Below are 44,747 nucleotides of genomic sequence, written 5' to 3'. Positions count from 1 at the left end.
CGGTCCCTATCTGCCGTGGACGTTTGAGATTTGAGAGGGGCTGCTCCTAGTACGAGAGGACCGGAGTGGACGAACCTCTGGTGTTCCGGTTGTCACGCCAGTGGCATTGCCGGGTAGCTATGTTCGGGAAAGATAACCGCTGAAAGCATCTAAGCGGGAAACTTGCCTCAAGATGAGATCTCACTGGAACCTTGAGTTCCCTGAAGGGCCGTCGAAGACTACGACGTTGATAGGTTGGGTGTGTAAGCGCTGTGAGGCGTTGAGCTAACCAATACTAATTGCCCGTGAGGCTTGACCATATAACACCCAAGCAATCTGAATGCTCGAAAGAGACCAGATTGCGGTGTGTGAAGACGCAATGAACCGAAAGTTCGCGATGCTCACAAACACCTGTATCACATACCCGATTTGCTGAAGCGAGGCCAACCGGTCACGAGTCAGTACCCGAATTTCTTGACGACCATAGAGCGTTGGAACCACCTGATCCCATCCCGAACTCAGAAGTGAAACGATGCATCGCCGATGGTAGTGTGGGGTTTCCCCATGTGAGAGTAGGTCATCGTCAAGATTAAATTCCGAAACCCCAATTGCGAAAGCAGTTGGGGTTTTGTTTTTTAGTAGAAGTCACCGATTTTGCTGGCACGTTACCGTGTTGACGGGCCAGATACAGAATTTCTTGACGACCATAGAGCGTTGGAACCACCTGATCCCATCCCGAACTCAGAAGTGAAACGATGCATCGCCGATGGTAGTGTGGGGTTTCCCCATGTGAGAGTAGGTCATCGTCAAGATTAAATTCCAGAACCCCTGTCTGCTAACGCAGACAGGGGTTTTGTCGTTTCAGGGCTCCCAAAACTCAGGCCGCTTTGCGAGCCTTGCTGATGCGCCGGGCCTGCCACTTGCGCCACCAGATGTAGACGCCAGTCCCTGACAGCCCCGCAATCACAACCCCCAATACCGCGATGATCACTTGCCCGGTGAAGCCGATGATCCGTCCGCCATGTATCGGTAGTTGCAAGCGGTAAAACCGTTCCCCCAGTGTCCCTTGTCCGGCAATTTCCTGACCTAATAATCGCCCGTCAGTACCGTGAAAAAACAACCAGGACTTGCCATGCGCTTCAGTGTCGTGATGCCCGAGTCCTGCGCCGTAGAAGTTGTACTCAAAGCTGTAATACAACTCCCCGATCGCCGCTGTCAGTCCTAGCCTCTTCCCCTCGACCAATGCCCTTTCGTACGCCTGTTGATAACTCAACTGTGTCACCCCCAACTCAGATGGAGGCATTCGCCCTCGAGCCTCATAAACGCTCGGCTCGATCGGTGAAAGCAGCGACACCGCCGGTTTGAAGACCTGACTGGGCAAGTTCATCGCGACACTGCTGACCGCAATCGGTAGCAACAACAACCACAGCCACAATCCACCGGCCCGATGCAGATCGAAGTTGAGTCGATAAACGTGGCCGCCCTTGATCTTCCAGGCCGCCGACCACTTTTTCCAGAACGGCTTGCCACGAGGAAACGTCAGCCACAGCGCGATGAAACAATCGATCACCCAGGCGCTGGCAACCAGCCCCATCAACCACAAGCCCCAGTTTCCGGGCAGCGTCAAGTTGTAATGAAACTCAAGAATGAACGGAATGAAGTTCTCCCGGGAAAAGCAGCACTCGCCCCAGTAACGTTGCCCTTTCTGCTCGGCACTCACCGGGTCCAGGTAGAACACCTGATTGCGCTCATCAAACGGTTTGCCCGTCGCCGGATCCTTACGTGGAACAGCTGCCAATAGCGCGGTATGCCCCAACTCGTCCGGATACTCCATGTACCAGACCTGCAGCTTCGGATGCGTGGTCTGCACAGCGTCGACCAACGCCCCGGGAGGCAATCTTTGCCCCTCAGATGAGGCCGCGTAGAACTTCGGATTCAGCCACTCATCCAGCTCATGATTAAACGCCAGAATGCTCCCGGTGATCCCGGCCAGCAGTAAAAATACCGCTGTTGCCAGCCCGATATAGCGATGCAACAACACCAACAATGCGCGCATGAGAATTTCCCCACAGAAGCGACAAAGCCAGCCCCTGAAAACAGGGGCTGGCTTTTTTATGCACAAGGCAAAGGTTTAGAACTGGTAGCTGACCGTGGCGGCGACGTTGCGCTCTTCGCCCATGTAGCAGAAGTTCAGACTCGCGCAGGAGGCTACGTAGGATTCATTGGTCAGGTTGTTCGCGTTCAGGCGCACGTCGACGCCCTTCAAGCCGACCTTGCCCAGGTCATAACCGATGGATGCGTCGAACAAGGTGTAGGCAGGTACCTTCAGCGTGTTTTCCGCATCCGCCCAGCTGTAACCGACATAACGCACACCACCGCCCAGGCGCAGGCCGTCGAGTGCGGCACTGTCGAATTTGTAGTCAGCCCACAACGACGCCATGTGCCGCGGTGCCTGAGTCGGCGAGTTGCCTTTGTTCTCGATCACATCGGTCGGCGTGCTCAAGGTGCTGACCATCGACTTCGAGTACTCGATATCGGTGAAGGTGTAGCTGCCGAGTACTTTCAGGTTGTCGGTCAACTGCATGTGCGCTTCCAGTTCCAGCCCTTGCGAACGGACAGCGCCTACCGCGCGGTAGAAGTTTTCCTGCGGCAGTTTGGTCGCCAGGTTTTCTTGATCAATGCGGAACAGCGAGGCGGTGAACAGGTTGTCGGTGCCCGGCGGCTGGTACTTCAGGCCGACTTCCCATTGCGTCCCGTCAGTTGGCGGCAGAGGATTGCCGGCGCTGTCGGCATACGAGTTCGGGTTAAACGACTCGGAGTAGCTGATGTACGGCGCCAGGCCGTTATCGAACAGATACAACGCACCAGCGCGGCTGGTCAGTTTGGTGCGGCGGTCGTTGATTTCCGTGCCCACCGGACGGCCCGCTTCGGCGATACGGTTCTCATCCGACGTCTCGACCCAGTCCTGACGCAGACCCAGCGAAAACCGCCATTGGTTCATCTCGATCAGGTCTTGCAGGTAGACCCCGGTCTGCTCCAGGCGCCGCAGGTAACTGGTGTCGCCGTACATATCGATCGCCGAGTTGCCATAGACCGGGTTGAACGCATTGATCGGCGCCAGACCGCCGCTGGTCCAGTCGACCACCGTTTTGCGCCGCTGATAGTCCGCACCCATCAACACGGTGTGCTTGGTAGCTCCGGTGAAGAATTCGGCCTGCAGCATGTTGTCGACGATGAACGCATGCAGACGTTCATCGCCGCCGGTGTAGTAGCGGTTAAGTTCGTTGCTGGTTGGCGTCGTCCAGCCATAGGCGTAAACCTGATCCATGTTCACTTTGGAGTCGAGGTAACGGAAGTTCTGCCGCGCCGTGAAGACATCGTTGAAGCGATGTTCGAACTGATAGCCGAACGATTGCTGATCCCGCGAGTAGCCATCAATCCCCGGCTCGCCCTCGAAGAAGTGCGGCGGGATGCGGTTACCGTTGCGCTGATGAATCGTCCCGTCCGCCGGCACGCCGCCGTGGTAGCCGCCATCCGGATCATGTTGCAGATACGCCTGCAGTGTCAGCGAGGTGTCTTCAGTGAAATCGATACTCAGGGTCGGGGCGAGGGCGAAGCGTTTTTCCTTGTTGTGGTCGAATTGTGTGTCGGACTGATCCGACAAACCGGTCAGACGATAGGCAATGCGCTTGTCGTCATCGACTGGGCCGCTGAAGTCAAACCCGACCCCGCGCTGACCTTGGGTACCGACCGTGGCCTGAACCTGATGATAGGCCTCGTACAACGGCTTTTTGCTGGTCAGCGCCACCAGGCCACCGGGCGAACTGCGGCCATACAAGACCGACGACGGGCCTTTGAGAATATCCACGCGCTCGAGGAAATACGGATCGACCTGCATGGTGCTGTAGGTCCCGCTGTCGCCCATCGACTTGAGGCCGTCGAGGTAGATGTTATCCACCGAGCCATCGTTGAAGCCGCGCATCGCCACATAGTCGTAGCGATGGGTCGCCCCGTAAGGGTTGGTCAGCACGCCGGGGGTATAACGCATCGCCTGGGAGACGGTTTGCGAGCCTTGATCGTCCATTTGCTCGCGGGTGACCACGGACACGCTTTGCGAAGTTTCCAGCAACGCGGTACTGGTCTTGGTGGCGATCTGGCTGTGGGTGGCGTTGTAGCCTTCCATGCTACCGAGTGCGTTGCCGAGGGCGAAACCTTTGATATCGGTGGTTGGCAGTGCCAGCGCATCGGTTTCACTGACAGGACGCAGGACGTAGCTGCTGCCGTCCTGGCTGACTGCTTCCAGGCCCGAACCGCTAAGCAAATGGCTCAACGCCTGATCAGTTGAATATTCGCCCTGTACGCCCGGAGACTGTTGTCCCTGCGTTTGCTGCGGAGTCATCGCCAGGGTAATGCCGGCCTGACGGGCAAACTGGTTCAGCGCTTCGCCCAGCGGGCCGGCGCCGATGCTGTAGCGATGACTGCTCGCTTCACTGGCAGGGGCGGCGACGCTCAGGCCGGGCAGCGCACCGGCACCCAGAACGGTGGACAGCAGGGCGGCGCGAACGGCGTGGCGCAGCAGGCCCGATTCGGCAGTGAAATTCAGCGGTTTCTTACAGGTGAGGCGGACAGTCATTGTCGGTTTCCGTGGCAAGTCGCAAAGGCTGAGTTGAAGTGCTTACTGACCAAGCCGGACTTGTCGCGAAAACCCGCCAAAATAATTTCAGGCCACCGCCTCGAGTGTGACCCACCATCGGGTGCGATAACGCAGTTGCACCGGCAGGGTCTGCGGCAGGATGGCCAGCAGCTTGTCGGTGTCCTCCAGGCGGAACACTCCGGAGAGGCGCAAGTCCGCCACCTGTGGCGCGCACGTCACAAAGCCCTGACGATAACGCCCGACTTCATTGAGGAAATCGCCCAGGCGCATATTGCGGGTCACAATCAAACCATCGGCCCACGCGCCCACGTCCATATCCAGTGGCGCTGCCGGGCGCACCTGATGGTGATCGATCAGATAGGTCTGCCCGGCGAGCGCCTCGACGGAGGTTGCGCCGCTGCGAATGGCGACGCTCCCTGAGCTGACAGTCAGCCGCGTGCAATCGCTGTCCTGACGCAGGATGAAGCGGGCTTTTATCGGCTCATAAATGCCATGACGACTTTGCACGCGAAGTGGCCGGTTGAACGTCGCGCCTTCATCGTTACCGCCGCATGTGACGATGATTTCGCCGCGAGTGAGTTTGATCAGCCGCTGCTGCGCGGTGTAGTCCAGATCCACTGCGCTGGCAGTGTTCAGCTCGATCCGCGTGCCGTCGGGCAACTGGAACCCGCGACGCTCCCCGGTCGCCGTAGCGTAATCAGCGCGCCACTGCTGCCACACGGAGGTGTCCTTGGCCAGCCATGCCGCGGAGCCCATCAGCACCGCGCCAGACAGCAGCTTCAAGGCTTGTCGCCGCCCCAGCCCTTGCGCACTGTTTTCCAGCGTATTGAACGCCACGTGCGCGCCGGGCACTGCGCGCAGGTTATGGCTCAATTCCGCCTGCAGCGACTGCACGCGCTGCCAGGCCAGTTCATGTTCATGATGTTCGGCGCGCCACGCGTCGCACTGATGACTCAGGCGCGCATTGCCATGGTTGTTACGCAGCCGCAGCAACCAGTGGATGGCTTGCTTGACCACCTGTTGCTGCGGCTCGGCGCGGCGCGCGACTGAGTTGTTATCCACAGGCATCAACTTGCGTACCGCAACACGTAGCAGTGATACATCGCATCGGCGACGTAACGTTCGACGGAGCGCAGTGACAAGCCCATCTGCGCGGCGATCTGCTTGTGGGTCAAACCTTCGCACTGCGCCAGCAGAAACGCCTGACGCACTTTCGGTCGCAAGCCTTCAAGCATGCGCGCGATGCTCTCGAGCAACTCGATTACCAGCGCGCGGGTTTCGGCGCTTGGGGTTTCGGCTTCGGGCAAATGGGCGATGGTTTCGAGATAGGCGCGTTCGATTTCTTCACGACGCCAATGATCGATCACCAGGCCACGGGCGATGGTGCGTAAAAATGCGCGAGGCGCCTTGAGTTCCAGGCGTTCGCTGCGCTGCAACAGGCGGACGAAGGTGTCCTGGGCCAGATCTGCGGCATCCGCGGCATTGCCCAGCCGCGCCCGCAGCCAGGCGTTGAGCCAGCCGTGATGACTCCTGTAAAGCGCCTGCACTGCAAACTCAGGTGAGGACATGAACGCGACAGCCCGAACGTCACAAATGATAATTAGTCGCATTTTTATCAGGGGCTGCGAATTTTGCAACCTCTGCTCGGAGATCCAGCAAAAAAACTTCGTGGCGAACGCTCTGGCACGCCGTTCGGCGGGAATCTGACAGAAATGCAGGCCATTTCCCACGCAGCCCTAAGATTTCCGTGAATGGTGCCGACAGACTGGTGAGACATGCGTGCACCAAAGTAGAGCGGCCGTCAGAACGCCGCCTGCGCTGTACATGGAATGTTGCATCCCGGAACGCATCCCCACTTTTGCATAAGAAGTCCCATGAAATGAATCTCAAGTTCAGCCATAAAATCCTGTTGGCCGCCTCGGGCGTCGTGGTCCTGGCTTTCGCTTTGTTCACCCTCTACAACGACTATCTGCAGCGCAACACCATTCGCCAGAACCTCCAGTCGTCCGTACAGCAGGCCGGCGATCTGACCGCCAGCAGCGTGCAGAACTGGATGAGCGGGCGAATTCTGGTGCTGGAAAACCTCGCGCAGAACGTTGCCCATCAGGGCAAGGACGCCGACTTCCCGGGGCTGGTCGATCAACCGGCCTTTACCTCGAACTTCCAGTTCACCTACGTCGGTCAGGCCAACGGAGTATTCACCCAGCGCCCTGACGCGAAGATGCCCGACGGCTACGACCCGCGTCAGCGCCCTTGGTACAAGCAGGCCGTGGTCGCCGACAAAACCATGTTGACCCCGCCATACATGGCGGCGGTCGGTGGTCTGGTCGTGACCATCGCCATGCCGGTGAAAAAGAATGGCGAACTGCTGGGTGTGGTCGGCGGTGACCTGAGCCTGGAAACCCTGGTGAAGATCATCAACTCGGTGGACTTCGGTGGCCTCGGCCACGCATTCCTGGTCAGCGGTGACGGCCAAGTGATCGTCAGCCCGGACAAAGACCAGGTGATGAAGAACCTCAAGGACATCTACCCGAACGCCGGCGTGCGCATCGAGAAGGGCAACCAGAACGTAGTGCTCAATGGCCAGGAACGCATCCTGTCGTTCACCCCGGTCAGCGGTTTGCCGAATGCCGATTGGTACATCGGTCTGTCGATCGATCGTGACAAGGCCTACGCCGCCCTCAGCCAGTTCCGTACTTCGGCGCTGATCGCGATGTTCGTCGCGGTCGCGGCGATTGCGCTGCTGCTGAGCCTGCTGATCAACGTCCTGATGCGTCCGCTGACCACTATGGGCCGCGCGATGCAGGACATCGCTCAAGGCGAAGGCGACCTGACCCGTCGTCTGGTCGTGGCAGGCAAGGATGAGTTCGCCGAACTGGGCAGCGCGTTCAACCAGTTCGTCGAGCGCATTCACGCGTCGATTTCCGAAGTGTCGTCGGCTACCCGTCATGTGCACGACCTGTCGCAACGGGTAATGGCCTCGTCCAACGCCTCGATCATCGGTTCCGACGAACAAAGCGCGCGCACCAACAGTGTGGCCGCCGCGATCAACCAGTTGGGCGCCGCCACTCAGGAAATCGCCCGCAACGCCGCCGATGCGTCGCAGCACGCCAGCGGCGCGAGCGAGCAGGCCGATGACGGTCGTCAGGTGGTCGAGCAGACCATTCAGGCGATGACCGAGCTGTCGCAGAAGATCAGCCTGTCATGCACCCAGATCGAAACCCTGAATGCCAGCACCGACAACATCGGCCACATCCTCGATGTGATCAAAGGCATCTCGCAGCAGACCAACCTGCTGGCGCTCAACGCGGCCATCGAAGCGGCCCGTGCCGGTGAAGCCGGACGCGGTTTTGCGGTGGTGGCGGACGAAGTGCGCAACCTCGCCCATCGCACCCAGGAATCGGCGGAGGAGATCCACAAGATGATCACCTCCTTGCAGGTCGGTTCGCGTGAAGCGGTGACCACCATGAACGCCAGTCAGGCGTCCAGCGAAGAGAGCGTGGAAGTGGCCAATCAGGCCGGTCTGCGCCTGGTCAGCGTGACCCAACGCATCGGCGAAATCGACGGCATGAACCAGTCGGTGGCCGCTGCAACCGAAGAGCAGACCGCGGTGGTGGAAACCCTCAACGTCGACGTCAACCAGATCAACCTGCTGAACCAGCAGAGCGTCGCCAACCTCAATGAAACGTTGAAGGATTGTGATGCGTTGTCGCAGCAGGCGAATCGGTTGAAGCAGTTGGTCGATAGCTTCAAGATCTGATTTTCAGATTCGAGACCGCGTTATCGTTGATCGCGAGCAGGCTCACTCCTACAGGGGAACGCATTCCACTGTAGGAGTGAGCCTGCTCGCGATTGCGGCAGATCAGTCACTGCCAAACCGAAGCCTTAGACAAACAGCTTCAGCACATTCCCCATCGCATCATCGGCGAACCCCTGCACGAAATCCTTGAACCCCGGCAGCACCTCCTCCCCACCTGAAGCCGGCTCGGCAATGATCGTCCAGGTCGCCCGCGACTTGCCCGCCCCCAAAGATTCCACGTTCATCGCCGCCCACAAATTCGCCACGCCCAGCGTGTTGTAGATCGTGGTCCAGGTCATGGCCCGTGCCTGCTCATCGCGTGAGTTGAGTTGTTCGACCACCACGTTACCGTCCTTGAAGCATTTCTTGCGCAGCGAGGACACGCCTTCGCCGGTCATTTCGATGTGCGACAGCGCCGGGATGAAGCGGTCGAAGCCAGCGAAATTGCCGACCACCGCCCAGACCTGCGCCGCGTCCGCCGGCACTTCCACCGAAGAGATGACATGGCAGCCGTGAGGGTTTTTGATCAGGGTGTCCGGTTGCAGAGTGCTCATGGTGTTGCTCCTTTTTTGGATGAATCAGATGAAGTTGATTTCTTTCAGGTAATCGCAGCCGCGACGCAGCAGCGCCGGGGATTTTTCCGGGTAGTGCGCGCCCATCTGTTGCACGCCGGCTTCGGCGTTGGCGTGGCCGATCAGGGAGATGTCGCCAATGTCCTTCTCGAAGCCGTTGAGGTAGAAACCGAGCACGCCAAACAGCGCGTTGTCGGTGTCGACCCGGCCCAGTTGCTGCTGCCAGTCGGCGACGCTGACCAGCGAGAATTCGCTGCCGGTTTCGCGGAACGAGGCGACGTAGGCATCCCAACTCAGCGGTTCGGGGTTGTGCAGGTTGAACACCGCGTGCTCGGTCGAATAACGGCTGGCGTGGAAGGCGATGAAACGCGCTAGAAAGTCCACCGGCATCAGGTCGAAATTCAGCGCAAAGGCCGGCACCTGACCGAGCTGGATCGAGCCTTTGAGCATCAGCATCAAACGGTTTTTGTGCGGCTGGCAGACGCCGCTCAGGCTGTTGAAACTGATGTTGCCGGGGCGATACAGGTTGACCCACACCCCCCGCTCGCGCGCCCGTTCGAGGACGCGTTCGCCGACCCACTTCGACAGGTTGTAGCCGTTGCGGATGTAAATCGGCGGAGTCGGCGCGGCGGGCAATTCGAGCACTCGGCCTTCGCTATCGACGGTGCTTGAAGCGGACAGCGTCGAGACAAAGTTGAAGACCTTTTTGCTGCGTCCTTCACACAGGCGCAGCAGCTCGAAAATCGGCTCGACGTTATCCGCTGCCAGCGACTCGTAATCGAGCACGTGATTGACGTTGGCGGCGTTGTGCACCAGTGCGCCGAACTCGCGATCGAGGCGCTGATAATCGTCGTCGGTCAGGCCCAGTTGCGGGCGGGTGAGGTCTGCCGAATAGATCCGCACCCGACTCAGATCCAGGTGCTCGAGACGGTTCTCGCGCAATGCCTGAGCAAAACGCTGCGCCGCCGTTTGCCCGCCACCATCACGCACCAGACACGCCACTTCGCTGGCGCCCCAACCGAGCAGCGCTTCGACGATGTGCACGCCGACAAAACTGTTGGCGCCGGTGACGATCACCTTGTGCACATCGCCCAGGCGACTGATCGGCAGCGGCTCGATGTTCAGCGGGCGTTCGGCGTCGGCCATGGCCTGGGCGTTGAGCACCGCGCTGTCGTCGGTACCGCGCACCAGCGTCGCGAGTTTGCTGATGGTCGGCAGTTCGATGAAGCGGTTGATCGAGATGCTGCGCCCGAACTCCTCACGCAAGCGCAGCAACATCCGCGACAGCAGAATCGAATGCCCACCGAGATTGAAGAAGCTTTCGTCGGTGGAAATATCGCTGCTCGGCAGCTCCAGCAGTTCCGCCCAGATCTCCAGCAGCAGCGCTTCGTCGGCGTTTGCCGGCAGGCATTTCGGGCCGCCGTCCTGCACACTCACCGGCAGCTCCAGCAATGCCTTGCGGTCGACCTTGCCGTTGCTGGCGAACGGCATCTGCGCCAGTTCAGTCCATGCCACCGGTTGCATGTAGTCCGGCAGAAACTGCTGGGCATGCGCCTTCAACAGATCGCGGGCAGCGTCCGATTGCGGCTGGGCGAGGAACGCCAGAATCCGCCGCTGACTGTCGATCACCACCGCCACCTGACGGTACAACTGGCTCTCGCGCAGGCAGCGCTCGATCTCTTCCGGCTCGACCCGGAAACCGCGGATCTTCACCTGATTGTCGCGCCGTCCGCACAGCTCGATGCCATGCTCCCCCCACTTGGCCATGTCGCCGCTGCGGTAGGCGCGCAAGGTCTCACCGTGCGGCAGTTGCAGGGTCAGATAGCGCTCGGCGGTCTGCTGCGCATTGTTCAGATAGCCGAGGCAAACGCCGGGGCCGACGATGAACAATTCGCCGACGGTGTTATCCGGCACCGGTTGCAGATCGTCATCGAGAATCAGCACCTGACTGTTGGCAATCGGTGCGCCAAGAGTGCGGTTGCTGTCACCCGGTTTGAGCTGGCGAGCGGTAATCAGTACCGTCGCTTCGGTGGGGCCGTAGAGGTTGTGCAGCTTGCCCTGACGGGTCAGTTGCTCGATGACGAAGGGCTCGCAGACGTCGCCGCCGGTCATCACTTCGACGCCATGCAAATGCTCCAGCGGCAGGATGCTCAACAGCGCCGGCGGCAGGAACGCGTGGGTCAGTTGCCGGCGGCGGATCAACGCCACCAACTGCAGCGGATCGCGGCGTTGAGTGTCATCGGGCACCACCAGTTCGGCGCCTTCGAGCAGCGTCGGAAAGATATCGATCAGCGATGAGTCGAAGCTCAGCGAAGAGAACTGCAACACCCGGCTTTCGGCGCGCAATTGCACGTAATCGGCGTACCACGCGGTAAAGTGCGCGAGGTTCGCCTGGCTCAGCAGTACACCCTTCGGATGCCCGGTGGTGCCGGAGGTGTAGAGCGCCATGCACGGTGCTTCAAGCGTCGGCCGCTGACGCATCAATGGTAGGTCGAGATCGGCTTCGGCATTGTCGATACGACTGACATCCAGCCCGGGCATCGACTCACCGAGCGGATGCTCGCCGTCGTGCAGCAACAACACCGCGCCGGCGTTTTGCAGGATGTATTGCTGGCGCTGCAACGGATGGCTCGGCTCGAGCGGCAGATACACCGCGCCACTGCCGAGCACCGCCAGAATCGAGGCGAACAGCGCCGGGCTTTTCGGCTGGCAGATACCCACGATCCACGGCTGCGGATGCTGCTCTAGCAGTGGCTGCAGACGTTGCTGGATCGCACGGCTGTGCGCGTGCAACTGGCGGTAGCTGAGCGAGTGCTCGGCCAGGTGCAGCGCCGGTCGCTCGGCGTGTTCGATCAGGCTGCGTTGCAGGCGTTCGATCAACGGCGTCTGCGCCTGTTGCAACAATGCCGGATGCGTCGTGGCGTTGAGGCGATGGACGTAAGCCAGACTGTCGAGAAACGACAGGTCCTCCACCTGTTCGAAGTCCGGCGCGGTAACTGGCAATGCCTGCTGAAAATACTCGGCATCGCGGGAGAAACGGCTGACCAGCAGCGCGACTTCGTCGACCACCTGCGTCAGCACTCGCTGGCGCAGTGCTTGACCATTGCCGGACGGCTCATCGCCAATCGGCACACGGCTGATCAGTGACGAGCCGAGGAAGCACAACAGGTCGAGCGTCGGTAAACCGCTAAGGCGCTGCGCAGCGATACCGAGGCGCAGATGCAAGTGCGGGATGGCGCAGAAATCACCGGCGCCGATGAAGCCATCGTCGATGATCAGGTCTACCGGCGATTGCGCCGCGCCGCTGCGCCGCAAGGAGTGGCCGTGTTGTTCGAGTTCCTGCACCAGGTCGGTCATGGCCTGGCTGGCGCCAATCAATAAAATGTCGAGACGTCTCATGTCGGCCTCCTCATCAAACCAGATAGTCACGCAGGGCGTGCTGCACGCAGGGCGTGTCGAGCAGCGAGCTGTTGTGGAAAAACCGCACGATGTTGCCCACCAGCGGATGGTGGCGATTGATCGGGAAGGCCAACCCGGCCATTTCGTCCTTGAGCGAGCGGCGCACTGCCTCGCTGACCGGCAAGGCGTCGATCAGGCGCAGATCGAAGGACTTCTGGATGTCATTGGTCAGGTAATGGCCGATGAACACCGGCAGGATCTGCGCGATGGTTTCCCGGTCCGCGTCATTGGCGGTATGCCAATAGATGCGCACCATGCGCGCCCAGAAACTGGAGTGCCGGCCCTCGTCGAGCAGGTGATCGGCCATCAGCCCTTTGATCGACGGCTTGACCGTATCGTCCCGGGCGAACGCCGCAACGTCGCCGGTCACGGTGTTCTCGGCGATGGCCACGCAGATCAGTTCCACGGCGCTGCGCAGGTGTTCGGGCGCCAGAGCCACAGCGGCAGGAATCGCCCGGCTCAGTTCGATTTCAGTGGGCAGTTCGATCGGCTCGATGCCGGTCATGGCCACGGTCTGCTGCATGAAATCCATCGCCACCAGTGCGTGGTAATCCTCGTCCACCACCACGGTCATCGCGTCGTAGCGACAGGCAAACGGGAACGGCACGGCGAAGCGATTCTTGGCGATGGCGCGGGCGGTCCGGTCGACGATTTCGGTCTCGAAAATCACCACGTCGTTGATGAACTTGTACAGCGTCTGCACCAGGGCGAAATCACGCTGCTGCGGGCACTCACGCAGGAAGGTTTCGCTGAGCACCAGCGGCTGACGGCTCAACGGATAGATCAGGCGCTCATCGTCTTCCAGAACACGCCGTGGCCGAGTGCGGATAGTGGCGCGGGTTTCCCAGGCGTCGGCGAAAGATTGGTAGTCGGCGGCGTTCATCGGGCCACCTCCACCAAAGGCTCGCGCATGCTCAGACGCAAGCCGTCCCACAGGGCGATGCGGCTTTCCACCGCCGCGATGGCGCTGGCATAGACCTCGGCTTCGCGTTGCGGATCGCCATCGACCAGGCGCTCGAGCAGTTGCTCTGCCGCCGGGCCGTGATCTTCGGAGTCGACCTCGATGTGGCGCTCCAGGTAATAACGAAAGGTGGGTGCCTGTTCGATGCCGATCCCCCAGTCATCAAGGATGCGCTGGAACATCGTCGGGATCACGCTTTCGCGGCCATGCAGGAACGCGGCGGCGACACTGTGGCCCGGTGCGTGCAGCGCGGTGTGCAGCGTCTCGCGCACAAATTTCGCCGCTGCCGGATCAACCTCAACGCTTTGCAGGGCGACGTCGTAACTCACGCCTTCCTGTTGCAGCGCGACAAACCGTTCGACCGTCGTGGTGCTCGCACCGACTTCGCGCATCGCGTCCAGGTACAGCTCGAAATGGCTGTAATGGCCGTGGGCGGGACGATCATCGGACTCTTCGCCTAGCACGATCTCGTTGATCAGCCGCGCAGCATGCGGATCGCGTGGCGGTAACCATGGCAGCCGCGTACAGGTCAGTTCCTGCTGCAGGCGCTTGGTCAACGACATGAAATCCCACACGGCGAAGACGTGGGATTCCATGAACCGGCGCAGTACCGATAACGAATCGATCTCGGTAAAGATCGGGTGAACGCTCAATTGCGCTTTTTTCAGGGCGAGTTGTTCTTTAGTTGGCATCATGGCGAACCTCGGTGTTATTGGAATAGAGGGAGTTGCTCGTTCAGTGCATCAACACGGACTTGATAAGTTTGAAATGTTTTCTATTGGCGAACGCGGGCCTCATTCGGATTAATGAAAGTTTGCAAAGTGCATGAAAGGCTCTCGACCATGCGTTGGCGAATATTTGCCAAAGCTATTGGATGACTGCGGAGCCGTGCCGTGTTTGCAGGTAGAACCTGCTCGGCGAGGAAAAGCTAATACATCGTCAAATAACTTAACAAGTTTATTTTTAATTATTTTTAGTTGTGTGTTTTTCAAGTATGAGTCGGCCCGGTAAAACTTTTGGTTTAAGTTTTACTTGGGCGTAGTTGCTCCTTTCGGCAAATAATGGCCAAAATTGAAGACAAGAGTGAATGCCTCACTCAAAGCAACTTTAAGAAGCGGAAATTGAATGTGATGTATAGGAATGAAAGTGGGCCGGAAACGGCGCCGTAACTTCCCTTTTTCCCGTGGCAAGGCTCCTTCCGTAGGTTCCTGGTGCGGGGACTGCGCCGGCGGTGCGGCGCGTCGCCCGTTCTTCATGGGGTGGCCGTTAAAGAGTGCGGGTAAATTGGCGGGACGGCTATGACCGATTCGTCCGCGCCGAGCCGCAATGGCGGGCTTGCGAGCGCTGGGAGGTTAGAGCGAACACGCGGATCCGCCACCAGGTTTGCGGAGGATCGGGGAGAGGATTTGTAAGCGGGTTATTCGCCGGTCGGGCGCGAAGGCCTGAGACCGGCGTGAAGGGTGTCAGCGCACGGCCTTGCGGTTTTGTCCGGCGGGACTGGCGAGGAAGCGGGTGATGACCTCGACGCCACGGTTGAGGTGATGTGTGAGCAACTTCACCGACAGCTCGACATCGCGCTCGATCACGGCCTGGAGCATGGCGCGGTGATCTTCCTGGGAGAGTTTGCCCAGGCCCATGGCTTCGAGGTTGAAACGCAGGAAGCGCTCCTCCTCGTTGAGGCCGTCTTCGACCAGCCGCAGCAGACGCTTATTCGGTGCCTTGCTGTACAGGGCCATGTGGAACAGACGGTTGAGCCGACCGATTTCGCTGTAGTCGTGCTGGGTTTCGAGTTCTTCGATATAGCCGGCGGCGTGCGCATGATCGGCGCTGGTCAGCAACGGGATCGACTGGCGCATGGCCTCGGATTCGAGGAGGATCCGCAACTCGTAGGTTTCGGTGGCGTCGCCCTGGATCAGCGGCGCTACAACGGCGCCCTTGTGGGTGGTGACGCTCAGCAGTTCCTGCGCTTCGAGCTGGCGCAGAGCCTCGCGCACCGGCATGCGGCTGACCCCGAACAGGTCGGCCAGATCCTGCTGGCGCAGGGCGGTGCCGCAGGGCAAGCGACCGTCAAGGATCGCCGAGCGCAGGGTTTCTTCGATGATCGAGCGGGCAAGGTGTGCGGGAATCGGCCCATCGACTTTGATGCTGTGCAGCGGTTTGGGCTTCTGTGTCACAACTACTCACCCTGAATGACGACGGAATTTGGATCCAAAGACACTAGTGATTGCTCTACAGGTTGTCAAACCATGTAAAGGATTGCTGTCCTGAATGAAGTTTAGCGCGATGGCGATGATCTCATGGTGCCATTGTTTTTTGCCGGGCTAAGCTTCACCATCAAACGCTTTCCTTCCTGCCCCCTGGAAACCTGCTGTGGCGGTACGTTTCGCGATCCCCCGGACTCTGCGCTGGCTAGGCTGCGCACTGTTGCTGGCCGGCGTCATGCTGGGCGGCCTGCATGCCGATTGGGATTTTTCCGCGATCAGCCGCAAGGCTACGGCGCTCTACGGCCCGTTGGGTGCCGGGCAGCAGCGGATCGATGCCTGGCAAAACCTGCTGGCCACGCAGAAACAGGTCAGCGAGATGGAAAAGCTGAAAGTGGTGAACCTGTTTTTCAACAAACAGGTGCGTTATGTAGAAGATATCGATCTGTGGGGGCAGGTCGATTATTGGGAGACGCCCATCGAAGCGTTGTGGAAAGGCGCCGGCGATTGCGAAGACTATGCGATCGCCAAGTATTTCAGCCTGCGCCATCTCGGGGTCTCCAGTGACAAGCTGCGCATCACCTACGTCAAGGCACTGCGCCAGAATCGCGCACACATGGTGCTGACTTACTACGCCACCCCCGATGCCATGCCGCTGGTGCTCGACAGCCTGATCGATCCGATTCAGCCTGCGTCCCAGCGAACCGATTTGCTGCCGGTCTACTCTTTCAATGCTGAAGGTCTGTACCTGCCGGGAGCCAAGGGCAACAAAAAGGTCGGTGACACCAAACGCCTGTCGCGCTGGCAGGATGTGCTGAAGAAAATGCAGGCCGAAGGTTTCCCGGTCGAAACGACTAACTAGGAGCACGCGCTCAGATGTCTTTGTTCAAACAGCTGTTGATCGCTATCTGTCTGTTCCTGGTGGTCGCCTTCACCGGCAGCTTCATGGTCAGTCTGGAGAGCTCGCGCACCCAGTACGTCAACCAGCTGCGCTCCCATGCCCAGGACGCCGCCACGGCGCTGGCGTTGTCGCTGACGCCGAATATCGACGACCCGGCGATGGTCGAGCTGCTGGTCAGCTCGATTTTCGACAGCGGCTATTACGCGAGCATCCGCGTGGTCGATCTCAAGACCGACCAGACCATTGTCGAGCGCAGCGGGATTCCGGCGGTGAGCAATGTGCCTGACTGGTTCGTCAAACTGATCGGCCTGGAGCCGGCCGGTGGCGACGCGCTGGTCAGCCGTGGCTGGGAGCAGGCGGCGCGGGTCGAGGTGGTCAGTCACCCGATGTTTGCCGTGGCCAAGCTGTGGCAGAGCGCGTTGGGCAGCCTCGGCTGGCTGCTGCTGTGCGGCGCGGTCAGTGCAGTGCTCGGCGCGTTGCTGCTGCGCCGGCAATTGCGCCCGCTGGATTACATGGTCAAACAGTCCCACGCCATCGCCCGCCGCGAATTCCTCAGCCTGCCGGAGTTGCCGCGTACCCCGGAACTGCGGCGCGTGGTGCAGGCGATGAACCAGATGGTCGAGAAGCTCAAGGCGTTGTTCCAGGAGCAGGCCGAGCGCAGCGAAAAACTGCGTGCCGAGTCTTATCAGGACAACCTCACGGGGCTTGCCAACCGGCGCTATTTCGAGATGCAACTGCACAACCGCGTGAGCAACCCGGAGCAGGCCAGTTCCGGTTATCTGCTGCTGTTGCGGGTCAAGGATCTGGCCGGGCTCAATCAGCGTCTGGGCGGTCAGCGCACCGATGAATTGTTGAAAGCTGTCGGCGAGCAACTGTCCCGCGAGTGCGCCAAATACCCTGAAACCCAGAACCTCGTCACCCGTATTCGCGGTGGTGAATTCGCCGTGCTGGCGCCGGGACTGGTGCGCGAAGAAGCGCTGCAACTGGCGCAGAACCTCGACAGCGCGCTGAGCAGCCTGCACGCCACTGGCGCAACCGATGTGCCGGCCGTGGCTTCCATTGGCCTCGCCCCGTTTGCCCACGGCGATTCACCGCAAGCAGTACTGACCCTGGGCGATCAGGCGCTGGCGCAGGCCGAGGGGCAGGGCGAGCAAAACTGGGCGTGCATCGATCAGAGCCTGGTGGCGGACGTCGGTGACGATCACCACGCTTGGCATCGCTTGCTCGATCAGGCGCTGAATCAGCAGCGTTTCGAACTGTATTTCCAACCGGTGGTGGCCGCTCAGGACACGCAATTGGTGCTGCATTACAAAGTGCTTTCGCGCTTGCTGGATGAACAGGGCCAGACCATCCCGGCCGGGCGTTTCCTGCCGTGGCTCGAGCGTTTTGGCTGGACCGCGCGACTGGACCGTCTGATGCTCGAGCGCGTGCTGGAGCAGATGAAAGGGCATGAGGATTCGTTGGCGCTGAACCTCTCTTCGGCAACCCTGGCCGATCCACAAGCGCTGAACAAAGTGTTCGAGATTCTGCGCGCACACTCCGACCTCGGCGAGCGCCTGACGCTGGAGATCGGCGAGGAGCAATTGCCGGAGCAAGCGGTGCTGGAGCAGTTGACCCGGCGCCTGCGTGAACTCGGTTTCTCCCTGAGCCTGCAGCGCTTTGGTGGACGCTTCAGCATGATCGGCAACCTGGCGCGGCTGGGGCTGGCGTACCTGAAGATCGATGGCAGTTACATCCGCGCCATCGATCAGGAGAGCGACAAGCGCCTGTTCATCGAAGCGATCCAGCGTGCGGCGCACAGCATCGATCTACCGTTGATTGCCGAGCGGGTGGAGACCGAGGGCGAGTTGTCGGTGATTCGCGAGATGGGCTTGTATGGGGTGCAGGGGCAGTTGTTTGGTGAGCCCACGCCCTGGAAGTAACCTGTTCGTTATTCGTTGTCGGTAAATCAGCCTTCGCGAGCAAGCCCGCTCCCACATTGGAATGCATTTCAAATGTGGGAGCGGGCTTGCTCGCGAAGGGGTCAGTCCGGTCACTGAAGATCGCGGATCAGATCAGCCCGGTCTCTTCGTCGTCGATCAAGTGGCTCAACCCGCCCAGCGCTTCCCGCGCCTGGGTGCGGTCCATCAGCTTGGCCTGCGCCGCCGGCGGCAGATCGGTGACGCGGATCACGCCTTTCTGGGTCAGCACCTGAATCAGGTCGTCGAGTACCCGAATCATTTCCAGGTCGCTCTGCTTGAGCTGTTTCAGGCTGGTTTCCACCACTTCATTGGCGAACCAGGCCTGGATTTCATGGCTGTCGGCCGGCAGCGTTTCCGTGGCCTCGGCGTAGGCCGCGGCTTCCACGCGAATCAACAGACCTTGCGCATCGCGTTGCACGTAAAACATTGAGCATCCCTCAGAAAGATCCAGCGTCATGCTGTCAGCAGCATAGGCCAACTGCGCGCGAGTATGCGGGGTGGCGACGAAATCGTCACCGCCGAGTTAGCCGCAAACGTGACGGCCGCCCCAAGGGGCGGCCGTTTTGTTCACGCATCAGCTGTTGTTGTGGTCGACCTTGATGGTCGGATCGCTGCCGGCAATCAGGTTGTGAATGTTGGCGCTCGACCAGTTGTTGCCTTCCAGTTTGATCGTCACGTCCGGCGTGGCGGCTGCCGCGTCGCCGGAGTTGAACTTGCCCGCCGAGCTGACTTGCAGCGACGACGTGCCATCAACCGTGGTGATCTTCAGAAAGTTGTCGATGGTGCTGCCGGTTTCACCCTGCAACAGATCGCGCAGGTCGATGCGGTCACCTTCGTTGGCGTTGAAGTCCTTGATCACGTCATTGCCGGTGTCGCCTGCTTTCCAGACGAAGGTGTCGGCACCGGAACCACCGATCAGGATGTCGTTGCCCTGGCCGCCGATCAGCGTGTCATTGCCGGTGCCGCCGAGCAGGATGTCATTGCCCTTGCCGCCGTCGAGCAGGTCGTTGCCGCCCGAGCCGAACAGGATGTCATTGCCTGCGCCACCCAGCAGCGTGTCGTTGCCGTCATGCGCACCGGACACATCGAACGCCTGATAGTGCTCGGTGATGTACTGGTGCACGTTGCTGGTGGTGACTTTGCTGACGTCCACACCGGTTTGCTGTGCGACGTACGCCTGCATCGCCTGATAACCCTCGCCGGCAATGCCGTTGAAGCTCACCAGGTCGCCGAACAGGATGTCGTTGCCGTCGCCACCGCTGACGGTGTCGTTGCCCGGCATCGTCGCTTCGGTGTGGCCGATGATCGAGTTGGCCAGATCCTTCGGATCGATGTTGGTCTGCGGCGAGTGATCCGAGTCATACGGTTTCAGGTCGTTGAGGCTGACACCGCTGTTGATACCGATCGCCTCGACGTTCGACAGACCGCTGAGCAGAGCGAAGCTGCTGTTGGAGTTGGAGGTTGTCGCCGAATCCGTACTGCTACCGCTACCGGCCAGGCTCGACAACTCGTAAGTGCCGTCACCCTGAGCGTGAACAGTGCCCAGGTTGGTGGTGCTCCAGCCATAACGGGCAGTGTAAGTCTGCAACTGGGCATAACCGCTGGCGGTGATGCTCAGGTAATGCGTGTTGTCGATGTACGTGCTGAAAGTGTCGCCCAGCTTGTAGTTGCTGGTTGTCACCACACTGTCGAACTTCACGCTGCCGTACAGCGTCGGGTTGGTCTGCTCGCCGCTCTGGTAATAGGTCGGCTGGCCGTCGGTGATGAAGTACGTGAGGTTCTTCGCCCCGGTGTTCGCCACAGCTTCCGCGCTCTGGAAGAAGTTGGCCGTGGTCTTGAACACGTCCTCGTAGTTGGTGCCGCCGCCGGACGCCATCGAGTCGAGCACGGCTTTGAGCTTGGTCAGCGCGTTCGGGTCGTTGAGGTTCACCGACACCGACTTGTTGACCTGGGTATCGAAGTCCGCCAGGAAGATGTTCACCGTGCCCGAGTTGCTGCCGCCCAAGCTCTGCTTGAGGGTGTTGAACACCGAGGTCAGCGAGTCCTTGGCCGCGTTGATCGACGAGGTGCTCATGCTACCCGAGCTGTCGACCATGAACGCGATGTTGTAGTTGGTGCCCGGCACCACGGTCAGACCACCGATGTCGGCGACCATGATGTCGTTGCCATCGGTACCGTTGAAGGTGTCGTCGCCAGAGGTACCAACCACCGCGTTGTAAACCGCCGGCACCACGGTGACCGGAATCGTCGCGGTGCTGCTGGCCGAACCGCCGACCATTTCAGTGGAGGTCGAGGTCACGGTCAGGTTGAACTGGCCGTTGTAGTAGGTCGGCGGGGTTACGGTCAGGCTGCCCAGGTTCCAGCCGGTGACGTTGGCTTCGCCGTTGCTTGCGGTGACTGTGAAGGTGTGACCGTTGCCGTCGGAGAGAACCGAGCCGACCGGCGCGCCACTGATCTTCACGCTCAGGGTTTCCGAGCCGTCGGTGTCGGTCAGCGCGGTGTTGATCGCCGACAGTTTCACCGTGGTGCCTTCGGCGCCAGTGTTGAGCTTGTAGCCGTCGTAATAGCCTTCGCCGTTGGTGCCGTGCAGGTCGGAGACGGTCACACCGGAATTCACCAGATCCTGCACCCCGGTGTAGATCGGCACGCCGGCGCTGCTAAGGTCGATTGGCGTGCTGCCGTTGACCGACAGGTTCACGTCATAGCTGCCCGGGCCGCTCTGGTTGTGGTGGTAGATGTCCAGGGTGTAGTAGCCGCTGGTGGTCGGGGTGAACGAGCCGCTGATCGCCCCGCCCGCGCCCCAGGTACCCGACGCCACGCTCTTGCCGCCAATGGTGATCAGCAGGCTGTCGTCAGCCACACCGCTGAAGCTGTAGGTCTTGCCGGCTTCCAGATAGATCAGGCCCGAGGTCTTCGACGCGGTGCCGGCGGTCACACTGCCGTCCGACTGCACGTTGGTCACGTTGGTGCTGGAGTTCGGGGTGCCGGCGCCGTCGATCACGTTTTTCAGGGTGGTCGAGTTCGCGCCGCTGCCGTCGGTGCCCAGGCCCGGCAGGCCGGTCCAGACTTCCTTGACCAGTCCGGTGGACTTCACGCTGTTGTCGGCCACGCTCACGGTCGGCGCATCCGCCACCGGCGTGATGTCGATCTTCACGGTGCCGGTGTTGCCCAGCAACTGGCCGTCGGTTGGCTGGAACTTGATCTGTGCGTAGTCGGCCTGGTTGTTGCCCATACCGGTGCCGCCGTAACCGTTGACCCCCGACTCGTTGGCATCCGGCATGAAGCGCAGTTTGCCGGCGTCGATGTCAGCCTTGCTGAAGGTCTGGTTGTTGGCGACGTCTTTCCAGGTCGAGCCGTCCAGATACTGCAGTTTGCCTTCGCCCGGCAGCTGGGTGATTTTGATGCCCAGGCTGCTGGCCGGACTGTCGACGTCAGTCACCCCGAAGGTCGACCAGCCGAGGATCAGCGGCGTGTCTTCGGTGCCGGTGACGTTGACTGGCGCGGCGACTGGCGCATCGTTGACCGCCACCACGTTGACCGTGGTGGTCGCGGTGTTGGAGTAGTTGCCGCCATCGGTCACGGTCACGGTGATGATCCGCGGCACGGTGCTCGGGTCTTCACTGCTGTTGGTGAAGGTGATGTTTTTGATGGCCTGCATGTAGTCGGCGAGCGTCGCGTTACCCGACAGGGTCAGGGTCACGGTGCCGTTGGTGCTGTTGGCATTGATGGTGATGCCGTTGACGCTGTTGCCGAGGTTCAGCGCGTCGCCGTCCTGACGGTTGGTCAGCACGATGGTCGCACCGGTCAGCATGGTGCTGTCCGGGTCGGTGATCGTCAGGTCAGTGTCGGCAATCGACACGCCGGCGCCCGGGGTGTTTTCGGTGAAGGTCACCTTGTAGTCGGCACCGGTGGCGCCGCTGGAGTTGTTGGCATCCAGGTCGATGACCGGTGGCGCATCGTTGTCGATGATCGAGGTGCTGACGCTGCCGTTGGTGCTGCTGACGGCCAGGTTCTCGAAGTTGCCGCCGGTGGCCGAGTCGATCTTGACCACGAAGTTCTCGGTGCCTTCGGTGATCTTGTCATCGATGGTCGCGACGTTGAACTGCGCGCTGCTGGCGCCCGCCGGGATCTTCACGGTGTACACGCCAGTGAAGTCCGAACCGTCGGCAGCGGTGCCGCTGTAGACGATCTTCAGGGTCACTTCGGTCTGCGCCGGGTGGGTCAGGCTGACGGTGTAGCTGGCGGTCTGGCCTTCGGTCACCGAGGTGCTGCCGGTGATGCTGACGGTGGTGGTGTCGATGGTATCGGCGACGTTGGTCACGGCCGGTGTCGTGCTCGGTACCAGGTTCTCGAAGTTGCCACCGCTGGCGTTGGTGATGGTCGCCTGCACGCTGCCGGCGTCTTTGTAGACGTCGTCAGCCGGAGCCGGAACGGTCACGGTGCCAGTGGTTTTGCCGGCGTCGATGGTGATCACCGAGCCGTTGCTCAGGGTCACGGTTACCGGGGAACCGGCAGCGTTGCTCAGGGTGGCGGTGTAGGTGATCTGGCCGCCCTCGTTCACCGCCGGGGTCGCGCTCAGCGACAGGCTGGTGGTGTCGACGGTGTCGGTCACGGTGGTGCTGACCGGGGTTTTGTCGGCTACGAGGTTTTCGTAGTTGCCGCCGCTGACGTTGGTGATCGCATTGGTCAACGGTGCGTGGCCGGTCAACACGTCGTTCGGCGAAGTGGTGGTCACGGTGCCGGTGGTTTTGCCGATGTCGATGGTGATCGTCTGGCCGTTGGACAGGCTTACAGTCACTGGCGAACCGGTGACCGGAGCGTCGACAGTGGCGGTGTAGGTGACAGTGCCACCCTCGGCCACGGTGCCAGTGGCGGTGAGTTTCACGCCAGTGGTGTCGATGGTGTCGGTGACGCTGGTTACGGCTGGCGTGGTGCTTGGCACCAGGTTTTCGAAGCTGCCACCTGTCGCCGACTTGATGGTTGCCTGCACGGTGCCGGCGTCTTTGTAGACGTCGTCCGCTGGAGCCGGAACGGTCACGGTGCCGGTGGTTTTACCGGCGTCGATGGTGATCACGGCGCCGTTGCTCAACGTTACGGTCACTGGCGAACCCGCGGCGTTGGTCAGGGTTGCGGTGTAAACGATCGAGCCACCTTCGGCCACGGTGCCGGTCGCGGTCAGCGACAGGTTGGTGGTGTCGACGGTGTCGGTCACGGTGGTGCTGACCGGAGTCTTGTCGGCAACCAGATTCTCGTAGTTGCCGCCGCTCACGTTGGTGATTGCGTTGGTCAACGGCGCGTGACCGGTCAGCGCATCGTTCGGTGCGGTGGTGGTTACGGTGCCGGTGGTTTTTCCGATGTCGATGGTGATGGTCTGGCCGTTGGACAGAGTCACCACGACTGGCGAACCAGTGACTGGCGCACCGACGGTGGCGGTGTAGACGACGTTGCCGCCTTCAGCCGCTGTACCGGTGGCAGACAACTTCACGGTAGTGGTGTCGATGGTATCGGTGACGCTGGTCACGGCCGGTACGGTGCTTGGTACCAGGTTTTCGAAGTTGCCGCCGCTGGCATTGGTGATGGTTGCCTGCACGGTGCCGGCGTCTTTGTAGACGTCATCAGCCGGGGCAGGAACGGTCACGGTGCCAGTGGTTTTACCGGCGTCGATGGTGATCACTGCGCCGTTGCTCAGGGTCACGGTCACTGGCGAACCAGCGGCGTTGGTCAGGGTGGCGGTGTAAATGATCGAACCGCCCTCGGCGACCGTGTTGGTGGCGCTCAGGGTCAGGTTGGTAGTGTCGACAGTGTCGGTCACGGTGGTGCTGACCGGGGTTTTGTCGGCTACCAAATTTTCGTAGTTGCCGCCGGTCACGTTAGTGATCGAGTTGGTCAACGGCGCGTGACCGGTCAGCGCATCGTTCGGTGCGATGCTGGTCACGGTGCCGGTGGTTTTGCCGATGTCGATGGTGATGGTCTGACCGTTGGCCAGGGTCACGACGACAGGCGAGCCGGTAACTGGCGCACCAACGGTAGCGGTGTAGGTGACGGTGCCACCTTCGGCCACGGTGCCCGTGGCGGTGAGTTTCACGCCCGTGGTGTCGATGGTGTCGGTGACGCTGGTCACTGCTGGCGTGGTGCTTGGTACCAGGTTCTCGAAGCTGCCACCGGTCGCGGTTTTGATCGTTGCCTGAACAGTGCCGGCGTCTTTGTAGACGTCGTCGGCCGGGGCAGGGACGGTGACGGTACCGGTGGTTTTACCGGCGTCGATGGTGATGACTGCACCGTTGCTCAGCGTCACGGTCACTGGCGAACCCGCGGCGTTGGTCAGCGTTGCGGTGTAAACAATCGAGCCACCCTCGGCCACGGTGCCGGTCGCGCTCAGCGACAGGTTGGTGGTGTCAATGGTGTCGGTGACCGTGGTGCTGACCGGGGTCTTGTCGGCAACGAGGTTCTCGTAGTTGCCGCCGCTGACGTTGGTGATGGCGTTGGTCAGTGGCGCATGACCGGTCAAAACGTCGTTCGGCGCAGTGGTGGTCACGGTGCCGGTGGTTTTGCCGACTTCGATGGTGATGTTCTGGCCGTTGGCCAGAGTCACGGTCACTGGCGAACCGGTTACCGGTGCACCAACGGTCGCGGTGTAGGTGACGGTACCACCTTCCGCAGCAGACTCGGTCGCGGTCAGTTTGACCGTGGTGGTGTCGATGGTGTCGGTGACGCTGGTCACGGCTGGCGTGGTGCTTGGCACCAGATTTTCGAAGTTGCCACCGGTGGCGGATTTGATCGTGGCCTGCACGGTGCCGGCGTCTTTGTAAACGTCATCAGCCGGTGCCGGGACGGTCACGGTGCCGGTGGTTTTGCCGGCGTCGATGGTGATCACGGCGCCGTTGCTCAACGTCACGGTAACCGGCGAACCGGCAGCGTTGGTCAGCGTCGCGGTGTAAACGATCGAGCCGCCTTCGGCCACGGTACCGGTCGCGGACAGCGACAGGTTGGTGGTGTCGACGGTATCGGTGACCGTGGTATTGACCGGGGTCTTGTCGGCAACGAGGTTTTCGTAGTTGCCACCGCTGACGTTGGTGATCGCGTTGGTCAGCGGCGCGTGGCCGGTCAGCGCATCATTCGGTGCGGTGGTAGTTACGGTGCCGGTGGTTTTGCCGACTTCGATGGTGATGTTCTGACCATTAGCCAGTGTCACAACGACAGGCGAACCGGTCACAGGCGCACCGACAGTGGCGGTGTAGGTGACGGTGCCACCTTCGGCAGCAGAATCGGTCGCGGTCAGCTTGACCGTGGTGGTATCGATGGTGTCGGTGACTTGAGTCACAGCCGGCACGGTGCTCGGTACCAGGTTTTCGAAGTTGCCACCGGTAGCGGTGGAGATGGTCGCTTCGACTTTACCCGCGTCTTTATAGACGTCATCCGCCGGAGCCGGCACGGTCACGGTGCCAGTGGTTTTCCCGGCTTCGATGGTGATCACAGCGCCGTTCGACAGGGTCACGGTGACTGGCGAGCCAGCCGCGTTGGTCAAGGTCGCGGTGTAGATGATCGAACCACCCTCGGCGACCGAGTTGGTTGCGCTCAGCGACAGGTTGGTGGTGTCGACAGTGTCGGTAACGGTTGTGCTGACCGGCGTTTTGTCGGCGACCAGGTTTTCGTAGTTACCGCCGCTCACATTGGTGATCGCGTTGGTCAAAGGCGCATGACCGGTCAGCGCATCGTTCGGTGCGATGGTGGTTACGGTGCCGGTGGTTTTGCCGACTTCGATGGTGATGTTCTGGCCGTTGGCCAGAGTTACCACGACTGGCGAGCCAGTCACTGGCGCACCAACGGTCGCGGTGTAGGTGACGGTGCCACCTTCGGCAGCAGACTCGGTCGCGGTGAGTTTGACCGTGGTGGTATCAATGGTGTCGGTGACGTTGGTGACTGCAGGAGCAGTGCTCGGTACCAGGTTCTCGAAGTTGCCACCGGTAGCAGTCGAAATGGTCGCTTCGACTTTGCCAGCGTCCTTGTACACGTCATCGGCTGGGGCCGGAACGGTAACGGTGCCAGTGGTTTTGCCTGCTTCGATGGTGATCACGGCGCCGTTGCTCAACGTCACGGTAACTGGCGAGCCAGCGGCGTTGGTCAGGGTCGCGGTGTAAACGATCGAGCCACCTTCGGCCACGGTACCGGTTGCGGACAGCGACAGGTTGGTGGTGTCGACGGTGTCGGTGACGTTAGTGCTGACCGGGGTTTTGTCAGCCACAAGGTTTTCGTAATTGCCGCCAGTCACACCTGTGATCGAGTTGGTCAGAGGCGCATGACCGGTCAGCGCGTCGTTAGGCGCGGTGCTGGTGACGGTGCCAGTGGTCTTGCCGACTTCGATGGTGATGTTCTGACCGTTGGCCAGGGTCACCACGACCGGCGAACCGGTGACTGGTGCGCCAACAGTGGCGGTATAGGTGACGGTGCCGCCTTCGGCTACCGAGGTATCGGCAGTCAGTTTGACGGTCGAGGTGTCGATCGTGTCGGTGACTTCGGTGACAGCCGGCACGGTACTTGGCACCAGGTTTTCGAAGTTGCCACCGGTGGCGGTGGAAATGGTTGCTTCGACTTTACCGGCATCTTTGTAAACGTCGTCCGCCGGAGCTGGAACAGTCACGGTGCCGGTGGTTTTGCCGGCCTCGATGGTGATGACAGCGCCGTTGCTCAGCGTCACGGTAACTGGCGAGCCCGCGGCGTTGGTCAGGGTTGCTGTGTAAACGATCGAGCCGCCTTCAGCGACGGTGCCAGTGGCACTGAGCGACAGGTTGGTGGTGTCGATGGTATCGGTGACATTGGTCGAAACCGGCGTTTTATCCGCCACGAGGTTTTCGTAGTTACCGCCGCTCACGTCGGTGATGGCGTTGGTCAGTGGCGCATGACCGGTCAACGCATCGTTCGGCGCGGTGGTGGTCACGGTGCCTGTGGTCTTGCCGACTTCGATGGTGATGTTCTGACCATTGGCCAAGGTCACGACTACAGGCGAGCCGGTTACCGGAGCACCGACGGTGGCGGTGTAGGTGACGGTTCCACCTTCAGCAGCGGACTCGGTCGCGGTCAGTTTGACCGTGGTGGTGTCGATGGTGTCGGTAACGTTGGTGACGGCCGGAACGGTGCTTGGCACCAGGTTCTCGAAGTTGCCACCGGTAGCGCTGGAAATGGTCGCTTCGACTTTACCGGCGTCCTTGTACACGTCATCGGCTGGCGCCGGAACGGTCACGGTGCCAGAGGTTTTACCGGCCTCGATGGTGATCACCGCGCCGTTGGACAGGGTCACGGTGACTGGCGAACCAGCGGCGTTGGTCAGGGTTGCGGTGTAGACGATCGAGCCACCCTCGGCCACGGTGCCGGTCGCACTGAGCGACAGATTGGTGGTGTCGACGGTGTCGGTGACATTGGTCGAAACCGGCGTTTTATCCGCCACGAGGTTCTCGTAGTTACCGCCGCTCACGTCGGTGATGGCGTTGGTCAGCGGCGCGTGGCCGGTCAACGCATCGTTCGGCGCAGTGGTAGTCACGGTGCCAGTGGTTTTACCCACTTCGATGGTGATGTTCTGACCGTTGGCCAAGGTCACCACGACCGGCGAGCCAGTCACTGGCGCACCAACAGTCGCGGTGTAGGTGACGGTGCCACCTTCCGCAGCCGATTCGGTCGCGGTCAGTTTGACCGTGGTGGTATCGATGGTGTCGGTCACGTTGGTGACGGCCGGAACGGTGCTAGGCACCAGGTTCTCGAAGTTGCCACCGGTAGCGGTGGAAATGGTTGCTTCGACTTTACCCGCGTCTTTGTACACGTCGTCAGCCGGAGCTGGAACGGTCACGGTGCCCGACGTTTTACCGGCTTCGATGGTGATCACCGCGCCGTTGGACAGGGTCACGGTCACCGGCGTCCCGGCCGGATTGGTCAGGGTCGCGGTGTAAACAATCGAACCACCTTCCGCCACCGAGTCGCTGGCGGTCAGGTTCAGGTTGGTGGTGTCGACAGTGTCCGACACTGAGGTGTTCGCCGGTGTCTTGTCGGCCACCAGGTTTTCATAGTTGCCGCCGGCAACCTTGTCGATGGCCACACTCAGCGAGCTGCCGCCCGCCAATGGGCTGTTCGGCGCGACGAAGTTCACGCTGCCGGTGGTCTCACCGACGGCGATGGTGATGGTCTGGCCGTTGGACAGGGTGACCACAACAGGCGAGCCTGTTACTGGTGCAGTCACGCTTGCGGTGTAAACCACGGTTTCGCCTTCGGCGACGTTGGCGGTGGCGGTCAGCGACACGGTGGAGGTGTCGATGGTGTCGTTGACGGTGGTCACCGCCGGGGTGTTGCTGGTCACCAGGTTTTCGAAGTCGCCACCGGTCGCGCCCTTGATGGTCGCCTCAACGGTGCCGGCGTCCTTGTAGACGTCATCCTTCGGCGCATCGACGGTCACGGTGCCGGAAGTTTTGCCGGCGTCGATGGTGATCACCGCGCCATTGCTCAAGGTTACGGTCACCGGGGTGCCGGCGGCGTTGCTCAGGGTGGCGGTGTAGGTGATCTGCCCGCCTTCGTTCACCGCCGGCGTCGCGCTCAGCGACAGGTTGGTGGTGTCGACGGTGTCGGTCACGGTGGTGCTGACTGGCGTCTTGTCGGCGACGAGGTTTTCGTAGTTGCCGCCGCTGACATTGGTGATCGAGTTGTTCAGCGGCTCGTGACCGTTCAACGCATCGTTCGGTGCGGTGGTCGTCACGGTGCCGGTGGTCTTGCCGATGTCGATGGTGATGGTCTGACCGTTGGCCAGGGTCACAACAACAGGCGCGCCAGTCACTGGAGCGCCGACAGTAGCGGTGTAAGTGACAGTGCCGCCTTCAGCCACCGAAGTATCGGCGCTCAGCTTCACGGTCGAGGTATCGATGGTGTCGGTGACTTCGGTAACGGCTGGAACGGTGCTTGGCACCAGGTTCTCGAAGTTGCCGCCCGCAGCATCCTTGATCGTGACTTCGACCTTGCCGGCGTCTTTGTAGACGTCATCGGCAGGTGCTGGAACGGTCACGGTGCCGGTGGTTTTGCCCGCGTCGATGGTGATCACGGCGCCGTTGGACAAAGTCACGGTTACCGGCGTACCGGCCGGGTTGGTCAAGGTTGCGGTGTAGACGATCGAACCGCCTTCAGCGACGGTGCCGGTCGCGGCCAGCGACAGGTTGGTGGTGTCGACGGTATCGGTCACGGTGGTGCTGACCGGGGTTTTGTCGGCAACCAGATTCTCGTAATTGCCGCCGCTCACGTCGGTGATGGCGTTAGTCAGCGGCGCATGACCGTTCAACGCATCGTTCGGTGCGGTGGTGGTCACGGTGCCGGTGGTCTTGCCGACTTCGATGGTGATGTTCTGACCGTTGGCCAGGGTCACTACCACAGGCGAGCCGGTTACCGGAGCACCGACAGTGGCGGTGTAGGTGACGGTGCCACCTTCAGCAGCGGACTCGGTTGCGGTCAGTTTCACCGACGTGGTGTCGATGGTGTCAGTGACTTCAGTCACTGCCGGAACGGTGCTCGGAACGAGGTTCTCGAAGTTGCCGCCGGTTGCACCGTTGATGGTGACTTCGACTTTGCCGGCATCTTTGTAGACGTCATCGGCAGGCGCTGGAACGGTCACGGTGCCGGTGGTCTTGCCCGCTTCGATGGTAATCACCGAACCGTTGGACAGGGTCACGGTGACTGGCGAGCCGGCAGCGTTGGTCAGGGTCGCGGTGTAGGTGATCGAACCACCCTCGGCGACCGAGTTGGTGGCGCTGAGCGACAGATTCGTCGTGTCCACGGTGTCAGTGACTGTGGTGCTGACCGGGGTTTTGTCAGCGACCAGATTTTCATAGTTGCCGCCGGTGACGCCGGTAATCGAGTTGGTCAGCGGTTCGTGACCGTTCAGCGCATCGTTTGGCGCAGTGGTGGTCACGGTGCCGGTGGTTTTGCCGACTTCGATGGTGATGGTCTGGCCGTTTGCCAACGTGACGGTCACTGGCGAACCGGTTACCGGGGCCCCGACAGTCGCGGTGTAGGTGACAGTGCCGCCTTCAGCGACCGAAGTGTCGGCGGTCAGTTTGACGGTCGAAGTATCGATGGTGTCAGTGACTTCGGTGACAGCCGGAACCGTGCTCGGCACCAGGTTCTCGAAATTGCCGCCTGCGGCGTCTTTGATCGTAACTTCAACCTTGCCAGCGTCCTTGTAGACGTCATCGGCTGGCGCTGGAACGGTCACGGTGCCGGTAGTTTTACCCGCTTCAATGGTGATCACCGAGCCGTTCGACAGGGTCACGGTCACCGGCGTACCGGCCGGATTGGTCAGGGTCGCGGTGTAAACGATCGAACCACCTTCGGCAACGGAGCCAGTGGCGCTCAACGTCAGGTCGGTGGTGTCGACGGTGTCGGTAACGGTGGTCGAAACCGGGGTTTTGTCAGCGACCAGATTTTCGTAGTTGCCACCGGTGACGCCGGTAATCGAGTTGGTCAGCGGTTCGTGACCGTTCAGCGCATCGTTTGGCGCGGTGGTGGTGACGGTGCCGGTGGTTTTACCCACTTCGATGGTGATGGTCTGGCCGTTCGCCAGGGTCACGGTCACTGGCGAGCCGGTGACAGGTGCGCCGACGGTGGCGGTGTAAGTGACAGTGCCGCCTTCAGCCACCGAAGTATCGGCGCTGAGCTTAACGGTCGAGGTGTCGATGGTGTCGGTGACGTCAGTCACTGCCGGAATGGTGCTTGGCACCAGGTTCTCGAAGTTGCCGCCGGACGCATCCTTGATCGTGACTTCGACTTTGCCGGCGTCCTTGTAGACGTCATCGGCTGGAGCTGGAACGGTCACGGTGCCGGTGGTTTTACCCGCTTCGATGGTGATCACCGAGCCGTTGGACAAGGTCACGGTCACCGGAGTACCGGCCGGATTGGTCAGGGTCGCGGTGTAGACGATCGAACCGCCTTCCGCCACGGTGCCGGTGGCGCTCAGGGTCAAGTTGGTGGTGTCGACGGTGTCGGTGACGTTGGTCGAAACCGGGGTTTTGTCAGCGACCAGGTTTTCGTAGTTGCCACCGCTCACTTCAGTGATCGCGTTGGTCAGTGGCTCGTGACCGGTCAACGCATCGTTCGGTGCGGTGGTGGTCACGGTGCCAGTGGTTTTGCCCACTTCGATGGTGATGGTCTGACCGTTGGCCAGGGTCACAACAACCGGCGAGCCAGTCACCGGCGCACCGACAGTGGCGGTGTAAGTGACGGTGCCACCTTCAGCCACCGAAGTATCGGCGGTCAGTTTGACGGTCGAGGTGTCGATGGTGTCAGTCACTTCAGTGACCGCAGGGACAGTGCTCGGCACCAGGTTCTCGAAGTTGCCGCCGGTTGTTCCGGTAATGCTGACTTCCACTTTGCCGGCGTCTTTGTAGACGTCATCGGCAGGTGCTGGAACCGTTACGGTGCCAATGGTTTTGCCGGCCTCGATGGTGATGACCGAGCCATTGCTCAAGGTCACGGTGACCGGAGTACCGGCCGGATTGCTCAGGGTTGCGGTGTAGACAATCGAACCGCCTTCCGCCACGGTGCCGGTCGCAGTCAGCGACAGGTTGGTGGTGTCGACGGTGTCGGTGACGTTGGTCGAAACCGGGGTTTTATCCGCTACGAGATTCTCGTAGTTGCCGCCGCTCACGTCAGTGATCGCGTTGGTCAGTGGCTCATGACCGTTCAACGCATCGTTCGGCGCAGTAGTGGTGACGGTGCCGGTGGTTTTACCCACTTCGATGGTGATGGTCTGGCCGTTTGCCAACGTGACGGTCACTGGCGAACCGGTTACCGGGGCCCCGACAGTCGCGGTGTAGGTGACGGTGCCGCCCTCGACCACCGAGGTATCAGCGGTCAGTTTGACGGTCGAAGTATCGATGGTGTCAGTGACTTCGGTGACAGCTGGAACGGTGCTCGGAACAAGGTTCTCGAAATTGCCACCGCTGGTTCCGGTAATGCTGACTTCAACCTTGCCGGCATCTTTGTAAACGTCATCGGCAGGCGCCGGAACGGTCACGGTACCGGTGGTCTTACCGGCCTCGATGGTGATGACGGAGCCATTGCTCAGGGTCACGGTCACCGGGGTGCCGGCCGGGTTGGTCAGGGTCGCGGTGTAGACAATCGAACCGCCTTCAGCGACGGAGCCAGTGGCGCTCAACGTCAGGTTGGTGGTGTCGACGGTGTCGGTCACGGTGGTGCTGACCGGCGTCTTGTCGGCGACCAGATTTTCGTAGTTGCCACCGCTCACGCCAGTGATCGAGTTGCTCAGCGGCGCCTGGCCGTTGAGCACGTCGTTCGGTGCGGTGGTGGTCACGGTGCCAGTGGTTTTACCCACTTCGATGGTGATGGACTGACCGTTGGCCAGAGTCACGACAACCGGCGAGCCAGTCACAGGCGCACCAACGGTCGCAGTGTAAGTAACGGTGCCACCCTCGGCGACCGAGGTGTCAGCGGACAGTTTGACCGTCGAAGTGTCGATGGTATCGGTCACTTCGGTGACCGCAGGGACAGTGCTTGGCACCAGATTTTCGAAGTTGCCGCCGGTTGCACCGTTGATGGTGACTTCGACTTTGCCGGCATCTTTGTAGACGTCATCCGCAGGCGCCGGAACCGTCACGGTGCCGGTGGTTTTACCGGCTTCGATGGTGATCACGGCGCCGTTGCTCAGGGTCACGGTGACCGGCGAGCCGGCAGCATTGGTCAACGTCGCGGTGTAAACGATCGAACCGCCCTCAGCCACGGTACCAGTCGCGCTCAGGGTCAGGTTGGTGGTGTCGACGGTGTCGGTAACGGTGGTCGAAACCGGGGTTTTGTCGGCGACGAGGTTCTCGTAGTTACCGCCACTGACATTGGTGATGGCGTTGGTCAGCGGTGGGTTGCCGGTCAGCGCGTCGTTCGGCGCGGTGGTGGTCACGGTGCCGGTGGTTTTGCCCACTTCGATGGTGATGGTCTGACCGTTGGTCAGGGTCACGGTCACTGGCGAACCGGTCACAGGTGCACCGACGGTGGCGGTGTAAGTGACGATGCCGCCCTCAGCGACTGAGGTATCGGCAGTCAGTTTGACGGTCGAGGTATCGATGGTATCGGTGACTTCGGTGACCGCCGGAACGGTGCTCGGCACCAGGTTCTCGAAATTGCCACCGGTAGTGCCGGTGATGCTGACTTCGACTTTGCCGGCATCTTTGTAGACGTCATCCGCAGGCGCCGGAACGGTCACGGTACCGGTGGTTTTGCCAGCTTCGATGGTAATGACGGAGCCGTTGCTCAACGTCACGGTCACCGGGGTGCCGGCCGGGTTGGTCAGGGTGGCGGTATAAACGATCGAGCCGCCTTCAGCGACGGTGCCGGTGGCACTCAGCGACAGGTTGGTGGTGTCGATGGAGTCGGTGACGGTGGTGGTCGCCGGGGTGGTGTTTGGCACCAGATTCTCGAAGTTGCCGCCGGTTGCGCCGGTAATCGTGGTGCTGACGGTGCCGCCGTTGTTGTAGACGTCGTTCGGCGCGGTCGGCACGTTGACGGTGCCAGTGGTCTGGCCGGCTTCGATGGTGATGGTCGAACCGTTGGACAGGGTGACGGTGACCGGGGTCTGTGCCGGATTGGTCAGGGTCGCGGTGTAGGTGATCTGGCCACCTTCGACCACGGTACCGGTGGCGGTGAGGGTCAGGCCGGTGGTGTCGCGCGAATCGACGATGTTCGTTACGACTGGCGTCGTGTTTGGTACCAGATTCTCGAAGTTGCCACCAGTGGCACTGGTAATCGTGGTGCTGACGGTGCTGCCGTTGTTATAGACGTCATTCGGCGCGGTTGGCACGTTGACGGTGCCGGTGGTCTGGCCGGCTTCGATGGTGATGGTCGAACCGTTGGACAGGGTTACGGTGACCGGCGTCTGTGCCGGGTTGGTCAGGGTCGCGGTGTAGGTGATCTGACCGCCTTCGGTGACGCTGTTGCCAGCAGTCAGGGTGACGGTGGTGGTGTCGATGGTGTCGGTGACCTGAGTCGTCGCCGGGGTGGTCGGCGGGGTCACGGTAATGCCGTTGCCGCCGGTGGTGCCGGTGACGGTCACGTTGATCTGGGTCGGGTCGTTATAAACGGTGTCGTTCGGTGCCAGCGGCACGTTGACGGTGCCGGTGGTGGAGCCGGCCGGAATCACGATCACCGAGCCGTTGGACAGGGTGATGGTCAGGTCGGTCAACGGCGCCTGGGTCAGGGTCGCGGTGTACACCAGCACGCCGCCGGCTTCGGTGATGGTCGGCGTGGCGCTGAGGCTCAGGGTCGACTCACGCAGGGCGTTGGTGGTGGTGTCGGTGGTCTGGCCACCGGTGATGTTCTGTGCCGCTTGTGCGCCGGCGTTGATGCCCGCGGTCGGGAAGCCGATGGTCGGATCGACGCGGCCAGCCGTGGCATCGAGCATCACGAAGCTGTGGCCGCCGCCTGCCGCGCCGCCAGTTCCTGCGGCGGTAGCGCCGGCAGCGGTGGCTTCAAGGGCGGTGGTCGGGTCGGCACCGGCGGCGATGGCCTGCTGCAGCTCGGCTACGGACGGTGCGGCCTGCGCGGTGGCCTCGGCCAGGTCAGTGCTGGAGTCGGGCGCGTTGGCGCTCCACTGGGTTTCACGGCCCAGGTCCAGGGTGCGGCCATCCGCCAGTTCCAGCGACACGGCGCCGGAGAGGCCGGTATCGATCTGGTCGCCGACGAACAGGCGATCGCCTTCAACGAGCACGCGGCGTACACCCTCGGGGGAGACCACGAATACCTGACCGACAATGCTTTTGACGATGGCAACAACACTGCTCATTGAAGACTCTCCGGGTGTCACGTTCAGTTGACTTCCATAGCCTGATGGCTTCGGCGCCGATTCAGTCTGGACGTACTTTAAAAATTTGCGAATCAAGATTGACGCTGTTCTTCGTCAATAATTTGGCTAGATTCTTTCGCTATTAACTTTATGCCAAACTATTGACCTTCTGGGTGCCATCCTAAACAATCGCCCCACTAATGTCACATTGATATTTCCGCGGCGACCTGTCCCTCAGCGTGTGATCCAGTTCCTATTTTGAACTTTCCGACATACGGTCATTCCGGTTGCCAATCATCCGACGCAGCAGCACGTTTTGCTGTGATTCAAGACAAGAAGTCCTGGGAAATCTTTACCATGCGTTTGCACTTGTTCAAGGCTCTACCGTTCGCCCTCGCCGCCTCTTTCGTCCAAGCACAATCCTTACCAGAAGCCATGCAACAGGCACTGGATGTCCATCCGGAAATCCAGGCGGGGGTCAACAGTCGTTTGGCCGCGGATTATCAGTTAAAGGCAGCCAAAGGTGGATACCTGCCCAAGGTAGATCTGCTGGGCGGTTATGGCCGTGAGGGCACTGACAGCGTGACCACGCGCGCCAACGGTGGCGGCAACCACTGGGAAACTTTGAACCGCAGCGAGTCAAGTTTACGTCTCTCGCAAATGGTTTTTGACGGTTTTGCCACGTCCAGCGAAGTCGGGCGTCAACAAGCCACCGTCAACTCCCGCGCCTACTCGCTGCTCGGCACTTCCGAGCGCACCGCGCTGACCGTCGCCCAGGTGTACCTGGACGTGCTGACCCGCCGCGAATTCGTGCGTCTGGCCGAAGAAAACCTCAAAAGCCACCAGCGCATCTATGATCAGATCCAGCTACGCACCCAGCGCGGCGTTGGTAGCGGCGCTGACCTTGATCAGGCTGAAGCGCGGATGGCTCAGGCCCGCAACAACCTGATCACCGAACAGACCAACCTCGCCGACTCCGAGACCAACTTCCTCAGTGCCGTCGGCCAGATGCCTGACCAGTTGGAGCGCCCGGCGCCGTTCATGGCGATGATGCCGGCCAACCTCAATGAAGCCCGTACGCAGATGCTGGAAAACAGCCCGATCCTGCGCTCGGCCGAGTCCGATATCGCCGCTGCCGAGAAGCAGTACGAAACCGCCAAGTCGACGTTCTACCCACGTTTCGACGCCGAGCTGGGACGCACCGCCGACAACGATCTCGATGGTCAGAACGGCCACAACAACGAGTGGCAGGCGATGCTGCGCATGCGCTTCAACCTGTATTCGGGCGGCAGCAACAAGGCCGATCTGGAATCCAAGTCGTACCTGTCGAACCAGGCGCTGGACATCCGCAACAACGCCCTGCGTCAGTTGAACGAAGAACTGGGCCTGGCCTGGAACGCCCTGAACAACGCCAATGCGCAGGTGCCGATCGCGCAGCAGTACGTTGATCACAGCACCGCCGTGCGTACCGCCTACCAGCGTCAGTTCAGCCTCGGCGAGCGCACCCTGCTCGATTTGCTCGACAGCGAAAACGAGTTGTTCACCGCTTCGCGCCGTCTGGCCGAGATCAAGAACATTCAGTTATTTACTCAGTATCGAATCAAGGCGACCATGGGCGAGTTGCTCAAGAGCCAGGGAGTGGTCGCACCATTGGCATCCGTCGTGCAGAACGATGTGAAGCCGAAGGTCCAACTGCCGGGTATGAATTGAGCAGAACCTTCATTGTTCAATTGTTAGCCAAGAGTGCCGAGCGTGGAATCAGAAGTCAGTCGAGTTCAACTCATTCATGATCCGCGCGCGATGCACGACGATCCGTTACTGGATGGCTTGCTCGCTCTATGCATGTTGCACCAGAAGCCGGCCAGTGCCGCGATGCTCACCACTGGCCTGCCGTTGCCCAAGCAGCGCCTGAGTGTCGAGTTGCTGCCCCGCGCAGCGGCTCGCGCCGGGCTGCAGGGTCGGGTGCTGCAACGCAAGCTGGAAGAGATTCCGGCGATTGCCATGCCGGCGCTGTTGCTGCTCAAGGATGGCCGCAGCGCCGTCCTGCTCGGCTGGCAAGGTGACAACGAAGCCCGGGTGCTGCTCAGCGAAAGCGACGGCGGCGAATCGGTGGTCAGCCGCGAACTGCTGGCTGACGACTACACCGGCAAAGTGTTCTTCGCCCAGCCGCAGCACAAATTCGACGTCAACCACGGCACGCTGATCCCGCGTGCGCGCTCGTGGTTCCGCGACACCCTCAAGCGCTCGCGCTGGCTGTATGCCGATGCGATCGCCGCCAGTTTCCTGATCAACATCATCGCCATGGCCGCACCGCTGTTCGTGATGAACGTCTACGACCGCGTGGTGCCGAACCAGGCCGAAGCGACCCTGTGGGTGCTGGCGCTGGGCATCACCGGTGCCTACATCTTCGACCTGATTCTCAAAAGCCTGCGCAGCCTGTGCCTGGATCTGGCCGGCAAGAAAACCGACCTGATCATCTCCGCAACGCTGTTCGAGCGTATCGTCGGCATGGCCATGAAGTACCGCCCGGCGCGGGTCGGCAGCTTCGCGCAGAACATCCATGAGTTTCAGAGCCTGCGCGACTTCCTCGCCTCGCTGACCCTGACCAGTCTGATCGACCTGCCGTTCACCATCCTGATCTTCATCGTCATCGCGATTCTCGGCGGGCATCTGGTGTGGATTCCGGTGCTGGCGTTCCCGATTGCGCTGTTGATCGGCTATGCGTTGCAAAAGCCGCTGGTAGCGACCATGGAACGCACCATGGCCCTCGGCGCCGAGCGTCAGTCGAGCCTGATCGAAACCCTCGCCGGCCTCGATGCGGTCAAGGTCAACAACGCCGAAAGCGAACGCCAATACCAGTGGGAACAGACCATCGGCACCCTCAGCCGCCTCGAGCTGCGAGTGAAAATGCTCTCCGGTCTGGCGATGAACATCACCCTGCTGATCCAGCAACTGGCCGGGGTGATCATGATCGTCTTCGGCGTGTACCAGATCATCGCCGGCAACCTGAGCATGGGCGGTCTGATTGCCTGCTACATGCTCAGCGGCCGCGCGCTCAGCCCGCTGGCGTCGCTGTCCGGTCTGTTGACCCGCTACCAGCAGGCACGGGTAACCATGACTTCCGTCGACCAGATGATGGAGCTGCCGCAGGAGCGCAATTTCGAAGAGCGTCCGCTGAGCCGCAAGGTGTTGCAGGGCGCGATCGAGTGCCGTCAGTTGAACTTCACCTACCCGGAGCAACAGAACCCGGCGCTGAAGAACATCAACCTGGTGATTCGTCCCGGCGAGAAGATCGGCATCATCGGCCGCAGCGGCTCGGGCAAGAGTTCGTTGGCGAAACTGCTGGTGGGCCTGTACCAACCGGACGACGGCGCGTTGCTGGTGGACGGCGTCGACATCCGCCAGATCGACGTCAGCGAGCTGCGCTACAACATCGGCTACGTGCCGCAGGATATCCAGCTGCTGGCCGGTACCCTGCGTGACAACCTGGTCTCTGGCGCGCGCTATGTAGAAGACGAGCTGGTACTGCAAGCCGCCGAACTGGCCGGCGTGCACGAATTCGCCCGCCTGCATCCGCAGGGTTATGAGCTGCAAGTCGGCGAGCGCGGGCAGAACCTGTCCGGTGGCCAACGGCAGAACGTTGCTCTGGCGCGGGCGCTGCTGCTCAACCCGCCGATCCTGCTGCTCGACGAACCGACCAGCGCCATGGACAACACCGGCGAAGAACGCCTCAAGCAGCGTCTGGCCGCCGTCGTTGAAAACAAGACCGTGGTGCTGGTGACGCACCGGGCCTCGCTGCTGTCGCTGGTCGACCGCCTGCTGGTGGTCGACCGTGGACAGATTCTCGCCGATGGCCCGAAAGCCGCCGTGATGGAAGCGTTGAAGAAGGGGCAGATCAGTGTTGCTTAAGTCGGGTGTCAAAGAGTCGATCCGTCGCTACTTCAAGGGTTCTGCCTCGCTGCAGGGCCAGCCGCTGCCGGAGGTCAACAAGGCGCTGATCGAGGACGCCCCGCGCGTCGTGCGCCTGACCATCTGGGCAATCATCGGCTTCTTCCTGTTCCTGCTGTTGTGGGCCAACTTCGCGGTCATCGACGAAGTGACCAAGGGCGACGGCAAGGCGATTCCGTCGTCGAAGATCCAGAAAATCCAGAACCTTGAGGGCGGGATCGTCTCGGAAATGTTCGTCAAGGAAGGTCAGATCGTCGAGGCCGGCGCACCGCTGATTCGCCTGGACGACACGCGGTTTGCTTCCAACGTCGGCGAAACCGAAGCTGATCGACTGTCGATGCTGTTGCGCGTCGAGCGTCTGAGCGCCGAGGTCGATGACCGTCCACTGAATTTCCCGGAAGACGTGCTCAAAGCCGTGCCGGGCCAGGCGAAAAGCGAAGAATCGTTGTACATCAGTCGTCGTCAGCAACTGCACGACGAGATCGGCGGTTTGCAGGAGCAGTTGATCCAGCGTCAGCAAGAGCTGCGCGAGTTCAGCTCCAAGCAGGCGCAGTATCGCCAGCAACTGGGATTGCAGCGCCAGGAAATCAACATGTCCGAGCCGCTGGTGGCGCAGGGCGCCGTATCGCCGGTGGAAGTGCTGCGGCTCAAGCGTGCCGAAGTCGAAACCCGTGGTCAGCTCGACGCAACCACGCTGGCGATCCCGCGCGCCGAATCGGCCATCAAGGAAGTCCAGCGCAAGATCGACGAGACTCGCGGCAAATTTCGCAGCGATGCGCTGACTCAGCTCAACGAAGCCCGCACCGACCTGAACAAGGCCCAGGCCACCGGCAAAGCGCTTGAAGACCGGGTCAGCCGGACGCTGGTCACCTCGCCGGTGCGCGGCATCGTCAACAAGTTGCTGGTCAACACCATCGGCGGTGTTATTCAGCCGGGCAGCGACATGGTGGAAATCGTGCCGCTGGATGACACCTTGCTGGTCGAAGCCAAGATCCGTCCGCAGGACATTGCGTTCCTGCATCCGGGGCAGGAAGCGATCGTCAAATTCACCGCGTACGACTACACCATTTATGGCGGGCTGAAAGCCAAACTGGAGCAGATCGGTGCCGACACCATCACCGACGAAGACAAGAAAACCACCTACTACATCATCAAGGTGCGCACCGAGCGCAGCCACCTGGGCACTGATGAAAAGCCGTTGCTGATCATCCCGGGGATGGTGGCGTCGGTGGATATCATCACCGGCAAGAAATCGGTGTTGAGCTATCTGCTCAAGCCGATCATCCGGGCGCGGGCCGAGGCGTTGCACGAGCGGTAGGTCTTCAGCGCGGCACATGGCCCCTTCGCGAGCAAGCCCGCTCCCACAGTGGATCCCGGTCGAACACAGAACTTGTGTCCACTGAAGATCAAATGTGGGAGCGGGCTTGCTCGCGAAGGGGCCAGCAAAATCACCACACCCCTGTCAGTAAGTGACACAAATCGTCACTCACCATCCAGTCCATTCCTCACCATCCGCCATATCGTTATTCATTAACGGTATTTAATTTCCAGTTCTTATAGCTTTAAAGTCATCCACCTGCGTACCTGCCGACCAATCGGCGCGCCGCACGACCTGAACCGACACGCAATCCAGCGTGAGTGTCTGATCGACGTGCGCGCCTGTGAGCGCGCCGTGCGTGGGAGATTGAAAGATGTCCGCAGCTACTGCCACCCCAAGCGCCGCGACTGCCGCGCCGCAAAGCTTTGAAATTCGTCCGTTCAGCGGTGCCGTCGGTACCGAGATCATCGGCCTGGACCTGACCCGGCCGGTCAACGATCAGGACTTCGCGCGCATTCATCGTGCGCACCTGGATCACCACGTCGTGGTGTTCCGCGACCAGCGCATCACCCCGCAACAGCAGATCGATTTCAGCCGCCGCTTCGGCGTGTTGCAGATTCACGTGCTCAAGCAGTTCCTGCTGGCCAATCACCCGGAAATCCTCATCGTTTCCAACATCGTCGAGAACGGCCAGAACATCGGCCTCGGCGATGCCGGCAAGTTCTGGCACTCCGACCTTTCCTATAAAGAGCTGCCGAGCCTTGGCTCGATGCTGCATGCCCAGGAATTACCGTCCGAGGGCGGCGACACCTTGTTTGCCGACATGCACAAAGCCTGGGACAGCCTGCCCGAAGCGCTGCGTAAAGCCGTAGAAGGGCGCTCCGCCGCACACTCCTACACCGCGCGTTACAGCGAGACCAAATTCGAGGGCAACTGGCGCCCGACCCTGACCCCGGAACAACTGGCGCAGGTCGCCGAAGTGGTACACCCGATCGTTCGCACTCACCCGGAAAACGGCCGCAAGGCGTTGTTCGTCAGCGAGGGCTTCACCACCCGCATCGTCGGTCTGCCGGAGGACGAGAGCAAACAACTGCTCGCCGAGCTCTACGCCCACAGCGTGTTGCCGCAGAACATCTACCGCCATCAGTGGCAGCCCCACGACATGGTGTTCTGGGACAACCGTTCGCTGATTCACCTTGCCGCCGGCTGCCCAGCGCACCTGCGCCGCAAGCTGTATCGCACGACCATTCAGGGCGACGCGCCTTTCTGATTTGCCGGAGATTCGATCATGTCCAAACGTCTTCCATTTGCACCGCTGGCGGCGGCCATTGGCCTCGGTTTTAGCCTGATCGCTGGCAGCCTGGTGGCGCCGACCGTGGCCCACGCCGAAGGTGAAATCCGCATCGCCGAACAGTTCGGGATTGTCTATTTATTGCTCAACGTGGTGCGCGATCAGGGCTTGATCGAGAAGTACGGCAAGCAGGAAGGCCTCGACATCAAGGTCGACTGGACGCAGCTCTCGGGCGGCGCCGCGGTCAACGATGCGCTGTTGTCAGGCTCCATCGACATCGCCGGTGCCGGCGTCGGCCCGCTGTTGACCATCTGGGATCGCACCCACGGCAAGCAGAACGTCAAGGCAGTCGCCTCGCTCGGCAACTTCCCGTACTACCTGGTGAGCAACAATCCCAAGGTCAAAACCATTGCCGATTTCACCGAGAAGGACCGCATTGCGGTGCCGGCGGTGGGCGTGTCGGTGCAGTCGCGCTTCCTCCAATACGCGGCGGCCAAACAGTGGGGTGACAAGGAATTCAATCGCCTCGACAAGTACACCATCGCCGTGCCGCACCCGGATGCGACCGCTGCGCTGATTGCCGGCGGCACCGAGCTGACCGGGCATTTTTCCAACCCACCGTTCCAGGATCAGGCGCTGCAGAACCCGAACGTGCACGTGGTGCTCAACTCCTACGACATCCTCGGCCCGAACTCGCCAACCGTGCTGTTCGCCACCGAGAAATTCCGCCACGACAACCCGAAAACCTACAAGGCCTTCGTCGAAGCGCTGACCGAAGCCGCGCAATTTGCGCAGAACGATAAGGGCGCGGCGGCGGACACCTACATCCGCGTGACCAAGGCCAGGATCGACCGCGCCGAGCTGCTGAAAATCATCGACAACCCGCAATTCGAATTCAGCGTCACGCCGAAAAATACCTATCCACTGGCCGAATTCCTCTACCGCGTCGGTGCGATCAAGAACAAACCGGAATCGTGGAAGGACTACTTCTTCCAGGACGCCAAACCGCTGCAAGGGAGCTGATCGAGATGAATGCCCCTTTGCAAGGCCACGCGGCCAGCAACCCGGTCGCCAGTACGCAAGCGCTGCTGGCGGTGGATAACGTCAGCCTCGAATACCGCACCCCGCAGCGGGTGGTGCGCGCCACGCATCAGGTCAGTTTCGAAATCGATCCGGCGGATCGCTTCGTGCTGCTTGGCCCGTCCGGCTGCGGCAAGTCGACTTTGCTCAAGGCGGCCGCCGGTTTCATTGCGCCGAGCGAAGGCGAGATTCGCCTGCAAGGTCAGCGGGTCGATGGACCCGGTCCGGACCGGATCGTGGTGTTCCAGGAATTCGATCAACTGCCGCCGTGGAAAACCGTCAAACAGAACGTGATGTTTCCGCTGCTGGCCTCGCGAACCTTGAACAAAAAAGACGCCGAAGAACGTGCACTGCACTACCTGGAAAAAGTCGGTCTGGCAGCATTCGCCGACGCCTATCCCCACACTTTGTCCGGCGGCATGAAGGCGCGGGTGGCGATTGCCCGGGCGTTGGCGATGCAGCCGAAAATCCTTCTGATGGACGAGCCATTCGCCGCACTGGATGCGCTGACCCGGCGCAAGATGCAGGAAGAATTGCTGCTGCTCTGGGAAGAAGTGCGCTTCACCTTGCTGTTCGTCACCCACTCGATCGAAGAGGCGCTGGTGGTCGGCAATCGCATCCTGCTGCTGTCGCCACATCCGGGGCGGGTGCGCGCTGAAGTGCACAGCCATCAATACGATCTGCAAAGCCTCGGCGGCGTGGCGTTTCAGGAATCGGCGCGGCGCATTCACCGTTTGCTGTTCGATGAGGGCCAGTCGCCGGAAACCGAGCGTGACCATGACTTCAACGACATTCGTATCGCTTATTGAGCGTTCTGGAGGATTGCCCGATGAGCCAGCCATCGTCTCTACGACAAGAGTTTGAAACCGTCCTTGAACCACTGACCAGCGTGCCGCTCGAGCGCGAACTGCCGCTGGGCCAACGCCTGTGGCAACAGGGCTGGTTGCGTAAGAGTGTGATCCTGATTCTGCTGGCGATCCTCTGGGAAGTGATCGCCCGGGTGCAGAACAACGACCTGCTGCTGCCGAGCTTTCTGCAGACCAGTCATGCGCTGTACGACGGCCTGCTCAGCGGTGAGTTGCTGGGCAAGGTGTGGATATCGCTGGTGGTGCTGATCAAGGGTTACCTGATCGGCATCGTGCTGGCGTTCGCCCTGACCACGCTGGCGGTGTCGACGCAGTTTGGTCGCGACCTGCTGAGCACCCTGACCTCAATGTTCAATCCGCTGCCAGCGATTGCCTTGCTGCCACTGGCGTTGCTCTGGTTCGGGCTGGGGCAGAACAGCCTGATTTTCGTGCTGGTGCATTCGGTGCTGTGGGCGCTGGCGTTGAACACCTACGCCGGCTTTCTCGGCGTTTCGGAAACCTTGCGCATGGCCGGGCGCAATTACGGGCTGAAGGGCATGCGTTTTGTGCTGTTCATCCTGATCCCGGCAGCGCTGCCGTCGATCCTCGCCGGGCTGAAAATCGGCTGGGCGTTTGCCTGGCGCACGCTGATCGCCGCCGAACTGGTGTTCGGCGCCACCAGCGGTAAGGGCGGGTTGGGCTGGTACATCTTCCAGAATCGCAACGAGCTGTACACCGACAAGGTGTTTGCCGGGTTGGCGGTGGTGATCCTGATCGGGTTGTTGGTGGAGAATCTGGTGTTCGATACGCTGGAGCGAGTGACGGTGAAGCGTTGGGGCATGCAGCGCTGAGATTTGTGTTGGCAGGACCGGCGCCTTCGCGAGCAAGCCCGCTCCCACATTTTGGAATGCGTTCCCCTGTGGGAGCGGGCTTGCTCGCGAAGGCGTCCTTTCAGCCGCCGTCAA

Annotated in this window: 21 protein-coding genes and 3 rRNA genes; 13 read left to right on the top strand and 11 right to left on the bottom strand. The window is 61.0% G+C overall.

What is annotated here, in order from left to right:
* The 3 genes from QMX91_RS07720 to rrf (QMX91_RS07710) form a co-directional block, all read left to right on the top strand.
* A 23S ribosomal RNA gene (locus tag QMX91_RS07720) occupies positions 1 to 299 on the top strand; the annotation flags it as partial.
* Between the two features lie 153 nt (positions 300 to 452).
* Positions 453 to 568: ribosomal RNA gene (rrf, locus tag QMX91_RS07715) — 5S ribosomal RNA — on the top strand.
* Between the two features lie 107 nt (positions 569 to 675).
* Positions 676 to 791: ribosomal RNA gene (rrf, locus tag QMX91_RS07710) — 5S ribosomal RNA — on the top strand.
* A gap of 65 nt (positions 792 to 856) precedes the next feature.
* Here the strand turns inward: rrf (QMX91_RS07710) and QMX91_RS07705 are convergent.
* From QMX91_RS07705 to QMX91_RS07690, 4 genes are all read right to left on the bottom strand, one after another.
* Complete coding sequence (locus QMX91_RS07705; RefSeq protein WP_135294682.1) at positions 857 to 2,035, bottom strand: PepSY domain-containing protein; 1,179 nt, start codon at positions 2,033 to 2,035, stop codon at positions 857 to 859.
* A 75-nt stretch (positions 2,036 to 2,110) separates the two neighbouring features.
* Positions 2,111 to 4,612: a TonB-dependent siderophore receptor gene (locus QMX91_RS07700; RefSeq protein ID WP_223009393.1), complete on the bottom strand. Its 2,502-nt coding sequence runs from the start codon at positions 4,610 to 4,612 to the stop codon at positions 2,111 to 2,113.
* A gap of 87 nt (positions 4,613 to 4,699) precedes the next feature.
* Complete coding sequence (locus tag QMX91_RS07695) at positions 4,700 to 5,701, bottom strand: FecR family protein (protein WP_282412507.1); 1,002 nt, start codon at positions 5,699 to 5,701, stop codon at positions 4,700 to 4,702.
* A complete protein-coding gene (locus QMX91_RS07690; protein WP_134785116.1) occupies positions 5,701 to 6,201 on the bottom strand; it encodes a sigma-70 family RNA polymerase sigma factor in 501 nt (166 codons plus the stop codon). Before QMX91_RS07690 ends, QMX91_RS07695 begins: the two co-directional genes overlap by 1 nt.
* Before the next feature lie 311 nt (positions 6,202 to 6,512).
* On the opposite strand from QMX91_RS07690, the gene QMX91_RS07685 reads away from it, so the two are divergent.
* On the top strand, positions 6,513 to 8,393 hold the full coding sequence (locus tag QMX91_RS07685) for a methyl-accepting chemotaxis protein (protein WP_098966529.1): 1,881 nt from the start codon (positions 6,513 to 6,515) through the stop codon (positions 8,391 to 8,393).
* Between the two features lie 125 nt (positions 8,394 to 8,518).
* Here QMX91_RS07685 and QMX91_RS07680 read toward each other — a convergent pair whose 3' ends face one another.
* The 5 genes from QMX91_RS07680 to QMX91_RS07660 form a co-directional block, all read right to left on the bottom strand.
* Positions 8,519 to 8,986 carry an SRPBCC family protein gene (locus QMX91_RS07680; RefSeq protein ID WP_135294685.1) on the bottom strand — a complete coding sequence of 156 codons (468 nt, stop codon included), beginning with the start codon at positions 8,984 to 8,986 and terminating at the stop codon, positions 8,519 to 8,521.
* Positions 8,987 to 9,010: 24 nt separating this feature from the next.
* Positions 9,011 to 12,403, bottom strand: a complete 3,393-nt coding sequence (locus tag QMX91_RS07675; RefSeq protein ID WP_282412506.1) for a non-ribosomal peptide synthetase — start codon at positions 12,401 to 12,403, stop codon at positions 9,011 to 9,013.
* Positions 12,404 to 12,416: 13 nt separating this feature from the next.
* A complete protein-coding gene (locus tag QMX91_RS07670) occupies positions 12,417 to 13,346 on the bottom strand; it encodes a diiron oxygenase (RefSeq protein WP_282412505.1) in 930 nt (309 codons plus the stop codon).
* A complete protein-coding gene (locus tag QMX91_RS07665) occupies positions 13,343 to 14,119 on the bottom strand; it encodes a DUF3050 domain-containing protein (protein WP_282412504.1) in 777 nt (258 codons plus the stop codon). The genes QMX91_RS07670 and QMX91_RS07665 overlap by 4 nt, the downstream gene beginning before the upstream one ends.
* Positions 14,120 to 14,887: 768 nt before the next feature.
* A complete protein-coding gene (locus QMX91_RS07660; RefSeq protein WP_135294689.1) occupies positions 14,888 to 15,598 on the bottom strand; it encodes a GntR family transcriptional regulator in 711 nt (236 codons plus the stop codon).
* Between the two features lie 196 nt (positions 15,599 to 15,794).
* On the opposite strand from QMX91_RS07660, the gene lapG reads away from it, so the two are divergent.
* Positions 15,795 to 16,487, top strand: a complete 693-nt coding sequence (gene lapG, locus QMX91_RS07655; protein ID WP_007962016.1) for a cysteine protease LapG — start codon at positions 15,795 to 15,797, stop codon at positions 16,485 to 16,487.
* A gap of 14 nt (positions 16,488 to 16,501) precedes the next feature.
* On the top strand, positions 16,502 to 18,448 hold the full coding sequence (gene lapD / locus QMX91_RS07650; protein WP_139053425.1) for a cyclic di-GMP receptor LapD: 1,947 nt from the start codon (positions 16,502 to 16,504) through the stop codon (positions 18,446 to 18,448).
* A gap of 127 nt (positions 18,449 to 18,575) precedes the next feature.
* On the opposite strand, the gene QMX91_RS07645 is transcribed toward lapD, so the two are convergent.
* Both QMX91_RS07645 and QMX91_RS07640 read right to left on the bottom strand, forming a co-directional pair.
* On the bottom strand, positions 18,576 to 18,914 hold the full coding sequence (locus QMX91_RS07645; RefSeq protein ID WP_098966540.1) for a tryptophan synthase subunit beta: 339 nt from the start codon (positions 18,912 to 18,914) through the stop codon (positions 18,576 to 18,578).
* Positions 18,915 to 19,061: 147 nt separating this feature from the next.
* Positions 19,062 to 35,300, bottom strand: coding sequence for a LapA family giant adhesin (locus tag QMX91_RS07640; protein WP_282412503.1), 16,239 nt, complete (start codon positions 35,298 to 35,300; stop codon positions 19,062 to 19,064).
* A gap of 357 nt (positions 35,301 to 35,657) precedes the next feature.
* Here QMX91_RS07640 and QMX91_RS07635 point away from each other — a divergent pair, with 357 nt between their 5' ends.
* The 7 genes from QMX91_RS07635 (at position 35,658) to QMX91_RS07605 (ending at position 44,633) form a co-directional block, all read left to right on the top strand.
* Complete coding sequence (locus QMX91_RS07635; RefSeq protein ID WP_007961502.1) at positions 35,658 to 37,010, top strand: TolC family outer membrane protein; 1,353 nt, start codon at positions 35,658 to 35,660, stop codon at positions 37,008 to 37,010.
* 42 nt (positions 37,011 to 37,052) lie between these two features.
* Positions 37,053 to 39,209, top strand: a complete 2,157-nt coding sequence (locus QMX91_RS07630; RefSeq protein WP_027611114.1) for a type I secretion system permease/ATPase — start codon at positions 37,053 to 37,055, stop codon at positions 39,207 to 39,209.
* Positions 39,199 to 40,566 carry an HlyD family type I secretion periplasmic adaptor subunit gene (locus QMX91_RS07625; RefSeq protein ID WP_096796933.1) on the top strand — a complete coding sequence of 456 codons (1,368 nt, stop codon included), beginning with the start codon at positions 39,199 to 39,201 and terminating at the stop codon, positions 40,564 to 40,566. Before QMX91_RS07630 ends, QMX91_RS07625 begins: the two co-directional genes overlap by 11 nt.
* 373 nt (positions 40,567 to 40,939) lie before the next feature.
* Complete coding sequence (locus QMX91_RS07620; protein ID WP_282412502.1) at positions 40,940 to 41,836, top strand: TauD/TfdA family dioxygenase; 897 nt, start codon at positions 40,940 to 40,942, stop codon at positions 41,834 to 41,836.
* Between the two features lie 18 nt (positions 41,837 to 41,854).
* The gene (locus tag QMX91_RS07615; RefSeq protein WP_282412501.1) at positions 41,855 to 42,880 is read left to right on the top strand and encodes an ABC transporter substrate-binding protein; all 1,026 of its coding nucleotides are present in this window, start codon (positions 41,855 to 41,857) and stop codon (positions 42,878 to 42,880) included.
* 5 nt (positions 42,881 to 42,885) lie between these two features.
* Positions 42,886 to 43,746: an ABC transporter ATP-binding protein gene (locus tag QMX91_RS07610; RefSeq protein WP_027611118.1), complete on the top strand. Its 861-nt coding sequence runs from the start codon at positions 42,886 to 42,888 to the stop codon at positions 43,744 to 43,746.
* Positions 43,747 to 43,766: 20 nt separating this feature from the next.
* A complete protein-coding gene (locus QMX91_RS07605) occupies positions 43,767 to 44,633 on the top strand; it encodes an ABC transporter permease (protein WP_210556926.1) in 867 nt (288 codons plus the stop codon).
* Positions 44,634 to 44,747: the final 114 nt, after the last annotated feature.

Source organism: Pseudomonas sp. PS01299 (genome assembly GCF_029960145.1).
Lineage (GTDB): Bacteria > Pseudomonadota > Gammaproteobacteria > Pseudomonadales > Pseudomonadaceae > Aquipseudomonas > Aquipseudomonas putida_A.
This window is presented reverse-complemented; position numbering and strand designations above follow the sequence as displayed.

Coding starts and splice junctions, on each gene's coding strand:
- QMX91_RS07615 (WP_282412501.1), top strand. CDS start 41,855: ATGTCCAAACGTCTTCCATTTGCACCGCTGGCGGCGGCCATTGGCCTC.
- QMX91_RS07635 (WP_007961502.1), top strand. CDS start 35,658: ATGCGTTTGCACTTGTTCAAGGCTCTACCGTTCGCCCTCGCCGCCTCT.
- QMX91_RS07690 (WP_134785116.1), bottom strand. CDS start 6,201: ATGTCCTCACCTGAGTTTGCAGTGCAGGCGCTTTACAGGAGTCATCAC.
- QMX91_RS07685 (WP_098966529.1), top strand. CDS start 6,513: ATGAATCTCAAGTTCAGCCATAAAATCCTGTTGGCCGCCTCGGGCGTC.
- QMX91_RS07620 (WP_282412502.1), top strand. CDS start 40,940: ATGTCCGCAGCTACTGCCACCCCAAGCGCCGCGACTGCCGCGCCGCAA.
- QMX91_RS07645 (WP_098966540.1), bottom strand. CDS start 18,914: ATGTTTTACGTGCAACGCGATGCGCAAGGTCTGTTGATTCGCGTGGAA.
- QMX91_RS07695 (WP_282412507.1), bottom strand. CDS start 5,701: ATGCCTGTGGATAACAACTCAGTCGCGCGCCGCGCCGAGCCGCAGCAA.
- QMX91_RS07705 (WP_135294682.1), bottom strand. CDS start 2,035: ATGCGCGCATTGTTGGTGTTGTTGCATCGCTATATCGGGCTGGCAACA.
- lapD (WP_139053425.1), top strand. CDS start 16,502: ATGTCTTTGTTCAAACAGCTGTTGATCGCTATCTGTCTGTTCCTGGTG.
- QMX91_RS07640 (WP_282412503.1), bottom strand. CDS start 35,300: ATGAGCAGTGTTGTTGCCATCGTCAAAAGCATTGTCGGTCAGGTATTC.
- QMX91_RS07610 (WP_027611118.1), top strand. CDS start 42,886: ATGAATGCCCCTTTGCAAGGCCACGCGGCCAGCAACCCGGTCGCCAGT.
- QMX91_RS07665 (WP_282412504.1), bottom strand. CDS start 14,119: ATGATGCCAACTAAAGAACAACTCGCCCTGAAAAAAGCGCAATTGAGC.
- QMX91_RS07675 (WP_282412506.1), bottom strand. CDS start 12,403: ATGAGACGTCTCGACATTTTATTGATTGGCGCCAGCCAGGCCATGACC.
- QMX91_RS07670 (WP_282412505.1), bottom strand. CDS start 13,346: ATGAACGCCGCCGACTACCAATCTTTCGCCGACGCCTGGGAAACCCGC.
- QMX91_RS07680 (WP_135294685.1), bottom strand. CDS start 8,986: ATGAGCACTCTGCAACCGGACACCCTGATCAAAAACCCTCACGGCTGC.
- QMX91_RS07605 (WP_210556926.1), top strand. CDS start 43,767: ATGAGCCAGCCATCGTCTCTACGACAAGAGTTTGAAACCGTCCTTGAA.
- QMX91_RS07700 (WP_223009393.1), bottom strand. CDS start 4,612: ATGACTGTCCGCCTCACCTGTAAGAAACCGCTGAATTTCACTGCCGAA.